Annotated in this window: 59 protein-coding genes, 2 pseudogenes and 1 riboswitch (1 of these 62 cut by a window edge); of the genes and pseudogenes, 22 read left to right on the forward strand and 39 right to left on the reverse strand. The window is 61.0% G+C overall.

Translation table 11 applies throughout. The features are described 5' to 3' along the window. The 17 genes from AC5ZFO_RS39800 to motA all read right to left on the reverse strand — a co-directional run. Positions 1-203 (reverse strand): flagellin N-terminal helical domain-containing protein (locus tag AC5ZFO_RS39800; protein WP_496123541.1); only part of this gene is annotated, 203 nt, incomplete at its 3' end. Between the two features lie 260 nt (positions 204-463). Next, on the reverse strand, positions 464-1,204 hold the full coding sequence (fliP, locus tag AC5ZFO_RS39805) for a flagellar type III secretion system pore protein FliP (RefSeq protein ID WP_282523502.1): 741 nt from the start codon (positions 1,202-1,204) through the stop codon (positions 464-466). Continuing rightward, entirely contained in the window at positions 1,201-1,644 is a 444-nt protein-coding gene (locus AC5ZFO_RS39810; protein ID WP_039153358.1) for a flagellar basal body-associated FliL family protein, read from the reverse strand. Before AC5ZFO_RS39810 ends, fliP begins: the two co-directional genes overlap by 4 nt. 42 nt (positions 1,645-1,686) lie before the next feature. Further along, positions 1,687-2,382 carry a flagellar basal body L-ring protein FlgH gene (gene flgH / locus AC5ZFO_RS39815; RefSeq protein WP_282523503.1) on the reverse strand — a complete coding sequence of 232 codons (696 nt, stop codon included), beginning with the start codon at positions 2,380-2,382 and terminating at the stop codon, positions 1,687-1,689. After that, the gene (locus tag AC5ZFO_RS39820) at positions 2,383-3,153 is read right to left on the reverse strand and encodes a MotE family protein (RefSeq protein ID WP_282523504.1); all 771 of its coding nucleotides are present in this window, start codon (positions 3,151-3,153) and stop codon (positions 2,383-2,385) included. A gap of 67 nt (positions 3,154-3,220) precedes the next feature. Further along, positions 3,221-4,351, reverse strand: a complete 1,131-nt coding sequence (gene flgI / locus AC5ZFO_RS39825; RefSeq protein ID WP_282523505.1) for a flagellar basal body P-ring protein FlgI — start codon at positions 4,349-4,351, stop codon at positions 3,221-3,223. Beyond that, the gene (flgA, locus tag AC5ZFO_RS39830) at positions 4,348-4,803 is read right to left on the reverse strand and encodes a flagellar basal body P-ring formation chaperone FlgA (protein ID WP_496123585.1); all 456 of its coding nucleotides are present in this window, start codon (positions 4,801-4,803) and stop codon (positions 4,348-4,350) included. Before flgA ends, flgI begins: the two co-directional genes overlap by 4 nt. A 35-nt stretch (positions 4,804-4,838) precedes the next feature. Further along, complete coding sequence (gene flgG, locus AC5ZFO_RS39835) at positions 4,839-5,627, reverse strand: flagellar basal-body rod protein FlgG (protein ID WP_282523506.1); 789 nt, start codon at positions 5,625-5,627, stop codon at positions 4,839-4,841. Positions 5,628-5,644: 17 nt separating this feature from the next. After that, the gene (gene fliE, locus AC5ZFO_RS39840) at positions 5,645-5,974 is read right to left on the reverse strand and encodes a flagellar hook-basal body complex protein FliE (RefSeq protein WP_282523507.1); all 330 of its coding nucleotides are present in this window, start codon (positions 5,972-5,974) and stop codon (positions 5,645-5,647) included. A gap of 2 nt (positions 5,975-5,976) precedes the next feature. After that, positions 5,977-6,393, reverse strand: a complete 417-nt coding sequence (flgC, locus tag AC5ZFO_RS39845; RefSeq protein ID WP_014492659.1) for a flagellar basal body rod protein FlgC — start codon at positions 6,391-6,393, stop codon at positions 5,977-5,979. 11 nt (positions 6,394-6,404) lie between these two features. Next, positions 6,405-6,785 carry a flagellar basal body rod protein FlgB gene (gene flgB / locus AC5ZFO_RS39850; protein WP_282523508.1) on the reverse strand — a complete coding sequence of 127 codons (381 nt, stop codon included), beginning with the start codon at positions 6,783-6,785 and terminating at the stop codon, positions 6,405-6,407. Between the two features lie 85 nt (positions 6,786-6,870). Continuing rightward, positions 6,871-7,956 (reverse strand): flagellar biosynthesis protein FlhB, encoded by a 1,086-nt coding sequence (gene flhB / locus AC5ZFO_RS39855; protein ID WP_282523509.1) that lies wholly within the window; start codon positions 7,954-7,956, stop codon positions 6,871-6,873. A gap of 13 nt (positions 7,957-7,969) precedes the next feature. Further along, positions 7,970-9,010 carry a flagellar motor switch protein FliG gene (locus tag AC5ZFO_RS39860; protein ID WP_014492656.1) on the reverse strand — a complete coding sequence of 347 codons (1,041 nt, stop codon included), beginning with the start codon at positions 9,008-9,010 and terminating at the stop codon, positions 7,970-7,972. 2 nt (positions 9,011-9,012) lie between these two features. Further along, complete coding sequence (gene fliN, locus AC5ZFO_RS39865) at positions 9,013-9,387, reverse strand: flagellar motor switch protein FliN (RefSeq protein ID WP_014492655.1); 375 nt, start codon at positions 9,385-9,387, stop codon at positions 9,013-9,015. A gap of 76 nt (positions 9,388-9,463) precedes the next feature. Next, positions 9,464-9,778, reverse strand: a complete 315-nt coding sequence (locus tag AC5ZFO_RS39870) for a hypothetical protein (protein WP_282523510.1) — start codon at positions 9,776-9,778, stop codon at positions 9,464-9,466. Beyond that, on the reverse strand, positions 9,759-10,700 hold the full coding sequence (locus tag AC5ZFO_RS39875; RefSeq protein ID WP_028153460.1) for a flagellar motor switch protein FliM: 942 nt from the start codon (positions 10,698-10,700) through the stop codon (positions 9,759-9,761). Before AC5ZFO_RS39875 ends, AC5ZFO_RS39870 begins: the two co-directional genes overlap by 20 nt. After that, positions 10,697-11,593, reverse strand: coding sequence for a flagellar motor stator protein MotA (gene motA / locus AC5ZFO_RS39880; RefSeq protein WP_282523511.1), 897 nt, complete (start codon positions 11,591-11,593; stop codon positions 10,697-10,699). The genes AC5ZFO_RS39875 and motA overlap by 4 nt, the downstream gene beginning before the upstream one ends. Positions 11,594-11,735: 142 nt before the next feature. On the opposite strand from motA, the gene AC5ZFO_RS39885 reads away from it, so the two are divergent. From AC5ZFO_RS39885 to AC5ZFO_RS39905, 5 genes are all read left to right on the forward strand, one after another. After that, entirely contained in the window at positions 11,736-12,536 is an 801-nt protein-coding gene (locus tag AC5ZFO_RS39885) for a DUF1217 domain-containing protein (RefSeq protein ID WP_496123542.1), read from the forward strand. A gap of 3 nt (positions 12,537-12,539) precedes the next feature. Next, on the forward strand, positions 12,540-13,268 hold the full coding sequence (gene flgF, locus AC5ZFO_RS39890; protein WP_282523513.1) for a flagellar basal-body rod protein FlgF: 729 nt from the start codon (positions 12,540-12,542) through the stop codon (positions 13,266-13,268). A gap of 48 nt (positions 13,269-13,316) precedes the next feature. Continuing rightward, complete coding sequence (gene fliI / locus AC5ZFO_RS39895; RefSeq protein ID WP_282523514.1) at positions 13,317-14,642, forward strand: flagellar protein export ATPase FliI; 1,326 nt, start codon at positions 13,317-13,319, stop codon at positions 14,640-14,642. Positions 14,643-15,498: 856 nt separating this feature from the next. Further along, on the forward strand, positions 15,499-16,134 hold the full coding sequence (locus AC5ZFO_RS39900; protein WP_496123543.1) for a MarR family winged helix-turn-helix transcriptional regulator: 636 nt from the start codon (positions 15,499-15,501) through the stop codon (positions 16,132-16,134). Between the two features lie 896 nt (positions 16,135-17,030). After that, positions 17,031-18,458, forward strand: coding sequence for a tyrosine-type recombinase/integrase (locus AC5ZFO_RS39905; RefSeq protein WP_496123544.1), 1,428 nt, complete (start codon positions 17,031-17,033; stop codon positions 18,456-18,458). 1,000 nt (positions 18,459-19,458) lie between these two features. On the opposite strand, the gene AC5ZFO_RS39910 is transcribed toward AC5ZFO_RS39905, so the two are convergent. Then, complete coding sequence (locus tag AC5ZFO_RS39910; RefSeq protein WP_496123586.1) at positions 19,459-20,490, reverse strand: alpha/beta hydrolase; 1,032 nt, start codon at positions 20,488-20,490, stop codon at positions 19,459-19,461. Positions 20,491-21,388: 898 nt separating this feature from the next. On the opposite strand from AC5ZFO_RS39910, the gene AC5ZFO_RS39915 reads away from it, so the two are divergent. After that, a complete protein-coding gene (locus AC5ZFO_RS39915) occupies positions 21,389-21,769 on the forward strand; it encodes a hypothetical protein (protein ID WP_496123545.1) in 381 nt (126 codons plus the stop codon). A 695-nt stretch (positions 21,770-22,464) separates the two neighbouring features. Here AC5ZFO_RS39915 and AC5ZFO_RS39920 read toward each other — a convergent pair. Continuing rightward, complete coding sequence (locus AC5ZFO_RS39920) at positions 22,465-22,728, reverse strand: hypothetical protein (protein ID WP_496123546.1); 264 nt, start codon at positions 22,726-22,728, stop codon at positions 22,465-22,467. A gap of 276 nt (positions 22,729-23,004) precedes the next feature. Between AC5ZFO_RS39920 and AC5ZFO_RS39925 the strand changes: the two are divergent. The 5 genes and pseudogenes from AC5ZFO_RS39925 to AC5ZFO_RS39945 all read left to right on the forward strand — a co-directional run. After that, a pseudogene (locus AC5ZFO_RS39925) lies at positions 23,005-23,181 on the forward strand (transposase); the annotation flags it as partial. Positions 23,182-23,204: 23 nt separating this feature from the next. After that, a complete protein-coding gene (locus AC5ZFO_RS39930; protein ID WP_496123547.1) occupies positions 23,205-23,579 on the forward strand; it encodes a site-specific integrase in 375 nt (124 codons plus the stop codon). Positions 23,580-23,637: 58 nt separating this feature from the next. Next, positions 23,638-23,790, forward strand: a complete 153-nt coding sequence (locus AC5ZFO_RS39935) for a hypothetical protein (RefSeq protein ID WP_496123548.1) — start codon at positions 23,638-23,640, stop codon at positions 23,788-23,790. 1,703 nt (positions 23,791-25,493) lie between these two features. Further along, complete coding sequence (locus AC5ZFO_RS39940) at positions 25,494-25,679, forward strand: hypothetical protein (protein ID WP_496123549.1); 186 nt, start codon at positions 25,494-25,496, stop codon at positions 25,677-25,679. Positions 25,680-25,826: 147 nt separating this feature from the next. Then, the gene (locus AC5ZFO_RS39945; protein ID WP_496123550.1) at positions 25,827-26,132 is read left to right on the forward strand and encodes a hypothetical protein; all 306 of its coding nucleotides are present in this window, start codon (positions 25,827-25,829) and stop codon (positions 26,130-26,132) included. A gap of 18 nt (positions 26,133-26,150) precedes the next feature. Here the strand turns inward: AC5ZFO_RS39945 and AC5ZFO_RS39950 are convergent, their stop codons facing one another. The 4 genes from AC5ZFO_RS39950 to AC5ZFO_RS39965 all read right to left on the reverse strand — a co-directional run bounded on the left by AC5ZFO_RS39950 (position 26,151) and on the right by AC5ZFO_RS39965 (position 31,371). After that, a complete protein-coding gene (locus AC5ZFO_RS39950) occupies positions 26,151-27,038 on the reverse strand; it encodes an autotransporter outer membrane beta-barrel domain-containing protein (protein WP_496123551.1) in 888 nt (295 codons plus the stop codon). Continuing rightward, positions 26,989-28,737: an autotransporter-associated beta strand repeat-containing protein gene (locus AC5ZFO_RS39955; protein WP_496123552.1), complete on the reverse strand. Its 1,749-nt coding sequence runs from the start codon at positions 28,735-28,737 to the stop codon at positions 26,989-26,991. Before AC5ZFO_RS39955 ends, AC5ZFO_RS39950 begins: the two co-directional genes overlap by 50 nt. A 381-nt stretch (positions 28,738-29,118) precedes the next feature. Continuing rightward, on the reverse strand, positions 29,119-29,793 hold the full coding sequence (locus AC5ZFO_RS39960) for a hypothetical protein (RefSeq protein WP_496123553.1): 675 nt from the start codon (positions 29,791-29,793) through the stop codon (positions 29,119-29,121). Positions 29,794-30,066: 273 nt separating this feature from the next. Then, positions 30,067-31,371, reverse strand: a complete 1,305-nt coding sequence (locus AC5ZFO_RS39965) for a DUF2254 domain-containing protein (protein WP_496123554.1) — start codon at positions 31,369-31,371, stop codon at positions 30,067-30,069. Positions 31,372-31,668: 297 nt separating this feature from the next. Between AC5ZFO_RS39965 and AC5ZFO_RS39970 the strand changes: the two genes are divergently transcribed. The 4 genes from AC5ZFO_RS39970 (at position 31,669) to AC5ZFO_RS39985 (ending at position 34,267) form a co-directional block, all read left to right on the forward strand. Continuing rightward, the gene (locus tag AC5ZFO_RS39970; RefSeq protein ID WP_496123555.1) at positions 31,669-32,070 is read left to right on the forward strand and encodes a DUF1622 domain-containing protein; all 402 of its coding nucleotides are present in this window, start codon (positions 31,669-31,671) and stop codon (positions 32,068-32,070) included. 469 nt (positions 32,071-32,539) lie between these two features. Continuing rightward, positions 32,540-32,734: a hypothetical protein gene (locus AC5ZFO_RS39975; protein WP_166101111.1), complete on the forward strand. Its 195-nt coding sequence runs from the start codon at positions 32,540-32,542 to the stop codon at positions 32,732-32,734. A 417-nt stretch (positions 32,735-33,151) separates the two neighbouring features. Continuing rightward, positions 33,152-33,820, forward strand: a complete 669-nt coding sequence (locus AC5ZFO_RS39980; protein ID WP_496123556.1) for a response regulator transcription factor — start codon at positions 33,152-33,154, stop codon at positions 33,818-33,820. A gap of 255 nt (positions 33,821-34,075) precedes the next feature. Then, the gene (locus tag AC5ZFO_RS39985) at positions 34,076-34,267 is read left to right on the forward strand and encodes a hypothetical protein (RefSeq protein ID WP_496123557.1); all 192 of its coding nucleotides are present in this window, start codon (positions 34,076-34,078) and stop codon (positions 34,265-34,267) included. A 211-nt stretch (positions 34,268-34,478) separates the two neighbouring features. On the opposite strand, the gene AC5ZFO_RS39990 is transcribed toward AC5ZFO_RS39985, so the two are convergent. Continuing rightward, positions 34,479-34,778 (reverse strand): LuxR C-terminal-related transcriptional regulator, encoded by a 300-nt coding sequence (locus AC5ZFO_RS39990; protein ID WP_496123558.1) that lies wholly within the window; start codon positions 34,776-34,778, stop codon positions 34,479-34,481. Positions 34,779-34,896: 118 nt separating this feature from the next. Between AC5ZFO_RS39990 and AC5ZFO_RS39995 the strand changes: the two genes are divergently transcribed. After that, positions 34,897-35,130 (forward strand): hypothetical protein, encoded by a 234-nt coding sequence (locus AC5ZFO_RS39995; protein ID WP_496123559.1) that lies wholly within the window; start codon positions 34,897-34,899, stop codon positions 35,128-35,130. 410 nt (positions 35,131-35,540) lie between these two features. Here the strand turns inward: AC5ZFO_RS39995 and AC5ZFO_RS40000 are convergent, their stop codons facing one another. Next, positions 35,541-35,747, reverse strand: a complete 207-nt coding sequence (locus AC5ZFO_RS40000; RefSeq protein WP_496123560.1) for a hypothetical protein — start codon at positions 35,745-35,747, stop codon at positions 35,541-35,543. Positions 35,748-35,916: 169 nt separating this feature from the next. On the opposite strand from AC5ZFO_RS40000, the gene AC5ZFO_RS40005 reads away from it, so the two are divergent. Beyond that, the gene (locus tag AC5ZFO_RS40005; RefSeq protein ID WP_496123561.1) at positions 35,917-36,102 is read left to right on the forward strand and encodes a hypothetical protein; all 186 of its coding nucleotides are present in this window, start codon (positions 35,917-35,919) and stop codon (positions 36,100-36,102) included. Between the two features lie 761 nt (positions 36,103-36,863). On the opposite strand, the gene AC5ZFO_RS40010 is transcribed toward AC5ZFO_RS40005, so the two are convergent. The 3 genes from AC5ZFO_RS40010 to AC5ZFO_RS40020 all read right to left on the reverse strand — a co-directional run bounded on the left by AC5ZFO_RS40010 (position 36,864) and on the right by AC5ZFO_RS40020 (position 39,929). After that, a complete protein-coding gene (locus AC5ZFO_RS40010) occupies positions 36,864-37,373 on the reverse strand; it encodes a septal ring lytic transglycosylase RlpA family protein (protein WP_496123562.1) in 510 nt (169 codons plus the stop codon). Positions 37,374-37,779: 406 nt separating this feature from the next. Then, on the reverse strand, positions 37,780-39,366 hold the full coding sequence (locus AC5ZFO_RS40015) for a DUF3300 domain-containing protein (protein WP_496123563.1): 1,587 nt from the start codon (positions 39,364-39,366) through the stop codon (positions 37,780-37,782). A gap of 59 nt (positions 39,367-39,425) precedes the next feature. Then, a complete protein-coding gene (locus AC5ZFO_RS40020) occupies positions 39,426-39,929 on the reverse strand; it encodes a Spy/CpxP family protein refolding chaperone (RefSeq protein ID WP_496123564.1) in 504 nt (167 codons plus the stop codon). Between the two features lie 145 nt (positions 39,930-40,074). Here AC5ZFO_RS40020 and AC5ZFO_RS40025 point away from each other — a divergent pair, with 145 nt between their 5' ends. Then, positions 40,075-41,199, forward strand: a complete 1,125-nt coding sequence (locus tag AC5ZFO_RS40025) for an ABC transporter substrate-binding protein (protein ID WP_496123565.1) — start codon at positions 40,075-40,077, stop codon at positions 41,197-41,199. Between the two features lie 408 nt (positions 41,200-41,607). Here AC5ZFO_RS40025 and AC5ZFO_RS40030 read toward each other — a convergent pair whose 3' ends face one another. The 4 genes and pseudogenes from AC5ZFO_RS40030 to AC5ZFO_RS40045 all read right to left on the reverse strand — a co-directional run bounded on the left by AC5ZFO_RS40030 (position 41,608) and on the right by AC5ZFO_RS40045 (position 44,377). Next, positions 41,608-42,297 (reverse strand): hypothetical protein, encoded by a 690-nt coding sequence (locus AC5ZFO_RS40030; RefSeq protein WP_496123566.1) that lies wholly within the window; start codon positions 42,295-42,297, stop codon positions 41,608-41,610. 106 nt (positions 42,298-42,403) lie between these two features. Then, a complete protein-coding gene (locus tag AC5ZFO_RS40035) occupies positions 42,404-42,595 on the reverse strand; it encodes a hypothetical protein (protein ID WP_028154154.1) in 192 nt (63 codons plus the stop codon). A 137-nt stretch (positions 42,596-42,732) separates the two neighbouring features. Beyond that, positions 42,733-42,945, reverse strand: a pseudogene (locus AC5ZFO_RS40040) (protein-S-isoprenylcysteine O-methyltransferase); the annotation flags it as partial. Positions 42,946-43,246: 301 nt separating this feature from the next. Then, entirely contained in the window at positions 43,247-44,377 is a 1,131-nt protein-coding gene (locus tag AC5ZFO_RS40045; protein ID WP_496123567.1) for a lysozyme family protein, read from the reverse strand. A 357-nt stretch (positions 44,378-44,734) separates the two neighbouring features. Between AC5ZFO_RS40045 and AC5ZFO_RS40050 the strand changes: the two genes are divergently transcribed. The 3 genes from AC5ZFO_RS40050 (at position 44,735) to AC5ZFO_RS40060 (ending at position 48,463) form a co-directional block, all read left to right on the forward strand. Further along, a complete protein-coding gene (locus AC5ZFO_RS40050) occupies positions 44,735-45,895 on the forward strand; it encodes a L,D-transpeptidase (protein WP_496123568.1) in 1,161 nt (386 codons plus the stop codon). Between the two features lie 760 nt (positions 45,896-46,655). After that, positions 46,656-46,755, forward strand: a riboswitch (SAM-I-IV-variant riboswitch). 37 nt (positions 46,756-46,792) lie between these two features. Continuing rightward, a complete protein-coding gene (locus tag AC5ZFO_RS40055; protein WP_496123569.1) occupies positions 46,793-47,407 on the forward strand; it encodes a hypothetical protein in 615 nt (204 codons plus the stop codon). Between the two features lie 402 nt (positions 47,408-47,809). Further along, positions 47,810-48,463, forward strand: a complete 654-nt coding sequence (locus AC5ZFO_RS40060) for a recombinase family protein (RefSeq protein WP_496123570.1) — start codon at positions 47,810-47,812, stop codon at positions 48,461-48,463. A 574-nt stretch (positions 48,464-49,037) separates the two neighbouring features. Here the strand turns inward: AC5ZFO_RS40060 and AC5ZFO_RS40065 are convergent. The 3 genes from AC5ZFO_RS40065 to AC5ZFO_RS40075 form a co-directional block, all read right to left on the reverse strand. Continuing rightward, positions 49,038-51,110 carry an AAA family ATPase gene (locus AC5ZFO_RS40065; RefSeq protein ID WP_496123571.1) on the reverse strand — a complete coding sequence of 691 codons (2,073 nt, stop codon included), beginning with the start codon at positions 51,108-51,110 and terminating at the stop codon, positions 49,038-49,040. Between the two features lie 54 nt (positions 51,111-51,164). Next, the gene (locus AC5ZFO_RS40070) at positions 51,165-51,476 is read right to left on the reverse strand and encodes a hypothetical protein (protein ID WP_496123572.1); all 312 of its coding nucleotides are present in this window, start codon (positions 51,474-51,476) and stop codon (positions 51,165-51,167) included. 488 nt (positions 51,477-51,964) lie between these two features. After that, entirely contained in the window at positions 51,965-52,246 is a 282-nt protein-coding gene (locus AC5ZFO_RS40075; RefSeq protein ID WP_496123573.1) for a helix-turn-helix transcriptional regulator, read from the reverse strand. Between the two features lie 390 nt (positions 52,247-52,636). Here AC5ZFO_RS40075 and AC5ZFO_RS40080 point away from each other — a divergent pair, with 390 nt between their 5' ends. Next, entirely contained in the window at positions 52,637-52,876 is a 240-nt protein-coding gene (locus AC5ZFO_RS40080) for a helix-turn-helix transcriptional regulator (protein ID WP_496123574.1), read from the forward strand. Between the two features lie 709 nt (positions 52,877-53,585). On the opposite strand, the gene AC5ZFO_RS40085 is transcribed toward AC5ZFO_RS40080, so the two are convergent. The 4 genes from AC5ZFO_RS40085 to AC5ZFO_RS40100 all read right to left on the reverse strand — a co-directional run. Next, on the reverse strand, positions 53,586-53,717 hold the full coding sequence (locus AC5ZFO_RS40085) for a hypothetical protein (protein ID WP_496123575.1): 132 nt from the start codon (positions 53,715-53,717) through the stop codon (positions 53,586-53,588). Between the two features lie 21 nt (positions 53,718-53,738). Continuing rightward, positions 53,739-54,068 (reverse strand): hypothetical protein, encoded by a 330-nt coding sequence (locus tag AC5ZFO_RS40090; RefSeq protein ID WP_496123576.1) that lies wholly within the window; start codon positions 54,066-54,068, stop codon positions 53,739-53,741. Positions 54,069-54,142: 74 nt separating this feature from the next. Beyond that, positions 54,143-54,604: a HEPN domain-containing protein gene (locus AC5ZFO_RS40095; protein WP_496123577.1), complete on the reverse strand. Its 462-nt coding sequence runs from the start codon at positions 54,602-54,604 to the stop codon at positions 54,143-54,145. Then, a protein-coding gene (locus AC5ZFO_RS40100; protein ID WP_496123578.1) for an SOS response-associated peptidase crosses the window boundary here: on the reverse strand, positions 54,604-55,102 show its 3' portion. 164 nt of this gene lie beyond the right edge of the window; only the last 499 of its 663 coding nucleotides appear in the window; its start codon lies beyond the right edge, outside the window — the gene reads right to left on this strand; its stop codon occupies positions 54,604-54,606. Before AC5ZFO_RS40100 ends, AC5ZFO_RS40095 begins: the two co-directional genes overlap by 1 nt.

Consider the following 55,102-nt stretch of genomic DNA (forward strand, 5'->3'; position numbering starts at 1 on the left):
CCGAGCGAGTCGGAGACGGCGGAGAGCGCGGCGTTGTCGGCGCGCATCGACGTCGCGATCGACCAGTAGGCGGCGTTGTCGGACGCGGTCGAGACGCGCTGGCCGGTCGAGATCCGGGTCTGCGTGGTGGCGAGCTGCGAGCCCACAGACCGGAGGGTCTGGAGCGCGGTCATGGCGGTCGAGTTCGTAAGCAGGCTTGACATTGCGAATGTCCCTTTATGTACGCGTTACATTTTCACGAGGGGACATACCGGGCTTTCACCGGTACGGAGGGGCGGCATCATGCCTTTGGACTGATGTGGGTGGGGTCCAACCCGCCGTGCCGCATTGCTAGCACGTCGAATCTTGCGCCGAGATTAAGATCGGCTTGAATTTCTCTGTAATATCATATAGTTAACGCTACCCTCTGCTAACCATAGACCGGCACTTTTCGCTAACCATAACCGGCCGGCGATCTCGGTAGCTATGAGAACGACCGCACCAGTCCGGAGGCCAGCAGGTTCCAGCCGTCGATCAACACGAAGAACAGCATCTTGAACGGCAGCGCGAGGATCGTCGGCGGCATCATCATCATGCCCATCGACATGGTCAGCGTCGCCACGATCATGTCGATGACGAGGAACGGCAGGATGATGAGAAATCCGATCTCGAATGAACGCCTGAGCTCGGAGATCATGAAGGCCGGAATGATGACGCGCATGTCGATGCGCTTGTCGTCGAACTTCTTGCGGAAGCTCTCCGCGGCGAGCGCCTCGAAGGTCTGGAGATCCTTGTCGCGGACATGGGCCAGCATGAACTCGCGGAACGGATCGGTGATCTTCAGATAGGCCTCTTCCTCCGAGATCTCGTTCTTCATCAGCGGCTGGACGCCGGTTTCCCAGGCGCGGTCGAAGGTCGGCGCCATCACGTAGAAGGTCATGAACAGCGCGAGGCTGATCAGCACCAGATTGGCCGGCGTGGTCTGGAGGCCGAGACCGGAGCGCAGGAACGACAGCGCCACCGCAAATCGCGTGAAGCTCGTCACCATGATCAGCAGCCCCGGCGCCACCGACATCACCGTGATCACCGCCATCAGCTGGATGATGCGGCCGCTGGTCGAGCCGTTGCCCGGCGGCAGCAGCGAGTTGAGGTCCGGAATCTGGGCCAGTGCCACCTCGGGCAGCACGACCAGAACCAACGCGAGCAGCAGGACTCTCACTCTCACTGAATCACCAGGGTCTCAATGATCAATTCGCGGATCTTGCCCGACGAGCGGATATTGGCGCGCTCGGTCAGGTCGTCGCGCAGATGCTGAAGCCCGCGCGATCCCTCGAACTGGCCAACCGATGCCGACCGCAGATAGGTCACGATGTCCTCGCTGATATGGGCGGCCAGGATGCCGGCATCCTCGTCGCTCATGCTCTCGGTCACCATGGAGGCTTCGACACGGGCCCAGTTGTTGGCCGGCGCGGCGAGATTGGTCACGATCGGGGACAGCTTTCTCAGCCGTGCGCTGCCGGCGTAGCTCGTGGCCAGGGGCGGCGGCGTGGCGGTCTTCTTTGCGTCGGCGACGCGCTCCGCGGCCGCGAACAGATGCAGGCCGGCAACCGCGCCCGCACCGATCGCGATCAGGGTCAGCACCACAATGGCCGCAATCAGGCGCATCACGTCCCCTGCCCTCGCGGCGCGGCGCGGCCGGCGCGATTCTCAGAATGGTGCCACGGCGTCATAGATCCGATGTCCCCATCCAGGCTGCTGCACGTCAGACAGATTTCCGCGACCGCCATAGGACACGCGTGCCTCGGCGATCTTCTCGTAGGAGATCGTGTTGGTGCGCGAGATATCGCGCGGACGCACGATGCCGCCGACGTTGAGCACGCGCATCTCGGTATTGACCTTGAACTCCTGCGAGCCGCTGATCATCATATTGCCGTTCGGCAACACGTCGGTGACGATGGCGGCGATCGACAGCTTGATGTCCTCGGTGCGGTCGATCTGGCCGTTGCCCTTGATCTGGGTGTTGGTGCTGAGGTTGGCGTTGGTCTGGCCCTTGTCGTGCCATCCGGCGGCATCCATCAGCCAGTCCAGCCCGAACTTGATCTGCGAATCGCGCGAGCGACCGGTCTTGTTGTCGAGCTTGGCCTTGTCCTGCATGGAGATGATCACCGTCACGACGTCGCCGGTGCGCCGGGCGCGGGGGTCACGGTAGAGATCGGTGCCGTCGTCCCAGGTCGAGCGATAGCTGACGGGCGAGCGCAGCCGGGGCGTCACGGGAATCGGATCGGCCTGCGTCCGCAGGCCGCTCCCGACCGGCGACAAGCGCGGACCGTTCAGGACCTCGGCCGGATCATTGACGCATCCGGCAAGCGATAGCAGCGACAGGATGAGGATCAGATTCTTCATCTATTTGGTCTTTCCGTCATCCACGCGACGCATTCCGCCGAGCAGATCGGCAAGGTGCGCCGCGCGTGCCGTATCCATCTCGTTGAAGATCGCGCTCGAGCTCCTCGGACTGAGTTTTGCAAGCACGGCGGCGGCGGTCTCGTCCGCCATCCCCGCGATCTGGGTCGCCGCGGCGTCCGGCTTCATGCGCGAATAGATCTCGACGACGCTCGCTTCGGCCTTCTTCAGGAAGTCGTCTCGCAGCGCCATCCACTTCTCGTATTCGGCGCGCTTGGCCTCGACCTCGGCGATCCGCTCCCGGAGCTGGGTCTCGGCCTTCTCCAGTTCCCTGAGCTGCCAGGCCAGCCGCGCATCGACGGCGGGGTCGGCGACATTGCTGCAGAACAAGGCGACCTCATTGTCCGCAGGTACCGCAGCCTGTGCCGGTGCGGGCTTCGGCGGCGCCGTGACGCTGCCCGGCTTGGCCGGGCGCACGGGCGCGACCGCGGGCGCCGGCGCCGGCTTCTCGGGAACCGGCACGGCACCCGTGATCGCGGGTCCGGAATCTTCGGCGGCCCACGCCGTCGCCCGGATCGACGCATTGTCGCCCGGTATCGGCGAGGTTGGCGCATTCGGCTTCTGCGGTCCGGGCGCGCGGGCACGCGCGAAGGACAGCAGGTTGAGCGGCTTCGACGGCTTGGCCTCGTCCAGCGCCAGAACGGGCGAAGCGCATCCGAACGCGCAGGCCGCGACCAGGAGGAGGAGTTTGGCTTTGTGATCCAGCTTCAGCATCGGGCCGCGTGCGATTCTCGGTCGAGACCTGAGCATTGAGCGACCAAGCTTGCACGACGCTTGTGCATCATTGCACAATGACGTCGGCCTGGAGTGCGCCGGCCGTTTTGATCGCCTGGAGGATCGCGATGATGCCCGATGGCTTCAGGCCGATCTGGTTCAGCCCGCGCACCAGGCGCTGGAGGTCGACGCCGCTCAGGATCGCCACCTGCGATCCGGCCTCGTTGGCCTCGACCACGGTCTGGGGAACGACCACCGTCTGCCCCCGCGAGAACGGTGCCGGCTGCGACACCACGGGAAGCTCGGTGACACGAACCGTCAGGTTGCCGTGCGTCACGGCGACGGTCGATATGCGCACGTCGCGCCCGATCACCACCGTGCCGGTCCGTTCGTTGATCACCACTCGCGCCGGCGTGTCCGGCTCGACGGTCAGCTCGCCGATTTCGGCGAGGAAGCGGACGGGGCCGATATGGCGCGGCTTAGACAGCACGATGGTGCGGTAATCGCGCTCGAAGGCGATCTGCGCGCGGTAGCGGCCACCGGCGTAACCGTTGATGGCGTCGAGGATGCGCGTCGCAGTGACGAAATCCGGGTTCTTGAGCTCCAGCACCAGGAACTCCATCTCGTGGAGGCTTCCCTGCACCTCGCGCTCCACCAGCGCACCGTTCGGGATGCGACCCGCGGTCGGCGTGCCCTGGCTGACGCTCTGCGCCTGCCCTCCCACACTGTAACCGGCGACCGTGACCGCGCCTTGCGCCACCGCATAGACTGCGCCGTCCGCCGCCCGCAGCGACGTCATCACCAGCGTGCCGCCGAGCAGCGAGGTCGCATCGCCGAGCGACGATACGGTCACGTCCATGCGCTCGCCCGCTCCGATCGAGGGCGCCAAATCCGCGGTCACCATAACGGCTGCGACGTTGCGCGTGCGCAGCGTCGTCGGACGCGGGGGATTGTTGGTGCTCGTGGTCTCGTTCCTGACGTTGATGCCCATGTTCTCGAGCATCGATTGCAGGGACTGCTCCGTGAACGGAGCGTTGCGGAGCGTGTCGCCGGTGCCGTTCAGGCCGATGACGAGGCCGTAACCGACGATCTGGTTTTCGCGCAACCCCTTGATGTCCGCGATGTCCTTGATGCGGACGGCCGCCTGGGCGCTGGCGGCGGAAACGAGCAGGACAAGCGCAAGCAGGAATCTGGTCATGATCCATCCACGACCTTGACGGTGCCGTCCGGCTGGACGACGCCCCTGATGATCACGCCGGTGTCGGTGTTTCGCACCGGGATGAGCGCGCCGGGCGCGCCCGACTGCATCGCCGCGCCGTAAGTGACGATCGACAGGCCGCTGTCTTCCACCACGACCTTGACCATGGCGCCGCGAGCAACCGTCCAGGGATCCTCCACCGAATTGGTCGGAATCGGCTGACCCGGCAATAGCGTGCGCCGCGCCATGCGTCCGACCAGGATCTGGCGTCCTTCGATGAACATGGCAACGCCGAGCACGTTCGGCGCGAAGGCGCGTTCCGTGATCATGTCGTCCCGGATCAGCTCGCCGGCTCGGATCGAGACCGCCGGCACGGGAAGCCGCTTCTCCTCGGCCGCAGCGAGGCGCGCCGAGACGAGAACCAGCAGCACGGCGGCCAACCCGCGCACCATCAAGCCCACCCTGTTCGACATCGAGAACACCGGAACTAGCGCATGCCCTTCGAGACCGTCTGGGCCATTTCATCCGAGGCCTGGATGACCTTGGCGTTCATTTCGTAGGCGCGCTGCGCCGAGATCAACTCGGTGATTTCCTTGACCGGGTCGACGTTCGAGGCCTCGAGATATTGCTGGTTGATCTTGCCGTAGCCGGAATCGCCCGGCAGTCCGACAACCGGTGTGCCGGACGCCGGCGTCTCGCGATAGAGGTTGCTGCCAAGCGGCTCGAGGCCCGCTTCGTTGGCGAAATTGGCGAGGTTGAGCTGGCCGATCTGCCGCGGGTTCACTTCCGTGTCCAGCTTGGCAAACACCTGTCCGGTCTGGTTGACGACGACCTGAACCGTTCCCTGCGGTATCGTGATTGCGGGATCCAGCAGATAGCCGTCGGTGGTGACGAGCTGGCCGTTGGGGTTGGGGCTGAACGAGCCGGCGCGAGTGTATTGCACCTCGTTGTTCGGGCCGAGCACCTGAAACCAGCCGCGGCCGTTGATCGCGAGATCGTAGGGGTTGCCGGTTTGCGTGAGCGCGCCCTGGATGTGCAGCTTGCGGATGGCCGTCGACTTGACGCCGAGGCCGAGATTGGAGCCTTCCGGGATCGGCGAGGAGCCGTTGGCGTTCGCGACGCCCTGCATGCGGTCCATCTGGTAGAACAGATCGGTGAATTCCGCCCGCGCACGCTTGTACGACGTCGAGTTGATGTTGGCGATGTTGTTCGCGATGACTTCGATGTTGGTCTGCTGGGCGTTCATGCCCGTGGCCGCAATGGCGAGCGATTTCACAGCTTCATTCCCTCAGATCAAATCGACATCCGGACGACTTCTTGGTAGGCCTGCACGACCTTGTCGCGAACCGCGACCGCGGTCTGCAAGGCCTGCTCGGCCGACATCAGCGCCTCCACGACCTTCCGGGTCGATTCCTTGCCCTGCATCGCCGAGATCGACGCCGCTTCGCCCGCCTTCAGCGTCCCGATCGCGTCCGTCGTCACCTGCTTCATCACCGATTCGAATCCGACATCGTCGGCGGACTGAATGGCGGTCGGCGCTGCCGGCGCAATGGCCTGCGTCTCGGTCGCGCGGCTCGCCGCTTGCCCGGCGGAAATCGCGGTGGATGAAATTGCCTCAAGCATTGTCAGCTCCTCAGCAGGTCGATGGTCATGCCCAGCATCGACCGCACCTGTTTCACGACCTGGAGATTGGCTTCATAGGACCGATTGACTTCCCGCATGTCGGCCATCTCGATCATCATGTTGACGTTCGGCAGCTTGACGTAACCGGCCTTGTCGGCGGCGGGATGTCCCGGCTCGTACTCCACGCGATACGGCGTGGTGTCGACCCCGATCTCCTTGACCTTCGCAAGCTGCGCGCCCGAGGCACGGTCCATGGCGGCATCGAAGGTGATGGTTTTGCGCTGATACGGATCGGCGCCGGCCGTGCGCCCCGTCGAGGTCGCATTGGCAAGGTTTTCCGAAACGATGCGCATGCGCGTCGACTGCGCTTCGAGCCCGGAGCTCGCGACCGTCAATGACGCCTGCAGTGAGTCCAGCATGTCAATTCACCTCAGCTCTTCGCGCTCGACAGCAGCATGCGGTGGAACGACCGCACGACTGCCGAATTCATCGAGTAGTCGCGACTGACGTCGCTACCCTTGATCATTTCCTGCTCGAGGCTGACGGAGTTGCCGGAGTGAACCACTTCCCAGCTGTCCTTCTTCGCGGTCTTCCGCGTATCGGACTCGGCCGCGGACAATTGCATGTGCGAGGGCGACGTCGTCGCGAGCCTGACCGGCGTGGCGTCGAGCACCTTGTTGAAGGGCTCGACGTCGCGCGCCTTGAAGCCCGGCGTATTGGCGTTGGCGACGTTGGTCGCGATGGTCGACTGGCGGAGCTCGAGGTAGCGCGCCTGCGACGATGCGAGTTCGAAGAGATAAAGCGGTCCCACGACGGCCCCATGCTGATTTCTTAAGATTAAGTTTAGGGCCGCAAGCTTTCGTCAGGCTGATGCAGCCGACGCTATGCTCGGAAATCTACTGAACCTTCTCGGTCCGCGGCGCCTGCTTGGACTGCAGGAAGTAGATGATCTCGGCGACCGGCCGGAAAAACTCCGCCGGGATCACCTGGTCGACCTGAACCGCCTCATAGAGCGCGCGCGCCAGCGCCTTGTTTTCGATCACCGGGATCCGGTTCTGCTCCGCGACTTCGCGGATCTTGAGCGCGATCACGTCCATGCCCTTGGCGACGACCATGGGCGCGGCGTTTTCCTCGCGCTTGTAGCGCAGCGCGATCGCGAAGTGCGTCGGGTTCGCGATCACCAGCGTCGCGCGCGAGGCAGACGCGATCATGCGTTGGCGCGAACGGTCGCGCGCCAGCGAGCGCAGGCGCGCCTTGATCAGGGGATCGCCCTCCGCCTGCTTGTGCTCGTCCTTGATCTCCTGCTTGGTCATGCGCAGTTCGCGCCGCCAGTGGAACCGCGCCCAGGCGAGATCGATCGCGACCAGGACGATGGTGGCGATGCAGATCGCCGAGACGATCCGCATCGCGATGTTGAGAATCATCTCTGGCAGCGCGACCGGATCCGTGTACATCGCCTCGAACGCCCTAGCTTCGGACGAGCGCAGCACGAACACGACGACGACCGTCACCGAGACGAGCTTGAACAGCGACTTGGCGAATTCGACCAGGCCCTGGGTTCCGAACAGCCGGCTCCAGCCGCTGATCGGGGAGATTCGCGACAGCTGCGGCTTGATGCGCTCCAGCACCAGGCGCGGCGCATTCTGCAGCAACGATGCGGCGAGGCCGAACACCGCCAGGGTGACGACCAGCGGCACCAGGAATCGCAGCGCCTCGAGCCCCACCACCGTGAGCAGGTTGCGCGCCTCCGCACCGTTGCTGAGAGGGAAGCCCTCGGGATCGTCGAGCAGGCTCTTCAGCGTCGGCGTCAATTGCTGTACGCCCTGGCCGATCAGGAACGCCTGGATCACCATCAGCGCGGCCATCGAGGCGAAGATAGAAGCCTCCCGAGAGACCGGGATTTTGCCCTGTTCGAGCGAATCGCGGACTTTCTTCTCGGTCGGCTCTTCTGTCTTGCTCTCCTGATCGGATGTTTCTGCCATGCCCGTTCAGCGGTCAGCGGAAGACCAGCTCATCCTCCTGCTCGGGGTTGAGCTCGATTTCGCCCTTTTCCGCCAGGTCGAGTGCAAGGTCGGTGATGACGCGGCGCGCCTCCAGCACGTCGCGCTGGTTCGACGGCTCGCCGATGGCGAGTTCGTGCTCGACGACGCGGCGGACGCGCGAGGCAACCGAGGACAGGATAAGCTCGCGGAAATGCTTGTCCGTGCCCTTCAGCGCGATGACGATGCGATCGGTCGGCACCTGGTCGAAGATCATGGTGCGCGCCTTCGGGGTCAAATTGACCACGTCGTCGAAGGTGAACAGCAGTTCCTTCAGAACTTCGGCCGACTTCGGACGCTTCTCCGACAGGCTCTTCAGCATGTCCTCGATATGGCCGCGCTCCATCTTGTTGATGATGTCCGCGACGCGCGCGTAGGTGTCGGCGCCGAGGTTGCGGGCGAAATTGAGCGTCAGGTCCTCGTGCAAGGTCTTCTCGAGGACTTTCATGGCGTCGTCGACGATCGGCTTGAGGCTGAGGACGCGCCGCATCAGCTCGTTACGCAGGCTCGACGGCAGCTGGCTCATCACCTTGGCGGCGCAAGACGGCTTGACCTTGGACAGGATCAGCGCCGCGGTTTGCGGATGCTCCTTGGAGAGGTACGTCGCCAGCGAGTTTTCCGACACCGACGAGACGCGGTCCCACACCGACCGGCTCGAATTGCCGAGCAGGTCCGACATGATTGCCGAGACCTGGTCGGCCGGCAGCACGTCGCCGAGCACGGCTTCGAGACCGCCGATGGTGCCGAGAATGTTGGCGCCCATCGAGAATTGCTGCGCGAACTCCTCGACGATCGACTCGAGCTCCTGCGCGGTGATCGGCCGCAGCTCGGCCGCAGCCTTGGTGACGATGCGGATATCCTGCGGCTCGAACTGCGAGAGCACGCTCGCGGCCGCCTGCCGGCCCATGGCCAGCAGGAGTGCCGCGACCTTTTCCGTTCCGCCCAGCGTGGCAACGCCTCGCTGCTTGATAGGAGCGACGCCGACCTGTGCCGCCATGATCAGGTATCACCCTGCCCCAGCGGTCCGACGATCTCCGTGAGCGAGACGCCGAAGCGGGAATTATCCTCTTCGACGACAACCACTTCGCCGCGGGCAACGACGCGGCCATTGACCACGACGTCGACGGGCTCGCCGACGCGGTGATCGAGCGGAACCACCGCGCCGCGGCCAAGCTTCATCAGGTTCGCGACCGGAATGGTCGCTGATCCCAGCACCACCTGCATCGTGACGGGAATGCGCAGGATGGCATCGACGTTGGCGAATTTGCCGGTTTCCTCCGCCGTGCGCGCGGCGATCTCCGCCAGCCGCTCCAGCGGAGACGCATCGGTCTCTCCCGATGCCGATGCAGACTCATATTCGAAAGATTGCGCCATTTGGTATCGCCTCTTGGTATTTCCGCTCCCGGAGCGCCGCGACGTTCCGATCGTACGTGTCCTGCAAGTCCCGAATTCAATGCTTGTTCGCTTCGGCGCCGCTCACTGTTGCGGTCGGTTGGAGTCCGCTCCGCGCATCGAGCGCCGCGATCGCCTCGTGGGCCTGATCTATCTTCGTGCTCAGTACATTGGCGAGCCGGCTGAGATTTGCGGTGGAATCATGCGCGGCGGTGATGACGGTGTCGAAGGCACCCGCCGTCTCGTGAACGATGGTCGAGAACTCGCCCTGGTAGCTGCGCAGCCGCGCCAATTCACGGTGCATCCGGGTCACCCTCATGCTGGTGAACGCCAGCGCGATCAGCAGCACGGCATCAACGAGATAGGATATCATCGACGAACTCCCGCTTCTGATCGACGGGATCCGCCACCTGCATGGCGTAATAGCCATCGAGCTGGCCGATCTGACACCAGAACAGCACCTGGTTGTTGCTCTCGAGCCGGGCCAGCGTGCGCGGCGTGGCCTCGAGCTCCAGAACCTGCCCCACCTTGAATTGCACGACGTCCTCGAGGGAAATCATCTTCTCGTCGAGCACCGCGCTCAGCGTCACTTCGGTACGGTGAACCTCGCTCTCCATCTGCTCGCGCCAGCGCGGATCAGCCGCGCGGCCGTCGCTGACGACGACGTGGGCGAGCTTCTGCCTGAGCGGATTGAGTGCGGAGTGCGGAATGATCAGGAACATCTGGCCGCCGCGATAGAGCGCCTGCACCATCATGTTCGCGCAGATCGACATATTGCTGGCGCGCCCAATCGCGAGCGACGCCATCGCCGTCTCGACTCGCTCGACACGGAAGGTGACATTGGAGGTGCCGGCGAAGGCGCCCTGCAGCGCCTTGGCGAACCGCTCAAACAGCGCCTGGACCAGCCGGATCTCGATGTTCGAGAAGGTGCGTTCGACGTCGAGCGGCGGTTCGGCGCCGTCGGAGCCGAACATCGCCTCGACCATCGTGAACACGAAGTCGCGATCCAGCATGATGATGACGCGCGAGTCCCACTGCTCGGCATAGAGCACGGCGGCAACCGCGTTGCCCTCGTAGTCCTTGATGATGTCGCCGAGCGGGTCGTTGGTGATGCCGTTGACGGAGAAGTAGCACGGCGTTCCCGCCATCGGCTGCAGGCTGTCGGTGCACGATGCCGCCATGCGATCGAAGATCACATTGAGCATCGGCATGCGTTCGATCGATATGCCGGCGGCGTCCAGCAGGTAGTTCGGCAGCTGCTTCCGCTGATCGACGTCGAGGTCTTCCGTCATCATGCGCGGGCAGCCTTCGGTTCAGCCTCGGTCGCGACGGCCTTGGGACCTGCGATCGTCTCGTTCTCGACCACGTCGATCGACGGCCGTTCGCCGCTCGCGATCATCTTGCGACCGTGCTCGACGGCGATCTGCGGCATGGCGCCGTTCATGAACGCCAGGAGCGTCTGCTTGACGATGATGTACGGCCGGCAGCGCTTCTCTCGCGTCATCTTGATCTTGAGCGCGAAGGGCGAGAGGACGCCGTAGGACAGGAAGATGCCGGCGAAGGTGCCGACGAGCGCCGCGCCGATGAAGCCGCCGAGGAGCTTCGGCGACTGGTCGAGCGCGCCCATGGCCTTGATGACGCCGAGCACGGCGGCGACGATGCCGAGAGCCGGCAGCGCCTCGGACACGACCACCATCGAATTGTAGGGCGCCAGCTTGGCCTTCACGATGGTGTGGATCTCTTCATCCATCAACGCTTCGATCTCGTGCGTGCGCGCATTGCCCATGATGATGAGGCGGACATAGTCGCAGATGAACTGCAGCAACGGCGGATCCCCGAGCACGCTCGGAAACGCCTTGAAGATCTCCGAGGACGAGGGATCGTCGATATGCGCCTCGACCTCGTTGCGGCCCTTGCCCCGCAGCTCCCGCATCAGGGCATGGAGCGCTCCGAGCAGATCGAGGTAATAGCGCTCACTCGGCACCGCGCCGGTGATGGCCTGCATGCAGGCCACGCCGGTATCAACGACCGTTTTCCACGGATTGGCGACGATGAAGGTGCCGATCGCGGTGCCCATGATGATCACGAATTCCCACGGCTGCATGAGCACGGCCAGATGCCCGCCCATGGCGGCAAATCCGCCGAGCAGTGCCGCTACCGTGATGAAAATCCCCACGAAACTGAGCAACGCGCCACTCCATCGCCGATCCCACCGGGAATATCTAGTCGGCGACGCTTGCGCGAGGCTGGCTTCGTGGTCGCCAGCCCCGCGCAAGCATTTCGCGGCAGCTTGAGACGATGTCGCAACGGCGGCCAGAGGGGCGCGTGCAATGCTATCCACGATCGCGGACTACACCAGACTGACCAAGGACATGGGCAAATCGCTGACGCAGGTCGCGACCCAGCCGGACGTCAGCCGCGACACCGATTATTTTCTCAGCCATATCGGCAATGTGAAGACGATCGACGACTTCCTGAAGGACTATCGCCTCTATTCCTACGCGATGAAGGCCTTTGGTCTCAGCGATATGACCTATGCCAAGGCGTTCATGCGCAAGGTGCTGACCGAAGGTGTCTCCGACTCCAAGAGCTTCGCCAACAAGCTGACCGACACCCGCTACCGGCAATTCGCCGCCGCCTTCAATTTCGCCGCCCTCGGCGACAAGGCGACCCAGACCGCCGCGGCCACCACCGGTACGGCGTCCCAATACGTCACGCAGACGATGGAGGAGAAGGCCGGCGACCAGAACGAGGGTCTGCGGCTGGCGCTCTATTTCACCCCCAAGGCCTCCACCGTCAGCACCTCCTACCAGATCCTCGCCGACAAGGCGCTGACGCAGGTGGTCCAGACCGCGCTCGGCCTGCCGTCGACCATCAGCGCGGCGAACATCGACGCCCAGGCCAAGTTGATCGCGAGCAAGATCGACCTCAGCGATTTCCAGGACCCGGCCAAGGTCACCAAGTTCGTGCAGCGCTTCGCCGCGATGTGGGATGCGACCCAGGCCCAGAACGACATCAACAATGGCAACTCGACCAACTCCGCGCTGGTCCTGATCGGCGGCGCGTCGTCGATGGCCGGCATGGATACCGACATGCTCACGAAGCTTCAGTCCATCCGGCTCGGAAAGTAAGTCATGCAATCGGCTCTCTATGTAGGATTGTCGGCGCAGGTCGCCCTCGAAAAGCGCCTCCAGACGATCGCCAACAACGTCGCCAACGTCAACACGGCGGCATTCCGCACCGACGTCGTGAAGTTCGAGACCGTTCTGTCGAAGGCCGGCGCGAACCCGGTCGCCTTCTCCTCGCCCGGTGACAACATCATCTCGCGCGAGATGGGCAGCATCACCGAGAGCGGCAACCCGCTCGACGTCGCCGTGGTCGGACAGGGCTGGATCGCCTTCGCCGGCCCGAACGGCACGGTCTATACGCGCGACGGCCGACTCCAGATCGCCCCCAACGGCGATCTTCAGACCGTGTCCGGCTTCCCCGTGATCGATGCCGGCGGCGCGCAGATCACGCTCGATCCGAACGGCGGACCGATCGCGATCGCCCGCAGCGGCGCGATCACCCAGGACAACAACGAGATCGGTTCCATCGGCCTGTTCAACATTCCCGCCGATGCCAATCTCGAGCGCTACGGTAATTCCGGCATCACGCCGGACCGGCCCGCGACCGCCATCGCCGATTTCTCCCGCGACGGCTTCAAGCAGGGCTATGTCGAGGGTTCCAGCGCCAATCCGATGATGGAATTGACGAAGCTGATCGCGGCTTCGCGCGCCTTCGACGGCACCAATTCGATGATCGAGGGCACCGAGAGCTCGCTCCAGAACGCAATCCGGACGCTGGGCGAGCCGGGCAAATAGACTTGCAAGTAGACTGCGCTGCATGCGCATTGAGGGTGGACGGTTTCCTTGAACGCTCTTCGGCAACTCGAGTGGGCGCTGCTGGAGCTTCAGCAGAGCACTCCCCTGGCCAGCGTCAGCGGCGCGATCTCCGAGATCGCTCCGACGCATTTTCGCGTCTCCGGCCTGTCGCGCTTCGTCAGGCTTGGTGAACTGATCGGCGTCAACTCCGGCGGCAAGCCCCAGATCGGCGAGGTGGTGCGGATCGACAACGAGGGCATCATCGCCAAGCCGTTCGACCGGCAGTTCGCCGGCGGCCTCGGCTCGGTCGCCTACCGGATGCCGCCACTGTCCTTCGCGCCCGATCCGAGCTGGAAGGGCCGCGTCATCAACGCGCTCGGCGCGCCGCTTGACGGACAAGGTCCCCTCACCCCGGGATCCCGCACCGTCTCGGCGGAGGCCGAGGCGCCGGCGGCCATGAAGCGGGCGCGCGTCCACAAGCCGCTGCGCACCGGCGTGCGCGTCATCGACCTGTTCGCCCCGATCTGCGCCGGCCAGCGCGTCGGCATCTTTGCCGGCTCCGGCGTCGGCAAGTCGACGCTGCTGGCGATGCTGGCCCGCAGCCAGGGCTTTGACACCGTCGTGCTGGCGCTCGTCGGCGAACGCGGCCGCGAGGTGCGCGAATTCATCGAGGACGTGCTCGGCGCCAACCGCAGCCGCGCCATCACCATCGTATCGACGGGAGATGAAAGCCCGATGATGCGGCGGCTGGCGCCGAAGACCGCCATGGCGGTCGCCGAATATTTCCGCGACCGGGGCGAATCGGTCCTGCTGGTGGTCGATTCGATCACCCGTTTCGCCCATGCCGCCCGCGAGGTCGCCCTCGCCGCCGGCGAGCCTGCGGTCGCCCGCGGTTACGCACCGACGGTCTTCACCGACCTGCCCCGCCTGCTGGAGCGCGCCGGCCCCGGCGAGGAGGGATCCGGGACGATTACCGGCATTTTCTCCGTGCTGGTCGACGGCGACGATCACAACGAGCCGATCGCCGACACCATCCGCAGCACCCTCGACGGCCACATCGTGCTGTCCAGGCACATCGCCGACCAGGCGCGCTATCCCGCCGTCGACGTTCTGGCCTCGGTCTCCCGCCTCGCCCACAACGTCTGGGACCCCGAGGAGCGCGAATTGGTGAGCAAGCTGCGCACCATGATCGCCAAATACGAGGACACGCGCGACCTTCGCCTGATGGGCGGATATCAGTCGGGGCGTGATTCGGGCCTCGACCAGGCCGTCGACATGGTTCCGAAAATCTACGGCGCCATGCGGCAGGACGCCTCCGCAGGGCCGAGCGCCGATCCATTCCGCGAGCTGCGAGACATGCTCAAGGGCGACTAGCCGGGCCGGGACGGGCGCGCGGCTCCCGCGATTTCGCATTGCTCGTTACTTCGACAGCCGTTGGCGCATGCCGCCACGCTGCCGGCGCATGCACACCCATGGCTGCCACCGCTTCCTCTCGGGAGCGTTTCAACCGTTCGGAGGCGCGTGGTCGGCCGCGTGGCAGGCAGACGAACCGTCGATTCTCCGAATCGCGCCCACAACAACCGCCGCGTGTAATCCCTGTGGGTTCCCCCGAGAAACTCTCGCGTAGATCGCACAAGTTGTGGATGACTCATCAACGCAGATCGCCTCTGTCATGCACAAGCTTCGATCAATTTGCATCAACGGCAGACATCAACATGCCGTGCAATCAAACCGTCGTATAGTTGCGTGCATGGTGCGTGAGGGACAGTGTATTGTGTTCACCATCATGTGTCCCTGGAGGCGAGATTGTCTTGAACGTTACATTCGCCTGCGGCGACATCCAGTCTCCAAGAGCGTCTCTGCTTGCTTTTGTTGAGAAGCTCATTCATCGTTTCGGTGGAATACAAGAAACGTCTGCGTGTGACTTGAACTTCAGAGGCTAAGGTTGAACAATACCGATCCATCGTCCGGCTGTGACGGCAACTCGGGCTTTCGTTCGACGACGCCACGATTGGCACACCATCATCGACACAGCTTCTCGCGCCGTATCTCGCAGGGTCCATCTGTCGAGGCCGGTGGCAGAACGGTCCGTGCTTTCGCGCGAGAGCCGGGCCGTGCGTATGTGTCGGATATTGTGGTTGGTACGGCTTCTCGCGAAGGACTCGTGCGCAACGACGGAAGGCGGCTCCGGGGCGCCGCAGACGTGATACCCGGGGCAAGGTAGGAATTCATGCCGTTGGCACGCGAGGCCGTCGAGCTGCTGGTTCAGGCGGCCAGAGCCTGGTATTTTGAAGGCAATCAGCACGGGTTACGCGACCGGGAATGGATGGCGCTTCGGTTTCTTCACCGTGCCAACAGGTTCTCGCGCACGCCGTCCGCGCTGGCCGGCTTCATCGGCGCGACCCGCGCCACGGCATCGCAGATCGTGAAGACGCTGGAAGCCAAGTCCTTCCTGGTGCGAAAGCCGTCGCACGAGGACAAGCGGTCCGTCGTGCTCCACCTCACCGCGCAAGGCGAGAAATGCCTGAGCCAGCACGACCCGATCAATCACGTTGTGAACGCGGTCACGTCTCTCGGCACCGACGAATGCATCAGGCTGCGCGACTCGCTGCGCGAGATCCTCAATCACCTCGACGCGGCCCATCAGCGGCTCGATGCCAGTATCTGCCGCGACTGCATGTTCCTCGCCGAACGCAGTCCCGGCACGGGCAAGGGACGCGCGAGCGCCGAATTCATGTGCCGGCTGTACCGCGCCCCGGTTTCCCTCGAGGAGACCGAACTCCTCTGCACCAGTTTCGAGCGCACCCGCGACCGCCCGAAGATCGAGGAGCATCTCGACCGCGCGCGCATGGCGAGCCAGGGATGAGGCGGGAATTTGCGACGTGATGGAACGCGCAAGTTTCGCGCGGATGCGATCGCCGGCGCTTGCGTAAAGTTTCTCAACAGCATCGTTCTTTGAAACACGCTCGTTTTCTCCGCTCTCCCGGACGCGCTGACCAAGCTTCGGCGGACAAGTCGCTGCGCTCGCAATGACGGAGCAAGGAGATGTACTGCAGTTCTCAGACATGCACGCGTAGGATAGGTGGAGCGACCTGTCCGCCGAAGGACGAAGGCGGAAGGGCGAAGGCGGAAGCGAAACCCATCCTCTCTCATCAACGCGGAAACATGATGGGTTTCGCAAGTTCTCTACCCATCCTTGCTACGACGTTGCTACGGCCCCTCAGACACACCTTCGCGTCCTCGCGGCGCATTTCGCCCGAGCTTTGCTTGCTCACTCCACCCTCGAAGCCAAGAGGGCGCAGGGAAGGCCGGGTGCTGACCTCGCACCCGCGGTCCGCTGCGCGAAAGGTAGCGCAAGGAAACCGCACAGCAGCATACAGGTGGTGCCAATCACTCGGCCTTCCCTGCGCGATGGTTGGACGGCTTATGCCGTGCTCTCCCGGGAGCCGAGTTCCTTCTGGCCTCCCTCACGCTTGCGAAAGTCACCAGCACCGCGCCGGTTGACGCGACTGCCGCATCCGCAAGCACTTGACCGTAGCGACGACGGCCAGGACCACACGTCTATATTTTGGCACTCGGTGAAACACGCCGAAACTAAGAAAACCCTTTAAAACAAGTGCTTTTCGACTAGCCTGATGCGGGCTGTTTCAGCGGGCTTCACCAAAATAAGGGCCCGGCCCTAAGCCTTTCAGCGTCCGCACGAACAAACTGAAAGTCTCAAAGCCGAGCCCTTTGGTCCCAAGCCTTAGGAGCCGAAACCACATGGATAGTAGCATTGTCCCCTCCCCCGCCGGCAAGCGGGGCCGCAATAGCAGCGTCATTTTGACCGACCGCCTGTGTGAGAAGCGGATCACTAAACGGACCAAGCTCTACGACCGGAAATGCCCTGGCCTGTACGTCAGCATCACCTCGGCGGGTGTTGCGACCTTCTCCTTCAAGTTCACCGACAGGCAGACTGGCAAGCAGCGCACCGGCTGGCTGGGTGTCTACAATCCGGAGACCTTCACGGTCGAGGACGCCCGAGCCAAGGTCTACGGCCTCAAGGGCATGGGCGGCGAGGCACTCGCCGAGACCTTCCGGGACCAGAAAGCTGCAAAGGCCAAGCGTGGCAAGACCGTCGCCGAGATCATCGACGAGCGAATCAGGTGGATGAAGGCGCCGGTCAAAAAGCCGGACGGCGAGATGCGGCCCCGCCTGGAAAGCTGGGAGAACACCGCGAGCCACCTCGACCGGTTCATCCGCCCCCGCCTCGGCAAGAAGCTGGCCATGGAGGTCACCAAGCACGACATCGCCACGCTCTCGAACGACATCGTTGCGGGCAAGTTCGGGAAGCCCTCGGTCAGCAACGCGCGCCATATGCGCAAGGCGGCCTCGGGCCTGTTCAACTGGGCGGCGGAGGCCGGCCGCGACTACGTGACGGCCAGCCCCTGCGTCAACCTGCCGAAGCTCGATCCGGAGCATCCCCGCACCCGCGTCCTAACGGAGGATGAGATCAGGACGTTCTGGCATGGTCTGGACCGGCAGGATCTGCCGTGGGACCGAAAGACCCGCCTCGCACTCAAGTTCGAGTTGGTCACCATGCTGCGCTCACGTGAACTGCTTGGTGCGCATCGGGACGAGCTGTTTGACCTCGACGGCGACCACCCGCGCTTCGATGTGCCGCTGAAGAGGGTCAAGAAGCGGCGGGCGATCCAGCAGCCGCTGTCTGACCTGGCGGTCGAGATCATCAAAGAGGCGCTGACCTCGGATACTCAGCAGTTCGTATTCGAGAGCCCCATGTACAAAGGCCAGCCAATTCACCGCAAGGCAATGGCCGACGCGCTTCGCGGTACGAAGTACGAAACGAACAAAGACAAGACCAAGACCGCCGGTCTTTGCGAGCTGTTCGGCCTCAAGCCGTTCACGCCACACGATCTGCGCCGGACGGCAGCGACTCTGGCTGGCGATCTCGGCTTCGACGACGCATGGATCGCGAAATGCCTCGATCATGCCGCGAGCAAGAAAGCCGAGCAGATCGTGCCCACCGTAACGGGCAAGGTCTACAATCACAGCAAGCGGATGAAGGAGAAGCGCGCGGTGCTGGATGGGGTCGCCGCCGAGCTGAGGCGGATCATCGGTGCGCCAGCCCCAAAGGCCTCCGAACAGGGGAAGGCCACTGCTCGCGGCCTGACGAGCTGCGTCATCCGATGAGGATCTGGCCGGTGCCCTCCCGGCGACCTTCGCTTTTCCCTGCGCAGGGGAGTCAATAGGCAAAAAAAGTGAAAATGGATCAATGCCGCGCGAGTGAGGTGTTCACATCCGTGTCGCGATTCCCGTTGGCATCTGAACGGCGAAACACATCGACGTCCGTTGAGCGTTATGAAGAGGTCGGAGCAGCCCCCGGCCCAAGCCTTCATCCTCGGCCGGGGGCCCAGACATCATGCGCGTCCAGAACATAAGCCAGCGAGCGGCCTACGCTACTCTGCTTAACGCACCCCGTCGTGCACCCCCCAACGGCTCGGGCATTTTAAGTTGATGGGGGGCGCTTCGCCTTAGCCCCTTCCGCCGGACCTCTCTACGACCTTCCTACGCGATGCGGGGCTCGACGCCTGCCGTCCGTCGCGACGCTGCCGCTCGCCCGCGAGCCTGTGGTATAGGAAAACAACCTTAGCCAGCAACCGAATGGCGCTCCCCTTCTCGCGTGGCTGGGGCATCCAATTGCCGATCGCGAGCAAGAACTGAAGGACGTGCCACACCGGCCGCTCGACCAATCGACGTGGCCCAAGGGCATCAGATCGATTTCGATAGCCGAGACCGGAGCGCTCAGGATTGACGCGAAGGGCGAACTTCATTGGCACGGCAAGCCGGTCGAAATCCGGCGGCCACTCGATCTGACGCGGCGACAGGAAGCGGTAGCGGTGATCGTCGCCATCGCGACGGTGTTCGCCGCCGTTGGCGCGGTGGCTCAGGGTTTGCCGCCTACAACGAGTGGGCCACCCCTCGACTTCCGCTTTACCCCCGTCAGCGACCAAGATCGCACGGCGGCGCAACATGTCGCGAAGGACCAGCAGGCAACATCGCCCTGCGGTTCAAAGGGACGAAACGGGTCCTAACTAGCGCCGCTACTGAAACGGCATGACCGCCTTGTGGTGTCTCTCCAACGCAAGTTGCCAAACCATGCCCAACTTGCACGCTAACTTTGCGTAGGCGTTCACTGAGCAAGCGCCTGTCTTCCGCTGGCTACCGGTTGGAGCGTGGCGCTGTCTCCGTTCAAGACAAACGTACCAGCCGAGGTTCGGTTAGGCATCGTTTGCTGCATTCGCGAATAGAGCACGGCAACGCTGACGAACTGGTCATGTTTCATGCCGTCACGCGATTCGAGTTGAGAAATGTCGACAACCTGCACTTTGGCCTTTAAAGCCGCCTCCTGCACAATCGGGTTGTTGACATCCAAGGCTCCTGTGCGAGGAACCCCGCCGCCGCTTAGAAAACTAGACAGTTGAAGTGCACCATCATCCTTGGAGACCAGCACCAGCAAAGGCGGCTTAAGCGGTCCGATATCTTGTACCTGGGCGCGGAATGTCTGCGCGTTGATGTCGGGAGCCGCCAACACGACACGACCCAACCGCGCGATCACTTGATTCTTTCCTTCGGCACGAAGCTGCTGCAACGCGTCCGCGGTCAACATAGCGCCCATGCTGTGGCCGACGACGAGAATGTCTCCGACTTCGGGACTACGGGTCAGCATCGTTAGCAACGTCATCAAATAATCGCGCGAGTAGCTCGCCGCGTCCTGGTCCGTTGCATAGGCAGCGACTTGGGCTTGTGACGGCCACGAGAATAGGATCGGTATCCCGTCAATTTTGGCATCGGCCTGCAACTGGGCCATCCGGAACAGGGACTCTTGGAAGTTATTATTGAACCCGTGCACGAAAACAAAAACTTTCTGCTTCTTGCGTCGGTCGGCCCTTTGCGGGGCGACGGCCTGATGGAAATCGGCTTCGCTCATCACGGCCTGATCCAAGACTGCAAAGCTGGTTCGCGGATCGGAAGGATCGGTCGGCATCTCGATTTCGCCGGGCTTGTGGTTCGGCGGGACCGATATGACAAATTTTGCAAAGTTGAGTGCGTTCGCACGGTTCGCCGTGAACACGTTTTCTGACGGACTTTGCCGTTCGCGGGTGGTTGCCACGTAGACCTGCAAGGTCTTGGCGCCAGCCGCGATCGCAACCGGGGTCAACACCTCTGGGCCAGGCCGGGTGGCGCAGCTGGGCAGGATCACCGCAAGGGTGGCAATAACAGCCCATTGGATACTGCTGCGACGAAAAGGGCGGGCATGACTTGTTACAAGCACTGAATCCCCCACCAAATCGACCCGACCCGATCATCGCGCGCAAGTGCATTCAGCCGCGAATATCTTAGATCCATGAAAAGTTGGTCATTCCATCGCAAACTGTAGTTCTTGAGGGGGCCTCCGACCTGTACCCGGCACGCAACAACGCGGTTTTCAATAGTGACCGCAAAGCGGCACAAAAGGGGAGATAAAATGCCGTCGGGGCTTTGCTGCCTGACGCCGTTCGGTGACGCTCGGCGTCGACCGCGATATGTTCGGTCAGGCAATTGCCACAGGGGGCTGGCGCTATACCCCACGGCGACCAAGGTCCGCAGCGCGGGCAAATCTAACAGCGGAAGTCTAGGCCGTGTACCCATAAACCCGGCGGCGTGATGCCACTAAAGCAATGTCTGCTTTGCCCCCATAGCGACCGACTTCGGGCGGCAGCGCAACATGTCGCGATGGGCCAACTGCAGACTTAAACGGTCCGCAAACCTTATTCTCGGAGAGTCGGTGACTGAGAGGGCCTTGTGCTACTCTCGCGAGCATGTCCCGCTTCAGCATTCGTTCCACCGTTTTGCTTGTCCTCATCGTCGGGGGCACGTCCTGCATTTACGTGTTCTTTGGCCTCTATCTGTTGATCGGGCTGATTGCGTTGAACCTCGCCTGTCTTCTGTTTGTCCCGCTGGCTAAACGGTACGGATGGGGCGCAGAAGGGCGCCTCACAAGGCATCTCAGTCGTCCGCGGTTCGAAGACGAAACCCGCAAGGCCAGTTAGATGCTGCCCCTTCGAATGAGGGACGTTCGCATGAGAACGCTGCTCAAAATTGCTCTAGTGGCGGTCTCCGCCGCAATCCTGACCACAGTGCTCTTGACCAGCGTCTTAGCTGGCATCTTGGGGATGCAATGGAGCAGGACGTTTCAAATACTGAGTTCTGCGACAGGGCTGTACCTCCTGCCCACGATCATCTTCATTGAGTTCTATTTTCTCATAAACGACCTGTTGGCTTATACTTGCAGGAAATTCGAGCTGGACTTCGGGCTACACTTCTCTGAAATCCCATTTAGGTTCGACCTCGACAATTTCGAAACACCCATTCCGCTTAGGACGAAGCTCGTTCAGCTCTATCCCCTCACCATTCTACTCACACTGCTTGGGTTCGTTGTCGCGCTAATAACGCGCCAATAAGGCGGTCCCTCCGGTCCGCTTCGGGTCAAGAGGCGGCATACTGGAGTTGCTTGCCCAAGGTCCGCGTCACCCCTAAGAGCGGACATGCCGCCGTTATGCGGGCACGCCCCCGGGGACCGTCAAGGGACAGCGGGCCTTCTGCAATCGGGCCTGGGGTCCTCGGGTGAATTGTGCGGGGTACGCGCGATAAGCCCCGCCGTTGCGTACCCTTATGCGCTCTGATGCCGCTGTAGTCGCTGGGCCTGCTGATCGTGGGCTGACGTGCAGCGACTGAATGCCCCGATGCAGCGCTCGTGATCAGGCCGCTTAGCCATCGCTCTTACTCCGGTTCGTCCTCAAGCCAAGAATGGATGCCTGAAGACGGAATGAGCCGTTTGGGCAAGTGTGGATTGATCGTGCCTGCGAAGATCGTCAAGCCTTCTTCGAGCAACAACCGCGTGAACGCCTTGGCCTCTGCTTCGGTTGCAAAAGTCTTCGTCTTGCGGGGGCTCCGCTGCTTGGGCAGAACACCGCGCTTGCGCTCGAACGTAACGTACCAAGTCGGCGTTACCGACCTCGCCACTCCCGTCAGCCTTGTCCAATTTTGTTGAAGGAGACCACGGATGACCGCGTTCCTCAGCTCCGTCTTTGGACGTAGCGAGCCACGAACTTGCGGACCGATGCCGCCGAGGGGCTCGTGACCCGCAGAACAGTCTCTACCGCCGCACGCCAACGCGATTGACGCCCCCGTTCAAATTGCCACCGGCATTGTGCCGGACCGCTGCTCGCGCCACCGGGCGAGGCCGGAGCACTACGCCAGCCCGTGCGACGCAGCCTGTCGGATAGCCAACATACGTGCAGTAGATCACTGCCTGGGCCGGTGCCGCGCTGAGCGTGACACCTGCGAGCCCCAACAGGATGCTGGCTGCAATCCCCGTAACTGTCACTGATTTGGTCGAGAGACCCTTTCGCTGATGCATGGTCATCCTCCTCATCGCACTTGCGAACGTGACTGGAGCCGCCTCAAGCGCGGCTGAACCTAACCTGAGTGCCAGAAGTTGTTTGACCTTGACGCAGATCAACGGCAGCAGGACTTGGCGTCGAAGTCCGGTCTGGGTCATTTTCGACGCATTTGGCAGAGATTGAGGACTGGTTGATGTCCGCTCCTGTCCGTAAGCGCCGTACCAAGAGCGGGCCAGGAGCGTTGCGTTTGGCCGGACTGCCGTGATTCATACTCCCGAACTGGGGCTCGAATCATGCGCTGCGAACTCGCCGACCATGAATGGAGCGCCATCAAGCCGATGCTGCCGAACAAGCCGCGTGGCGTTCCTCGGGTGAACGACAGACGGGTCCTGAATGGCATCTTCTGGGTCCTCCGATCAGGAGCACCCAGGCGTGATCTGCCGACGGCGTTTGGCCCATACACCACTTGCTAAAACCGCTTGAGCTGGTCACCATGCTGCGGTCACGTGAGCTGCTTGGTGCGCGCCGCGACGAACTTTTCGAACTAGACGGCGAACATCCGCGCTTCGACGTACCGCTCAAGCGGGTCAAGAAGCGGCGGGTCATCCAGCAACCGCTGTCTGATCTGGCGGTCGAGATCATCAAGGAAGCGCTCGCGTCGGATAACCAGCAGTTTGTGTTCGCGAGCCCCATGTATAAGGGCCAGCCGATCCACCGCAAGGCGATGGCCGACGCGCTGCGCGGCACCAAGCACGAGAAGAACAAGGATAAGACCAAGACCGCCGGACTTTGCGAGCTGCTCGGCCTGATTCACACCCCACGACCTCCGGCGGACGGCGGCGACCTTAGCTGGCGATCTGGGCTTTGACGACGCTTGGATCGCGAAGTGCCTCGATCACGCCGCGAGCAGGAAGGTCGAACAGATCGTGCCGACCGTCACCGGCAAGGTCTACGATCACAGTAAGCGGATGAAAGAAAAGCGCGCGGTACTGGACGGCGTCGCAGCCGATCTGCGGCGCATCATCGGCAGGCTGACCGTGAAGGTCGCTAAACGTTCTGACCTGCGGTTCGCAGCCTGATCAGACCGGATCAAATGAGCATCTGATGTCGTTGCCTGCCAGCACCGGCCGCATTCGGCACGTGCGCTTGAGTCGGACACGGATCGACTTCCTGCTCGCCGAGAGGTCAGGAAAGTATTCGTTGCCGAAAACCGTGCCGCCGCTCGCCGGCACGGACCTGCCGCAGGTGCATGCCGCGCCTGCGCGCGCCCAGGTGCTCTTGGCAGCCGAGGGGATGCGACGCAGATCGCGCGCTGCCCGAACGGTAGCTGGACGATGCGGTAGCCTGATGAGGCGTTCGCGAATTTGTGTGCGTGTCAGTCGCGGAGATCGCCATCAACATCTGGACTCTCCGGTTCCACGCGCCATAATGAGGCGATGGGCGGGATATCCAAAACCTTAAATTGTGCGCGTTGCGGCAAGCCGCTGGTCCTGATAGCGCGACCGGATGGCACGGGCCCACTCCGGCCGACATGCTTGCATTGCGAGGAAGCCGATCCGATCACGTCGCCCGAGGTCGCGAGGTGGTTTGCTGGGGAATTGCAGCCGCCGAAGGGATAAGCCGTGGGGATCGCTGCCATGGCCGTGACTGCCGCATAGTGCCGAGCTTGAGATGCTCGGGGACGACCGTCGTTGGCCTCAATTGTGTCGACAAATTACAGTACTGATTCGCCAGTGAGCCAGCGTCTCGCAATCGGTTGGTCCTTTGGCCTCTGAACTCACAAGTCACCGACGCGAGTGGCGTGCAATGGGGCCCGGCCCAGCCGGGCCTTTTGTCCTTTGTGAATTGTGTGCACTCACTGCACCCTGGGCCCACCGCGCCGCATCGCGACCAACGACCTTCGTTGGCGCGAACTCACAAATATTTGGCCTGAACTGCCAAGATACAAACTGCCCTTTTTACTATGGCGACCCAGTTGGCCCGACGCACGGGGTGCACTTCGACCGGGGATCGATGACCATGCGCGTCTTTTTTAGTTGCTTGTTTTGTGGTGCCCTCCACAGTGCAATCCAGATAAAGCGGTCGGCCGCAGGAACCGGCCGTTTCGATTGCACGGAGTGCAAGCACACGCTTCATCGCTGGTGGAGCGTGTACGACTTTATCGACTGGAAAGGACCGCGCGATCCGTAGCGAGCCTTTGGCGCGGTCGTCGCAAAGCAATCCGAGTGCCACCGGGTTGCTGCGCCTCGGCAGTGCCCCCGGCGCCAACTCGGTTGAGTTTAGCTAAGTAATATTCCGGAGGTGCAATTTGCTCTCCGTCCGCTAATCAATTCTTCTATCGGTCACGCCTTCTGTTGGGCAGAGGCATTGGGAGTGACCGATAGGGCCCGAGCAACTGCCGGCGGTCCATCCCCAGCGGCTTGGCGCGGAAAGGCCGGACTCGTTTGCTTCTGGCTCAGTCATCCTGTTTTGGCACAAACTGCACAGGCATTCGGCCATAACCTGACGTAGCGTTGGGTATGGGCAGCAAGCTTATAGAGCGTGTAGTTGCGATTGCGGCGGGCGTGTTCACCGTGGCCGCCTTTCCTGCGCTCGTATTCAGCCATTGATCTATCTCAAACTCCGCACGGCCGCCGCGCGCATCTTAAGATGGGCGCAAGACCCGTCCGTGGACCTGCAGCATGCGGCCATGGATGCTTTATGCGAGGGTTTGCGAGGTTCCGGAATTGCCATTATTTTTTCCATGATTTGAGGCGACGTCTGACCGAGGGAGAGCCGGCAGATGAGAGTTCGCGAACTGGTGCAAGCTCTGCAATCGCTTCCCGATCAGGACGCTACGGTGGTTATTGGTGAAGGCACCGAACCCGAGGTGTGGCTTATCGTATCGGGCTTAACGCCGCGCCGGATTATGCGTTTGGACGATGACCAGGCAAAGCCTGGGAACGAGACGGCAGTTGAAATTGTATAGCCAGCCCCCGCATTGCCTCAATTCGCAAATGATTGGCTCGGAAAGACAAGACATATCGAGACTAGTCGCTTAGGCGGCTTCTCCGCGCGTTCCAAGGAACTTCCGATTTTGCGGCGGTTTCCTCGGCTTCATCGAGAGGGGGACGTTTTGAAGGACATGATCGATCACTGGTACAAGTTTCGGTCGGACTCCGTTGAGTGTGCGACGATCAGTGATGGGGCAACCGATAAGGTAAAGCGCGAACTATTCGCGAAGCTCGCTGACCAACTCAACATCCTGGCGAACGAAGTCGAGCGCGCAATGAGTGCGAAGGCGAGCGGCATCGGAAAGGATCGCGCTGAGAAGCCGATCTCTTCAATGATGCTGGGCCGCTCTAGCAACCCGGCGGTCGCAAGACCATCCAGGGCCGGAGCGAGGTCAGCTAAGGGGCCAGAAGCTGAAGTCGCTGCCTGAGAAACGGTGAGGCCGTTGTTACCAGCTGTAGCGAAGCATTCCGGTGCCAGCGTAGGTGGATGAGTGCGAGGCGAAATCGCCGTCGAACTTGGCGAGCAGGCTGATGCCGTTCGCGAACCGAAGCTCCGCACCCACCGACGCGAGCGCACTGTCTTTCGCCGGGACCGCCCCGTTGACGATGAAGCTCGCCCCCGGCAGCGCCTGGAACACCGGCATGAGGGTGGGATCACTCACCCAGTCATGCGCCCACGCAAGCCGCCCGCGCAACGTCAGCACGGCGTTGGAATAAAGCGCGAGCGCCCGGTCGAAGCGCGCACCAAGCTCGCTTCTGGCGTCGGTCGCATCGCGCGAACCAAACGCGAGGGCAAACCCGTTGGGAATGGTGCCGGTCTCGCTGTAGCTCGGCGTGTGGAAGCTCTGCGCCTGGATCGCCGCGTACGGCGCAACTCCGACATACGGCGTCTCGAAGTGATAGCCGCCTTCCAGTCGTCCCCCGTAGCTCTGCGCGTTGAAGTCAGCCGTCAGATGGTCGCCGCCAAAAGCGAAGCGGTCGGTTGACATCCAGTGATTGGTGAAGGCGAAGTCAGCGGCGAGATAGGCCGCGCCCCAGCGGGTCGCACCGTAGACGCCAGCCTGGACGGCATCGCTTCTGCCACCGCCAAGCCCCTGCGACAGGCTCCAATTGGTGCCGCCACCGGCGATCGCAAAGCCCACTACGGAATTGGGCGCAAGGCGGTAGTCGAAGCCGCCCGCGAACCCTGCGGTGCGGGCCGACAGATCATGGCTGCCGATCACGGGATCGCCGCTGGTCTTGTTGCCCCCGCCATAGCCGCCGCCCCAAACCGTCCAGCGCGGCTCATAGATCGGCGCCGGCGCCGGGGGGGGCCTTGGTGTACATCGAGGCATACGCGCCGGCCGGCCCCGACCGCCGCGGCTCGCATTCGGGCCTGAAGTCGGGCCCCGGCTGGTCAGTGCGGCCAACGCCGCAACGGCCATCGACGAAGGGATCGAGCATCAGGTTGAGAAACTGGCTGCCGAGCTGGAAAGCCACTGTCTGGGCGCCGGTCGCAGCCTCGCCGGAAATCTGATCGAGGGCAGTGGTGAGATTGCTGCCGGCGAGGCCAAAGAGCGGCACGAAAGCCGGCGGCAGCGCGCCGCCGTTGTTGAAGAAGTTGTCGATCGCGCGGCCCACGTTGAGCTGGTTGCCGGTGAAGGTCGGCGGGGGCGGGGGCAGTGTCGGTCCACCCGGTATGGGTGGGATGATAGGTTGTGGCGGGTTGGTATCGGGAACGAGCTGGGCCTTCAGGTTAAGTATTACGTCGTTGCCGACGTAGGCCAGTCGCGCCCCGAAGCCGGCCGGCAAGCCGGGGGTGGCGAGCGCGTCGAAGGTTGTGCCGTTGAGGCCGCCGGCGGCCGTCAAAATGGTGTATTGGCGCGAGACATAACTCCCAGGTGCAAAAACGGCCCCCACTGTCCCCGCGAGCGAAGCGGTGCCGGTTACATTGGTGGTCGACGCGGTCGAGGGGTTTACCTGCACGATGTAGAACGCGCCGGATTGAAACGCGAGGCTGCCGGCGACGTTTATGCTGCCCGGCGTTCCCACGGGCCCGGGAACGAGAAAGCCGCCGGCGTTAACCATCGTCGGGCCTACAGTGCCGCTACCGTTCAGCACAGCGCCCGAGTTCAGGGTGGTGAGGCTCGATGATGCGATCGAACCATCCACCAACAGCACACCGGCGTTTACCGTCGTTGTGCCGGTGTAGGTATTGGTGCCTGACAGCGTCAACGTGCCGGTGCCCGTCTTGACCAGCGAGCCGCCGGCGCCGAGGATCACACCGCTGACGTTGGTCGATAGATCGTTGCTGCCAACTGTCAGTGTTTTGCCGGGAATTATGTACTGTCCGGCGCCCGCGATCGATCCGGCTGTGATCTGATTGTCGCCGTTTGGCCCCGCCGTGAACTCAAAAGTGACGTTCGCCCCAGCGTTGGTGATCAATTGCGCGTTGCCGCCGGTGCTGTTGCCCGAAAACGTCGTGATACCGTTCGTAGTGATAGTGGCGTCGCCAGCCGTGCTGCTGTTCGTGAAAAGTAACTGAAAGTTGTTCGCGATCGTAGCGTTGCCCGCCGAGCTGCTGCCAGCAAAAGTCAAGCTGCCGCTGTTGGTAATTTGCACGCCGATCCCGGCAAAGTTTTGGATGCCCGCGCCGGTAAATGTCAGGCTGCTCAAGGGAGCAAGACTGAACGAATAGGCCCCCGCTAAGGCATTATTGAAGAGAAATCCGCCGAGGCCGTTTGCGGCAAGGGGGTTGAACGTCAGGTCCTTGGTGTTGGACTGCCCGAAGAACGCGGTCCCGGTCGGCACCGTGCCCGAGTCCCAGTTGCTGGCGCTGTTGAAATTTCCCGAGCCGGGAGTGCGCAGCCAATTCGCATCTTGCGCGTGTGCGGATGTTGCCGCGAGCAGCGCCGCGACTGCCGTCGTGGCCGCCAGATGCGCGCGGACCTCGCCCACGCGCAAACGGCCTGAATATCTTGCCGCGTTTGTCGCGCGAACCTCCTGCGCATTTGTATCGACGTTGGCTCGCCTGATGCTGTCTCCAGAACTCATCGTTCCTCCTTCGAGGAGACGCGACTCCAGTAATGACCAGAAGAAAAGGGTGAAAGCGCAAATCACCGCAATTGTGGCGAACAACAAACGCAATTACAGTTTGTGGCTTGCTGTTGTGAATTTGTCACGAAGCAGACAGCGAAGCTGACCAATTCTGAATTTAGATAGTTCGTTTGCTCTAAGGCACGTGGATACGACCGCTTAGGGGGTCAAAAGCTGACCTCGGCATCTTGCAGGAGCTTTGTCCGTTCACCGCCTAGCAACAGACATCGGGGTGCTCGCGGGGTGGTCAGCTACGGGCTAACAGCCGACATTCTCTGATCTTCGCCGTGGGCCAGTCGCAGCGCGGGCAATCCTAAACGATGATGACCGCAGGGCTGGTCACGAGCTTGACGCTCTCGGCACATTTTTGTCCGTCAGAATGCTGATGCTTACCAACAGCACCCAAATCGGGAACACCAGTAGGCTCCAGTCGAAATAATAGCTGCCAATCAAAAGAGCGGCCGCAACCGCATAACCACCCAGGGCCAACCAGCGCGGTGTGAAGCCAGTATAGACGCCGATCGTCGAGGTCGTGATCATGAAAACGGATGCCGTCTTCACCACGTAGATGTTGATCATTCCGTAGGCCAGACCACGCCCGAAATGGAATGTTGCGGAATTGACCAAGACTTCTGGAGCAGCGTGAAACGCAAGTATGATCGCTCCCACCACGGCAGCAGCCGCAAACAGCATCGCCAGAAGCAAGAGCGCGCTGCCGAGAAATACGGTCGCAAAAAACTGATCCTCGCGCCGCCCAAGCTTGTCCCGAAGTGCGCCGACAAACCAGAGAAAGGCAACTCCTGCAAAGGGTACGAGGTTTAGGGCGACCACGACGTTGGTAGCGCCGGTGTGCAGCCACGCCCCAGTCTCCAGTGGATCGCGCGGCACTGAATGCCGCATCAGCATAAATACCGCAAAAAGCAAGATTGAGAACGCAACCCCGGCTATTGCGGCAGCTCTTGGAGTTCGCAATTGGGCGTGCGTTAGGCCTGGCCGATCGGAAGAAATTTGCATAACAGACCTCCCTTTCTTGAAAAGTAAGTGTGACGATTGCAATGGACAGCCGCAGGTGAGCTACGGCTCGTCAGGTGAACGCTCTTTCGCAGTATCCTGCAATCGCCGCCGCCTCGTTCGACTTGGCGTGCGCCGGCGCCCGGCCACACATTCCGTAGTTAGTCGGACAGACCATCAAGTGCCCAGAGTGCGGCGGTGCCCCTTGTGCCGATATGCGGCGCAAGTACCGACCATCCTAGTTCCTTGATGTCGAGAAAGAGCGGGTCATCGTTGTCACGATGTCGTCCGCCCGATCTGGTCCGCGAGCCGGTCCGGACTCGCCTTGCTCTCCTCCTGGCGATGCGAAAGGCCGAGTCCCTGCCGATCCTCAATGTGGGCGGCGACGCGATCCTGTGGATCGAAGCCGGACCGCTCGATGCTGGAATCGAGATGATCGAGATAGGCACGGACGGGGCTCGCGCGCCCCCTACCAACGCAACCAGCAAGCTCCACCAAGGCTGCGCGCAGACGCCGAATTACCTGAATGGAGGTAGATCCGAACTGCCGGATCTCATCAAACGCTAGCGCAAGGTAATCTTCCCAGGTCGGCATCTGATAGATCACTCTCAGAATACCATCCTCGTCGAACGCACGGCAGGCCTCCAGGTCGCACGTCGCCAAGCGTCTCAGCAGATCTTCGATCTGGTCGATCGCCTGCACCGCGGTCGTCGGATCGTTTATCGCGGGAGAAAGCGCCTTGATGGCGATGTCAACCAATAGCCTCAAGGCATATTTCGGGTCCTGCTCGAATGTCCGTTGCTCACCAAGATGAACGCTTGCCCTCAACTGTTTCTCAACGTCAGCCGGGGCCTTGCCATGAACACGAAGGATCGTGGTCCCCAGGAGCAGGGTGTCGCCCACCGCGCATTCCAAAAGGATGACGCCGTCTATCATGCGCGCGCAAGCGACGAGCCGCTGGATGTCGATCGAAGTGACCGCCTGCGGCGTTTCGCTGTGCCTGACGACGAGATCGAAAGCATCTGACGGATTCTGGCAATGACCTTCGTCCCCCTGACCGCCCCCGGACCGTTGCGGGGACCCATACGTGCTGCGGATAACATCCCTGCCGGTATCTCCGAGGACCTGCAGAACGCGCGTGATTTGAAGGTTGTTGAGGCGTTGAACAAGCTGCGAGAGCATCAGTACGCTCGCCACCAGCATGACCGCGACAATGGTCGCCGAGATCAACGGCACTCCTTCGATACCGGAACGATCGATCCACGCCAGCGTCGCGAGGCTGTACGTGAAGGTCGCGACGAACATGCCCAACGAATGAAACAGCCACCGATCGCGCGCGAACCAAACTACGAGGCGCGGTGAATAAACGATGGCATTGAACTGAACGAGGACAAAGGCAATCGAAAAGACGATGCCGGTCAGCGCCATCATGCCCGATGCAACCGCGGATAGATAGGCCTGCGCTGAGGAGGTCGAAAGGTTGAGGCTGTTGGCGATAAATTTCGCCTCGAGGCGAGGCAGGAGGAAGCCGGCTGTGATGCTCGCAGCTGCATAGATTGTCGGTATCAGCCATGGCTGCATCGGCTTCCTCCCCGGACCTGGCAAGAGCGCGGCCGCTGGCTGCATTCACAGACGGCAAGCGGACTGTCGCAACGCCGCAGTCAACCACCGGGAGGACGCGAATTCGCGCCTTCCTGGCCAGCTTCTATGCGGCGATCCGAGGCTCTTTGATTTCGATCAATGATCGGGGCCGCAACCCGTGGGTCGTTTACGCACTCACAAAGTAGAATCGGTACGAAGAATTTCATGCTGGGGAAGCCATTCCAGGGAAGACGGCGTCTTTGGCGGCCGTACTGACCGCTGCATAGGGGTCGGATCATGAATCACGGCGTCGATTCCTTGCCCTCGTTCGATGCGACGGCCAGCCAATGGATACATCTCGTCGGCGTCGGCATTGAAATCTTTGGCGTTCTCATCATTGTCGCGGGGATCATTTGGTCCAGCCGGTTCGTCTATCGGCGTGAGATCAGGTCTCGCTATGATAGCTACAAAATTAGCATTGGGCGCTCGCTTCTGCTTGGCCTGGAAGTGCTAGTCGCAGCAGACATCGTCAAGACAATTGCAATCGAGCTTACCTTCGCGAGCCTGGGCCTCCTCGCCGGTCTTGTGCTTGTCCGGACGTTCCTGAGCTGGACCCTGGTACTCGAGATCGAGGGCCGTTGGCCCTGGCAGCGAGAACTCGCGCCGGCTGCTGACGCCAGTCCGGCACAAGAGCGTTGAAGCATCGATTTCCCAAACCTGTTGGCAGCTCCCCGAGGGGTGCGCCCAAGTCTGCAATGGGTCAATCGCGTCAGTTTGGGCGATGACTGCGGGCGTCTGCTCCGCCCTCATAAGCCGACATTCGTCTACTGCCCGCTGGTACGTCTCGCACTTGCCAACAGCTCCATCAGTGACGGGCCAAAAATAATCGCTCTCCGGTCCCGGTTATTGCAGTCGCTCGTCATGCCGGGACGGAGCAGACCTCGTGGCCGCCTCGCTGTTGTTAGCGGCTTTGCCGAAAATAAGCATGCTTTCCAAGAACGCATTGGCACAAAGTGCACTAGCCAAACACTGAGGTTCTGCTTGTCTGGGGGCTCGCCTCGCCGATCTTTCTCAGCCCCCAAGCTTCCAAGATTGGCGAGAACGTAGAGGGCCCGAGCGCGGCCATCAACTTCGCCCGAGCCGATGAACGGGGGAATAGTCCAAGACGATGGATGCAGCGGCAGATCGGCAACGCGGTTTGGAGTTGGGTCGCCGATGGGCAGAGCATGCTTCCGCACATGAACTCGCCATCATGGTGAGCGGTTCGTTCGATGATCTCAGCGAAATTCTGCCACCGGACGTATCCGATCAGTTCGTCGGCGGCTTTCGCGAGGGCGTGTTGCACGTCTGGCGCGGCGCTTAGGACCTCAGCGTGACCCCGGGTATGCGGACCAAGCGCCCTTGCAACCCCCCTCGTTGGCGGTCACGAAGATTAGTCTGGGGGCGTGGCATAGTTCTCGCTGCTTTCATTTTCACGGTTTGCCCACCGAAGCAGCGACTGAAGAGTAGTCCTATCGAAGTTTTTTCATCTCACGTCGTGCGGGGGCAAAACATGTATGCACGCCATCCGACATAGCCCCGTACAATCACGGTGCCAAAATCGCAGATGCCCTGTCGGAAATGGTCAGGCCTACCTGCCAGTCGCGTGGGATACGTTGATCGTCATCACCTCGCCGGTTCATCGCGGCGGAGCTTGGACGACATCGATGCTGTACTGGCTCTTTTAGCTGGTCACGGCTGACGTAGGTCTACCAACGACCTTGGGGTTTAGGGGCGTCTCGTGCTGAGGTTTGTATATGTTGTCGATGACGATAGTGCCTTCCGAACAGCGCTCGAACGTCGCCTGAAACTCGCCGGGTACGAAGTGGCGACCTACGCGTCGGCCGAGCAGTTGCTGGATCGCTTCCCGGACGAAAGCAAGCCCGGCTGCATTCTTGTCGATGCACGACTACCGGGAATGAGCGGTCGTGAACTCCAAGCTCGATTGGACGAACTCGGTTCGACGTTGCCGATTATATTTCTTACCGGCCGTCCCGACATCCAGACCACGGTGCAGGCCATCAAGGCGGGCGCGGAAGACTTTCTGATCAAGCCGACATTGTCCGACGACCTCTTTCGCGCAATTGATGGTGCGTTCGCACGTTACGAAGTCACGCGTGCCAAAAAGGGTAAGCTGGATGCGGATCGCGCCCGTCTGGCTGCATTGACGCCGCGAGAGCGGCAAGTATTCGAACTTGTAGCTCGGGGCAAGGTCAACAAGCAGATAGCGTACGTGCTGGGCTGTACAGAGCGTACTATCAAGGCGCATCGCTCACGGGTGATGGAGAAAACGCAGGTCCAGTCATTGGCCGAACTCGTGGCACTTGCCGAGCGATTGGGCATCCACCGGACTGACGGCGTTGTCACCCGCCTTACGGCGACTGGATCCCTCGTCATTTCCGAAGACTAAGGTAGCCGGTCGCATAAGCCGCGATGGCACAAGCCACGAGAGCGAGCGCGAACCACACCCAGAGCGGGGTGGCTTTTCGCGGCTGACGTTGCTTCATTGCACCCCCACCCCAGCCCCGAAGAGCCTCATTGAGAGGCGGGGTAGAAGCAAGGGGGCGGGAAGCCGTAGGCTGCCGCGAGGTTGTACCAACGGCCAATTGCTAGCTCGCAAAAGTCGAAAAAGACTAGCAACAGTTCCGCGTGCTGGATGACGGCCATGAAGGTGCGAGAGCTTGTGGAGACGTTGCAAAAGCTTCCTGATCAGGACGCCACAGTCGTCATCGGGGAAGGCCTGTCACCCAATGTCTGGCTCATCGTCGAAGGTGCCATAGTGCGTGGCATTCGAACCAGGAAGGATAATTTAGATTGGGTAGGCCCCGGTAGCGAGCCGGGCGTCGAAATCGTCTAGGGTGCTTGCGCTCTACATAGTCTTTTCTGCCAGCGGCCTTGACGACTCATTCTTACTTGGTCGGCGCTGCCGGGGCTCGCGGTTACGAGGGCCACTCAATAGCTGAATGCGTTGAACGGCCGCAGGAGAGCAGCGAGTTGATCGTGCGAGTGGTAGCTATTGCGGCGGGCGTTTTCACCGTCGCCGCCTGCTCCGTCCTGATCCTCAGCAATTAGGTAATGCCTCGATAGGTCCGCCACTCCGCCAGACGATGGGCCGCCGCCGTAATCTCAGCCTCGGACGCTATCCGAAGTTTGCCGAGGAGACGAACTCGTTGCTCCGCGATCTGCTTGGCAGTTCCACCGAGCTTTGCAGCAATTTCTCTATCCGTCTTCCCGGCCGCGAGACGCCTCAATAATCGTTTCTCGCGGGGTGTCAGAAGGATCTCAGACATCGCCAGGTCATCGCGTGTTGGCCTCACTAGAGTCATTCTGCCGCGATCGTTCATGGAGGCAATACGCCGTGGGAGCATGCACGGCCTGTTAACGGCTCCGCGCCATCATCACCTCGACCAGCGCATCAACACCTAAAACTCACACATTGGGAGCCGTTGCTGACCTCAGCCCGGTGACGGCCTTTCTGGGCTATGCATGGATTATCGCGCGTTCACAAACGACAGCCTCACCATGATGTACGAGAGCGTTCGCGGGGCCTTGGCGTCTGACGATGCGCAGAAGGCCGCCGGGGCGCCCCCTCGCTTCCGGGTTCGGGAAACGGCGGACTGGAAGCAGCACGCAGGCAATCTTGAAGCCGAAATGCTCAATCGGGGAATGTTCTTCGACATCATCGACTGGTCCGAGGATCAGGGACGATTGCCGCTCTGACCTCTCAAGCTGCGCCGCAGAACTCATCGGATAAGCGGCTCCGAAGCCCCGGCGGAAAGTCCCTGCAGCCGCCATCCTGCGATGTCACTGGTCTTTCCGCACCGTTCACAGGTCAAGTGAGGACATCCTAGAGATCGTCCACGCTTCGCATTTTCTTGGGAGGCTTCGCGTGCGCAGCGCGGACAGGCCAGTGCCGCGCGCCAGCATGCCAAGATGGCGAGCAGAAAACCGAAGACGCGATTACCAATCCACTTGATCAATTCCAGTATCCAAAACGACGGTCCCGGACTTGGGGGCTGAGATTGGGGGCCGGGACCGTCATCGAGGCGCGGGGGCGCGGCCCATCCGCGCACTGCTAGTAACGCAGATGACGCTCGCAATAGGCAATTGTCTTCTGGTACAGCCCCGGCTCAGTCGTAGCCGTAAGCCACCCTGACCGGCAGGCCAGTCTCGCGCGAGAGCCGCGCGGTCAGCGCATGCGCCTTGGTGGCGCCGTCCTTGCCCTCGAAGCTTTCGAGCAGGTCGAGCATTTCGCCGCCTGCATCGAGCGCGCAGACGTGGCACGCCTCGTCAACGAGGCGCATCGATGGTGCGGGCTTCTGGTCTATTCGCGTCATTGGCACCTGGATACCTGCGAAGGAATTTCTTTCGCGGACCATGCGAAGGTTCGGTGACGCTCGCAGAGCGGGGACGCGGGCCGTCCGGCCCGGTCAAGGCCAACCCACCGCGCCGCAATAGTTTCACAGTTTTGAGCAACCAATACCTAGACCTGCTGGGGGTCAGAACATGGGGGACATCACCATGACTGACAGTGAGCGCAAAGAACGCGTGGATCGACTTGAGCGCTATCGGGTCCTGGAAGGTGAGACTACTGATCCGCTCGCGGCGTGTTTGCTCCATGACATTGTCGAGGAGCTGGAAGCCGAACTGGAAGCAATAGCTGCAACGGCGGCGTTGATGTTTGGCCGGTAATTCGAACGCTTAGCGCCTCAGCTTCCTAAGTTGAAATTGGCAGTGTCCTAATCTGTTCTCGGACAGCCCCGGTAGGATGTCCATGCTCCAGACTAGGCGGAAAGGGGTGGGCGCTGGCGGTAGCGGCTGGTTTTGCCTATCACAATAAGAGCGCCTCGTTGCACCTTGTACCGATAGACGCCTACGCCAGCCTGTCTCATAAGTGTCATATGAAGAAAGGCGACGTGACCTGCCCCGACTGTTTTGCCGGATATCGGCGGATCGAACTCGAAACCCAGAAGGGGCAGCCCGGGCACTACAAGTGCTTGATCTGCGAACCCGTCCTAGAGGTGTTCGACGGCTCACGGTGAACCCATCACATTTACACCCAGAGCGCACTTAGTAGGGCCGCCTCAGTTGGCGGCCTCTTTCATTTCACAAGTAAAGGTCAGGCGAGCCGTCGCTCAACTTCTCTACGCGACGCGAACCGCTCATCCCGTCCGGCTCGCTGATGCGCCATCACGCAAGCTCGGATGGCCCCCTCAACTTTGGTCCGCCATTCTACTTGATCGTCGCGTGCTTACCGACGTGCCGGAAGCCTTCGGCCCCTTACCCGTTGCCTTGGTGCAGTCTTTCCTCAAACTAGACGCCACGACGATCGTTGACCCGCGCAGGCGCCCCGTCGAGGCGATCGATCAGCACGTGAATATGGCCAACATTGCCCTGCTCCGCCCTTGTCGGGCAATTGGTCAGCAATCGCAATGCCAATGGGCGGCTAGGTACTAGTGGCGACGGTGATGGCGGGGTGCAGGAGCCATCGCCATTGAGGATCCAAACGTTCCCAACGGCCGCATGACGTCCTCCGTCGGCTGGAAGAGCCCTGGCATGACTGTCGCAGCGACGGGGCGTTGACGGCCTCGGCCCACGACCAATGTCCCACCGGATCCCATTTGCACAACCGTGGCGGTCACGTTGCGATGGGTGCAGCGGCAGCCGAGCGCGCTCGCAGCCGCAGGCGTTAAATCAAGGAACGCGCCGGTGAACGGACCGCGATCGGTCACCGTGACTTGGACCGACCGGCCGCCGCTTTGGACCATCAGCACAGTGCCGAAGGGCAGCGTCCGGTGGGCGGCCGTCATTGCAGCGCAGTTGAGTACGCCCCCGGAGGCTGTTCGGCGACCGCAAAGGCGGTCACTCCCGCCATAATAACTCGCGCTCCCGGAGAGACGATGCGCTTCGGCCACGGAAGAGAGCGAGAGAAGGACGATGCCGGTCACGACCATGCGTTTCATGCTGGATCCCTCGGGTATGAAAGCGGTGCTGCGACAGCGTCGCGTCACCGCCAAGTCAAATCGGAGGTCCTACGGAGGGCCCGGCGCAGGACGTCAACAGTCGACCAAGCCCATAGGCACTTGTAACTCTGTTGATCGTCAAAGGTGCCGGAAATGGGGCGAAATAGAATGCGATTTGAGGGCGGGCACGCGGAGGAAGAACCCGAGGCCAACCATCAGCTGTCGGCACCGGCGCCGCACGATCTGTTCAAATTCGAGCAATCAATTTCGGAAGAGGCATCCCGTTTCAAAACTGAAGCAAGGCTGCAGTGGTCTCGGCCTGGAGGCGCAGTAGGCTGCGATCAAGGCGTTCTGCGCAGAGCACGGCTACAGCATCGCTGCCGAGTACCGCGAGGTGGCGCATGGGTCATCTCGGGGCTGTGCTGGTCTTCGGTAACAAACCTCCTGAGGCGGCCCAATCGTCATACGGTCGGAGCTTGAGGCCGAGCCGCTCGTAGTAGACGCGCAGATAGCCGTCGCTGCCGCGAGTGACCGCGTCGGGCCTTACCGTCTGTACCTCCTGCGCGATCAACCCGACGTAGGCCCTATCGCCGCCGTTGTATGCGAAGCGGTAATAACCGAGACCGTTGTCAAGCCGACCGAGGAGCACTACGTCGTGCTTGAGGTTGATATCCGACCTGCGCCCACCACCACGGCCTCCGCCGCCTCGAAACCCTCCTCCGCCGCCACCGCGAAATCCTCCGCCCCCGCGGCCACCGCCGCCTCGGAATGCTGCCGCTCGATGTCCGCCGCCCGTGAACCGCGCTCCACCGCCGCGGCCCGCCGCAGGCCTGACATGGGCGGCTCTGGAAGCCCCGCGGTGCGCCGCGCGACCGCCGGACCTTACGTTCCTGGCCGCCGTCGAGCGGTTACGCGCTTGGCGATTGCCGACCGTTCTGCCGGCGCCGGCCTGCCGATTTCCCCGACCTCGGTCGGCGCGTTGAGCGCGGTCGGCCACATTGGCTCGGTTGGCGCCGGTCCCCAACCGCCGCGCTGCAGCCGCGCCCGCTGCGCCCGCCGCGATCCCCGCGCCGGCGCGTCGGTTGGCGCTGCCAAACCTCTGTTGCAGGTTCGGATTGTTGTAGCGTGCGCCTTGTCGGTGCCTTACGTCGTGCTGCCAGTGCTCGACGCGAGCGCCGCGGTTGATGTCGATAGCTCCGCCGCCCCAGTTGACCCGGCTGCCGCCCCACCATCCGCCGCCGCCCCAGTAGCCGCCGGTAGCCCACCGCCCCAGTGCGTAGGCTGCGCCGAATGCCACCCCGGCCGCGATGATGCCGGTGCCGATGTAGCCGGGATAATCCCAATAGTATGGATAAGCAGGATAGTCAGGGTAAGGCCAATCGCCGAAAACCACCTGAGGTTCGTAGTAGGGAACGTAAATACTGTCAGTCACAGCTGGTTCAATGTAGATGAATCGCCGGTTCTGATCTTCCTTTACTGTTACATTCTGCTCTCTTGTTGTGACCAGCTTCTGCCTGTCGTAGGCTTTGGACCGCAACCGTTGCACAGCATCCATCACGTCCTGTTGCTGCGCGAGAAACGCCTCGCCAAGTTTCTGGGTCCACTCGAGTTGCTCGTTCATCATCTGCAGAACTGACGGCGTCGCGACCAGCGCCTTGACGCTCCCGTCCCAGTCCTGTTTCTCCGCGGCGACCTTGAGGGCGTCTCCATTAAGCCCCTTGTTCTGGTTCATCCAGCGCTCTGCATGCACCACCTCCAGCGGGTAAGTTGATGCCATCAGCACGTTCGACAACAACGTGTCCGGATATAGCGCAATCGGCGCGACCAGCGCATCAAGTTCGGCCGGTTTGAGCGCCGGCTGTACTGTAACCGGCGAGGATGCCGTGCTTGGCGCTTGAGGCGCCTGATCGCTTGTCTGGGCCTGGGAGGGAACGCTGGTAAGCAACAGTCCGATAAAAGCACATATCCAGCATGTCGTTCTAACGCCCAGCATGTTCCGCGTCTCCAGGGTCGCACGTTATCAAAGCACGATGGGCCTCCACACGCGCATCTCTAATCGTCGTCGTTTTCGGGGTCGATCCTGTGCTCGATCACATCTCGCATCCCGCGCATGACGACATATGACGCGAAAGACATCCGTTTTTTCTGATCCTCGCTCAAGGTCTTGTAGAGCGGCTCCCAAGCATCGGCGAGCTTCTTGAGATCAGTCCCGCGCTGAATGAGCCGATCCGCTCTGCGTTGCATAATCTCGACCGGATTGCCTTGTTGGAGGGGATCCATCGCTCCGTCGTGCAATTCGGCTATCCGCTCCAACCGGGCCTGCCGGTTCTTCGCCCTAGCGCGGATGGCGTCCTCGACGGCGGGCCATAATTTTTCCTGGTCGGGCGTCAATTGCAAGGCTGCCTTGATTATGCCGACACGCATATCCGTCAAGCTTTTCATGTCGGTGGCGCTGAGTTGCCCTACTCCGCCGGTCGATGAAGTCTCTGCCGCGTAGGACAGAGATGAAGTTGTCATCAAAAGCGCAATTGCTGCGACGGTTGCTTTCTTTGTCACTGCAAACTCCTGAGGCTCGTATCGCATGCCCCCGAGCAGAACGACGTATGCGGTCAACGGCGGGTTGATCTAAGTCAAAGCGCCGACTGAGAGATATGGACGTGCTTCTGACTGTTCTCAAAATCTTGGACTGTACCAAGGGACAATGTGGCGCGCCGAGCGCAGGGCAACGAAATTCGTCTGGACGGTTGTTCCCCGGCTGCTCGGTTTCCGCGATGTGGACATATTGCCTTGCGAGATTACGAACAACGGACGCAATCTGAGGACGGACATGACGCTCACACGGCGCCATTTTCTGCCGCTCTTTGGCAGCGCCATGGTCTTTCCCCCGGCTTTGGCAGCGGAGCAAGGTGAGAGGTTGCCAGTCGTCGCAGTTTTGACGGGCAATGTAGCATCGGACACCGATGCGGAAAGGCGCATTCGCGCATTCCGGGAAGCTCTTCCTAGATTGGGATGGATTGAAAACCAGAATTATCGGCTGGAGGTGCGTTGGCCCGGGCCAGTGCTTGCAAACCAGGAAGTGTGCGCGCGCGAGCTCGTAGCACTAGAGCCTAAAGTTATCCTGGTTACGAATACGGCGGCTGCTCGAACGTTGCAGCGATTGACGCAGGCCATACCGATCGTTTTCGTCGGGCTGTCCGATCCGGTAGCTACCGGCCTTGTTTCGAGTGTGGCTCGGCCTTCCGGTAACATCACCGGATTCGCGCTCTACGAACATTCGTTCAGCGGCAAATGGCTAAGTCTGCTGAAACGACTTGCCCCGCACCTCAAAGAGGTGAGCGTGTTGTTCAACCCAGAGACTTCGCCCTACGCTGCCTTCTATATTCAGGCCGCGCTCGAAGTGGGAAGTAAGCTCTTCGTTTCGGTAAAAGCTGTTCCTGTGCGCGACCCTGATCAGATCGATCCCGCAATTTTGGGCACTGGTGCAAGCGGGAACGCGGGCCTCATCATTCTACCTGACGGGGGATTTGTCTCTTCAAACAGCGCAAAGATAATTAGTGCTGCCGCGAAACACAGGGTACCCACCATATTCGCCGTCAAGAATTATGTGATGCGCGGTGGGCTCATGTCTTATGGACCAGACTTGACCGCACAATTCCGGGATGGCGCGGGTTACGTGGATCGAATACTGCGAGGCACAAGGCCAAGCGAGCTCCCGGTTCAATTTGCGACGAAGTTCAACCTCGCCATCAATGCGAAGGCGGCCGACGAGCTCGGATTGCCTGTTCCGGAGACGCTCTCACTGGACGCTGAGCTCATCGATGATTGATCCAGTTGGGGCTGCAATCTTCAGCTAATGCCTATGTCGCCTTCGGGTCACACCCGGAAGAACTCGGGCTGAGCATATCAAGTCTGCTTCACCCCCAAGGAGCGGACATCTAGCGGACATGCTGGGTCGACCGCTTGGGGCCAACAGGCGACATCGCCGATCCGCCTTTTGCATTCAATGACCTCGTCGTTTCCATCAACACCTGACGGGCAGGTGAGCCTAACCATCCAGACTCGGTCAAGTGCATTGCACCCTTCGGTGCAAACTGTCTTCTGGCGAGAGATGGGCGTCAACGGTAACATTGCGCACACTGTTGGAGCCGGAAGAGACGAATGATCTCTGCTTGTTGGCTTGCCGTTTGGATCGCGTGCTTCGGCTAGTCATAGCGCCTGAATGAAGATCCCGGGTCTACCGGTCGCCAGCCAATTGCACCGTTTGACGTCCACCGTTTAGCGCTCTGAGTTTGTTTATGTATTCTTCAGGCTTCAACAAATGGAATGGAGCCTTCAAGCCCATAAAACTCGCTATGCGACCGATGAAATTGGTGCAGTTGGTAGTTCCCGCGTTCCACACCGGCGAGGTCGCCTGAAGACGCTTGATGTAAGCAAATACCTTTTTGGCGTCGGCCTCATTCAAGTAGACTCGATAGCTGGCTGTCAAATATTGCTCATCAAGGTCGCCGTAGCTCGCGCCCGTTTCAGAAGGCACAAACATGAGATGTCCCAATACGTACGGCAGCGTGTCACCTGCTGGATGCAAGCCGGCAACTTCGACCGCCCTTTGGCTCGTCTTGCCGTACCAGACAAATGCGTGTCCGTAGGATGCAGCAGTGCGGGCACGAAAATCAACGTAGTAGGGTCCTTTAACTGAAGATACCCGGGCCGGCTTTGCATCCGACGTGGCTGGCGGGCTGCTTGGCGCAGCTGCGGCCGTTTTCGTAGCGGAGTTAATTGAAGCCTTGGGGGCAGTGTCCGGTCGCTGCTGAAGATCAGCGCGCGCCGTGAGTTGCTGTGCACCAGCGCCTCCCACGGAAGCCACAAAGATTGCCATTCCGACAATCAATCGCAGATCGCGGTATTCCCAGATCACTCTTGCCACGCACGCCCCCTCTTGGGCCCAACACAGCCCAAGCAACAACTAGTCCGCTTATCGGAGGTGAACGCCTCCGGCCCCCGACGGGCCGAAGGCGCTTGAATCCGCAGGCTTAACCCTTGGTGACTAACGGAGCCGGCGCCGGAGCCTTGCCGATCGGGTATTTGCCGACTGGAGTTTTGCCGACGGGATATTTACCAATCGGCGCGGTCTGGACGACGGGTTGCGGACGAGGCAGATCCGCGGCAGCTGCCGCTCCCACCAAAGCCAAAGACGCAGCACCCGCAATTACGAATTTCAGCATCAAGTCTCCCCTGAAGTTGCCCACTACCCTTACCGATTCTGAGCCTAGCCGGACGTTCTCCCCACGCAACAAATAGAGGCCCATGAGGGCAGTCGCGCGATCTCTTTTCTGGCAAATGTTGCAGAAGGGGCACGCTTCTAACGGATTGATGGGGAAATCCTGCCGATCCGCGCCATATACTCGCGATAGCTGTCGCCGAACGTCTGCAGCATCATTCGCTCTTCTCTTGCGACGCGGCCAAAGAACAAGATCCCGAAGCCGGCCGCGCCCGCGAAACCGGCAATCCAATTAGGCGGCAATGCCTGGGCGATAGCCCACAGCCAAAATGCCGAATACATCGGGTGCCGAACTCTCACTGCGCGCGCATGGCAAGTCCGTCGATCGGGGCGCGTTGAACTGGCAAGCGAATTGTGTGGCCATGCAGCGGTTTCAGGCCATTTGAGCATTGGGGAGGATGCTATGACCAAAGATGATTTCAGCCAGAGGTGTTTGGAGTCGCTGCCGCAGAGGCTTGCGGTCACCTCGCTAGCGCGCAGCAGGAACGACCCAAGCGCGTCGTTGACGACGTAAAGTGCATCCGCGCGACCAGCGGCAGTGAGGCCCCGCTCGCTCCGCGGGTGCGGCAACTCCTGCCAACTACTCAACGGAAATTTACTGGTGCGCGCGCTCGGTATCGGCGGTGGCGGTGGTCATGTATTTCGAATAGAAATGAGCAACCCGCTCGCGCCACATTCCGACGAACGCCTCCGACGTCAGCTTCTCCACCGATTTCCACGCCTTTTTGACGGCCGGAAGCGTATTGCGCCAGATCGCGCGCCTGCACCATTTTTCGCCCTTCTCCCTGCCTTCGCTGGTGGCGCACATTGATTTCCAGGCGATGCGATTGGGTTGGCTGAGGTGCTCCGCGGCGCCCTCCCAGCCCTGCTGATGGATCAGGTAGAGATCGTTCAAGTCCGGCTCCCTGTGCGTCACCCACTGAAACAGAATGCCTTCGATGATGACCTTGTAGGCCGCCGCAACGGCATTATCGCGAGGACTGAGAATGTCTCCGGAGCCGAATTTGCCGAACTCGTATTTGCTCAACTGGAACAGTCCGATATACGACCCGGTGCGTTGCTTGGGGTCAAAACCGGACTCGACCTTGGCCACCGCCTTCATGAAAGTGAAATCCAGACCGAAAGCGTCGGACGCGCGCTTGATCTCTTCCACCGGCGTTCCGACCGGGATGTCCTTGAACGAACGCAAGACGATCGCAGCCGGCTTCTCGGCAGGCGGCAGTTCGGACCAGACATAACAAATGAGATACCGGAAATCCTGCGGCCCCGAGTTGGAGGAACCGCCGGATGCACCGCACGTTGTCGGCGCCGGTTGGGCGACATCACGGTGGCCCAAGTCCACCGATTCCTGCACAGGCGATAAATCGGCCGACAGCATCTGCGACGGATCGGCCAACGCGACGATCGATTCCGGCTTATCCGATGCCGCCGTCGTGTCGGTGGCCGTCCCTGCCGCGGGTTCGGCCGTCGCCACTTCGGCGCTAGCGACCGTGGCGTTCGCGACAACGGTGTTAGCGACAACGGCGCTGGCCATCGCGATTGCCTGCGGTTTGTCAGCGAGCCTAGCGGTGGCGGCGAGAGATGCTGCGCGGTCCTCGATTGGCACTGCGCGGGCGTTCTCGGTGCCGGCCGAACCGAAGCCGGCCAGCCAGCCAACGATCCACCCCGCGAGAACGACCGTTCCGCAAAACGTTGGCGCCACTATCGCAAATCGCTGCGGGGTCATGATGCCATCGCCTCCATAGGCTCCATCGGAGCCGTGTAGAAAAGCCAAGCATGCGAAGAGGCTCATTCTTGGGATCAATGTGGGTCGCGCAAGGGCGCAAACGGCCGCTCGTCAATTTCTCCAAAACGTGTTGCCCGATTGCAACGCGTCGATCACAAGCAATTGCGCCCGTCTCAACGGCAACTCCCATCGCAAATTGTGAGTACGGTCCAATTTTCGACCCACTGCGACCAGATTTGAAGGAGAGGCTTGCCGCGTTGGTCGGGATGACGCTTCAGGCGTCGGCTTTGCGCATCGTTTCGAAACGATGGAATTGCGCCTATTCGACGGACGATGTTCGCTAAGGGATTACCAGCAATGCAGCGCGCGATAACAACGGCTGTATTCGCCATTTTTATGCTCCCTGCAGGGATCGCACACGCTCAATTTCTGTTTGGAGCCCAACACACGTTCTGGCCTGGCCAATACGCTCCGTACAAACACAAGCACCACCACCGGCAGACAAAATCTGAAACCGCGCCCGAGCCCCTTCCGAAGGGCCCGCTCCAGATCATCATCTCAATTGCAGACCAACGAGTCTCGCTTTTTGACAACGGTGCCCTGATTGCACGCTCTTCGGTGTCCACGGGAATGGAGGGGCATCCTACGCCCCTCGGCGTGTTCAGCGTTATCAGCAAACAACGATGGCACCGTTCAAATATTTATAGCGCCGCCCCCATGCCCTACATGCAACGCATCACCTGGTCGGGGATAGCGTTGCATGCCGGTGTCGTGCCCGGGCATCCGGCGTCACACGGCTGCATCCGCTTGAAAAATGATTTTGCCGTTCGACTCTGGCATCTCACGAAGCGCGGCACGCGCGTGATGATTGCGCACGGTGATGTCCAGCCGGTCGAGATAACCAATCCGCATCTTTTTCAACCGGAAGCCGCGGCCGTTTCGTCGGAATTCCAGACTGCCACCGTCGCAACCAAGAGCATCGGTACAGCCGCAGCAACGCAGGGATCACAGGCGTCAAACGCCGAGACTCCGGAAGCCGCCGGTCTCCAGGTGCCGGGCTCGGTTCCCGCTGCAAGCGCGCCCAAAAAGATCGTCCCAATCTCCATCTTCGTCAGTCGTAAGTTGAGCAAGCTGTTCGTGCGTCAGGGATTCACGCCGTTGTTCGATGTCCCGGTCAAGATCGAAAATCCGGAGGAGCCGCTGGGAACGCACGTGTTTACCGCAATGGAATTCCAGAACGAGGGAACGGCTATTCGATGGACCGTCGTGTCGATGCCGGATGAATTTCGTCGCATCGAGGGTGCGACGAGAGGGCGCGAGGCGCCCGTGAAGCAAACCGCCCTATCGGTACCGTCGCCCGATCAGGCCAACGCTGTCCTCAATCGCATCGAAATACCTCAGGATACGGTTGAGAGGATCTCTAAACTTCTGACGCCGGCCTCTTCATTGATTATTTCCGACAACGGATTTAGCCATGAGACCGGAAAAGACACGGATTTCATCGTGACAACGCATTGATGCGGCGACGCAACCACCAACAAGCGACGCCGCTCCGCAACCCGTTGGAATTGTTCGAGCGCAATTCTCGTGCAAAATTCTTGATGTCCGCACCTAAGCCAAAGCGGCGCAGGTCCGTTCTGGGTCATGAGCTGCTCTCCATAGCGTATGCGACCTGGTCAGCTCCCCCCTGAGAAGCGAACGTGGAGTCTCTATTCGAATGTGGGCTGCTTGAGCGGATTTTGCCCTACTCGGCTGGCTAAAAACCAATGCCACCTTAGCTGGGTCCAAAATCAGGGCTGAACGGCAAAGCAACCGCATCACTTGCCAAAGAGCTGCTTGTACTCGCAGGGTGGCAGTGGACGATTGAGCGTGATGACGATCTTGTCGATCGTATTCCAGTCCGGTCCTCTCTCTACGATTTCGTCGAGCTCCTCCAGCTCCTCGAAAACGATCGTTTGCTACGGCTTGCCATCCAAATAGGTGATCTCCGCCATCCAATGATCATGGACCGACCGTCTTCATTATCGCCTTTGCTCGGTGGGACATCGTATCCATGCTCCGTCGCTTGCATCGCTAGGAGTCTCGCTAAAGATCGAGGCGACATCGCGACTGCACCGATTAGCTCTGAGTAATTGGCACTTCTGAACGATGAGCAGCAGCGGCACTGCGGATGACGACCTGTAGATCATGAGGTCAACGAAGACGCGCGCGTCTCGACGGAGCGTGCTGCCGCCGCGCGTGCACCGATTGACATCCCGCCGCTATGGCGCATAGATTGTTGTTGCATCCTGAGAGGGCCCGACGGCCCCGCCAACCAGCCTTAGACCGGCAACGGTGGCACGACGATGTGGCCCGCATGGGCAACAGTAGGTCGCCAGCCCTCCAGATGCGTGTTGTCGTCTTGGAGGATTTTCTATGCTGCAATCTCGACGTGGATTTCTGATCGGGCTGGGAAGCGTGCTGACCACTGCGTTCGCCGCCGAAGCGCAGGCGTTTGTGCTTAAGACGGCAAAGCCGTTGTTGGTGGAACAATCCGAAGTGCAGCACACGCTATATTGGTATTTGCCCAAAGCCTCTAACACGCCGATGCTGTGTCTCGATGGTTCGCCATTCAGCGTGCTACCGCCGCCAACGTGGCGTGAGTTTATTCGTGCCTTTTGTACGAAAATGTATGCAAGGCCGGCTCGGCCCGAACATATCGATATGTGGCGACGCTATTACGAGGTCGAACCGGATCAGCTCGACATACCGGTGGATCCCGCGGTCTGGCAACGTGAACAGGATATCTACTTGAGCCCGCAGGCTCGAGCCTATGCGTTGCTCCAAAGCATTCATTTCGGCCCTGATCTTGATCGCTCATACCATGGGACCGGTAGCCATCCGCGTCCCCACGTACAGTTCAGGGCAGAACAGGTCGGCAACAATCACCTCACCAGATGGGTCACCGCAAGCGACCTTGTCGCACTGTCGCTGCTGCAAGCCCGCCTGATCGACCTCAACATTCCGATCAAGATCGCCGAGGGCGATTAGCGTGGCGCCAGGAGACACCGCCGACTAAGGCCCTTCCCACGGCGGCGATTAACGCTGCTGGCACTCAGGCTCCATGGCCGGCGGTGTCTATTCGAGGCATAGCGATCAAAGGAAACCGGGGCAAGACTGTCGAAACAGCGGCCGGAAGCTTCTGGTGAGTCAAATTGACTCACCCTGGGTGGCGACAGCAGTTCACAAATGGAAAATTTTGTCGCGGTGCATTGCGATCGTGCTGGCGTCATCGTTCGGGGGCTACCAGGGGGCGACCGGCACCTGTCGGGACAGCTCCTGTCGGCCCTCCCTTCCGCTGACCCAATCGATGCCCCGACCGCGTGTGCGACTCTTGCGACCTCCGCACGTTTGTAACATACTGACGCTCGTCTGCATGTTACGAGATGGATGATGTCGCAGCCCGTTGTCGCCTATTATCGAGTGTCGCGCGAGAAGCAGGGTCGGTCGGGGCTCGGTCTCGACGGCCAGCGGCGCCTCGTCTCGGCCTTCGCCTCCAATGAAGCGATGGAGATCGCTGGCGAGTTCACAGAGGTCGAGACCGGTAAGGGAGCGGATGCGCTGAATAGGCGTCCCCAGCTTGCCGCTGCCTTGCGGGCGGCAAAGAAGCTCAAATGTCCGGTCGTCGTAGCCAAATTGGACCGCCTATCTCGCGACGTGGCGTTCATCGCCGGCCTGATGGCCAAGCGAGTGCCGTTCATCGTCACTGAGCTGGGCAAGGATGTCGACCCATTCATGCTGCACATCTATGCCGCCGTGGCCCAAAAGGAGCGCAACGTCATCGCGGAACGCACCCGCATCGCCCTTGCGGAGGCCAAGCATCGCGGCAAGCGGCTCGGCAATCAAAGACAGGCCGACGTCAACAAAGCCGCTGCAGCGACTCGGGACGCCCAGCTAGAGCCCATCCTGAAGACCATGTGGGATCTCCCCTACCGAGAAATCGCGCAGGAGCTGACCGATCGCGGCATCCCCTCGCCCCGAGGCGGCATCTGGAATGCGATGACGGTGATGAGGGCGATGAAGCGACTTGGCATCGGAGGTGAATGATGGCCGTCCTGATGGGAGCTCCGACGCAGCGCGAGCGCTACATCTGACGCTTTCTTCACAGCCTTTCGGGGGGATTCCCCTGGGACGCCTTGCACCTTTGCTTTAAGCCCCTGCGATACAGCAGATACTTCGCGGCCCGATTCTTCCGGATCGTTTGCAATCCGCGCCCGCCATGCTTCAGGCAGGTCGAGACGCCCTTCAGTGCAATATTCCGGCAGCGCTGTCCTGTGCACCTGGCGATGGCCTGGCACAGCCGCCGGTTCGCGCGGCCGGGCTCGAAGGCCGAGCGCACCCTCGATGCTCTCCAAGCTGGGTTGCCGCTTCCAGCCGTCTTGCCCATCCACCTGACTCCAGACCGAGGCTTGATGTGGAAGTACTGTACGCCTGATTACAAGCTCTGCATTAAGAAATCGCAGACCGCCTCTTGGGAGGCGGACCGGGCACGGCTACGCGCGCCGTTGCGCGTTTGGTGCTCCTTTGAGGAAAAGCCAAAGCGCGCAACTTTGCGCTTTTGCTTTTCCCTTAGGGCACCGATCAATAAACGCGCAGACCTGATTGCGCGTTTATTGCGCCTTTAGATTCGATCAAACGAGCAAGTTGTTCCGGGCCGCTTGGTGTCATCAACGTGTAACCCCGTCGCCGACTTTCGGGTCGCTGGGTTCATGTATTCGCGTTCAACCAGCACCCCGTTGCTAATCCATGACCGGATGATTTCTCGCGCCTCCTTCTCGGACTTGCTGGGTGCCCATTTTCGAACCACCTTCCAAGCGGCACGGCTCCTTGCATTCGGCGCACCGCTATAAAAGGTTCCATCCCCCAAACCTTCGTCGATTGTGGTCAAGATTTTGTTGAGCACCGCGTTGTCCAAGCCATCCCAAGTTTTGGGTGGTGCCCATAGCTCCACTGTTTGAACCTCGTCGCCGTTTGGGTAAAGTTCAGTTCCGTTGTTGAGACGCACGCCGATCAACTTGAACCAGGTTGCTCCTCCGACCGAGGGCGCCGTATTGATCTTGGCGCGATTAAGACGAACGTATCGCCGCCGCTCCTCCTCGGTAATGTCAAACATCTGCGCCTCCAGCTCGCTCATCGGGGTCAACGTATGGGTAAGCCGAGCGGCGTCGATCAGGGAGCTCGCGCCACGACCGCGGCGAGCATCGCCGGGCCTTTCCCCGCCTTTGGAAGTATGGTGCGGCACATGAATGGCGATACTGTATCTGGCAGCGATGTCAGTAAGCGCCTCTACCACCTCATCCATGGCACTGTTTGAGTTCTCCTCGACCCTGTGCGCCTTAATCAAGGGATCGATTATGACGCAATCGATGCCGTTCGCCTTGATCACGGTCTCCAGATTGCGCCCAAGCTGACCGTCCACGATACTACCTCTGGCACCCACGATTTTCAGCTTGCCAGCCTGTCGTCCTGGTGCAGCCAGAAACAGCCAGCCGTCAATGTCAGACAGTTGAATGTCGTAGTGTAACCGTGCTGCCATGACCCGGCGCACCAGTTCGTCACGCTCGTCCTCGAGGCTGACAATCAGCACGCGTGACCGCTGAAACACATGCTCGCCCGTAAGAGGACGCCCGGTACAGAGTGCGAGGCCCTGCGCGACGCAAAGTGCGGTCTTGCCAGTCCCGCCGTCGGCGAGCACCGAGCTCACGTACTTTCGACAAAAGCTATTGCCGAGCAGCCATTCGCGCGGCGGAGGCGGATCAACATCCTGCCCTGCATTCCACTCGCCAAGTCCGACCGCAAGATCATCGCTTATCCGATCAGGCTGCTCACGGTACTTTTCCGCACTTCCAACCAGCCGGGAAATCTCCTCGTACCGGTTGCGCCACCTTTCATCGCGCGGCGCCGCCGAGCATTCCATCAACGCGCGGAGATGGTTGCATGTCGCGTTGGCGCCGGCACCCGCCCGAACCATCTTGGCAGCCAGACTGAGCAGCGAATCATGCAGGCTCACGCCTGTAAGAACGTTGCTGACCAGCGTCGTCCAATCACCAGTGCCTTTGGCACCAGCCTGCCCCTCGTTGGCCGTCGGGCGCCCTCCCACACGTTCATAGCCGAACTCACTGACCAACAGGTCCACGATATCGTCCACGAGCCGCTGAGCTTCACCGCCATCGAGATATGGCAGCTCCTCCCATCTGGTCTCACCCAGCTCACCACCGAACCACGTGTAAGGTTGGTCCGTTTCGGGGTGTGCGCCAAAACACACCAATTGCTGGCCGTCCCCCAAAAGCTCAATCTTCTCACCAGCCACCCCGTTCGGCGCCGTCAAGCTTACAGCGATTTTCTTGAAGGGTTGATCGGTACGAAATGGAATAGCTCGCTTTGGCGCTTTTCCGATGCGCGTGAGCACCGAGCCATATTCTTCATACCGATCCCGCACGAGCTCCTCGACCGCAGCCGCCGCCTCGTGATTCAGGATATCAATGTCGAGGGCGGGAGCACGTGACGTCAAGATGCCGGTGTTGATTGCGCTGGGGTAGAGCTGGTCCCACAGATCGATTTCTCCCGCGCTTACATCGTACTTCGTCTCCCACTTCGGGAGCGGCGGGCGCTTTCCGATAATCGGCAACGGTGAGAAGCCGGCCGCACGCAACTTCAGTCGGACCTCCGAGGGCAACGCGGTCGCTTCCGCCATTTCGTGCTCGCAACGTAAGTGACCCCGGCAGCATGAATGCTGCCGGGGTATCGCTTAGAACGGGATGTCGTCGCCACCAGTGCGATCGTGCGGCTTGGACGGGGAGATCGGCTTGATCAGCACGCTCTGCTGGCGCTGCTTTTCGAAAGTCGTTTCGCCAGCGTAGAGCTCAACGGTCTTGCCGATCCAATCATCGGAATCCCACCCGTACGCATGAGCCAACGTTCGTGCGTTGGTCTTGTTGAGCGACAGCATGTTTCCGCTCTCGAACTTCACGTCCTTGCTGCCGAAGTTGCCTTCTTGGATTGCGACGATTTTCTCCCGGAGGGGAGCATCGACAACGTCCTTGTATTTGATGTAGGCCACGCCAACATATTCTCGCATATCCATGTCACTCTCCTTGCATCACTGCGATTTCATCCACCGTCCTGAGGATCAACACAGGCGGCAGGAAGACTCCCTGAGCGAACGTGCCGGGAAGATGAGCGGCCGGCGCATTCTCGGCATGCGAACCAGACGCCGGCGGAAATGCATTGCTTTCAACTTGATCGGCCAACAACTGCCGAGCGGCATAGCTGCCGCCTCAGAATGCTTCCGATGTCCGGTGTTTCCTCGAAAGTTACGACGGGAGCCCAAAGCTCCGACAATGTCGCTGGTTGCCCAACGCCATTTGATGCCCAAGTTGCGGGTCACCTGGATCAACGTATCAGGCACAATCATAGCCGGTCCTCTTCTCGGCCCTTGGCCGATTGGTAGACCGGGTGTAAAAGGCGGGCTCACTGTAGTTCGACGGCCGCTCTCACCCGGTCGCAAAAACGAAAGCGCCGCCCTCTCGCCGGGGCGGCGTTCGCTATTTATGCGCTCGGAATGCCTTCACGTGTCGGCGCTGACTCCCCCGATGGACAGGCCCTCTCCCTGACTGCATCGGTCTCGCGCGCGGCGATCCATTCCGAAGCGGCAAGCTGGCTGATGCGCACGGCCCAGCCAATACGCATCTCGCGCGGCGCGAGTCCCTGGCGCTTCAACTTCTCATAGGTCGAACGGCTGATACCAACCGAGCTGCAAAACTCATCGACCGACCAGCCCAGTCGCGGCACCGGGTGCCTCTCGATGTTCGCTGCAATTGAGCGCGCCATCGTCGTCCTCCTCCTATTCACGGCGCACCGCGCCACCTCACAGCAGAGCATGTCGCTGTTCATTGACGGACGAAAGAGGCGTGTTTGGTACTCTAGTTTCGGCGTGTTTCGGCCAGTTCTCGCTCACGAGCTTTTGAGTCAACGGGTCTCCGCTCGAAGTGCGCGCAGGCGATCGGTCGCGCATTTCGTTGGCTCGATCAGCTGCAAGACATCACACTATCGCTCGAAGCTTTGGTTCTTGCCCTTGTGCAGTAACGTTGAAGCTTTGGTGCAATCCTCGAGAGCAAGCTGAAGCTAAACTTCCTAGAAGGCGCTAACGATATCGCTATACTCGTCGGAGCATCGTGCGCGAGCGTGCTGTTTCATGTGATCCAGAAGCGAGAGTGCGAGATGGCAACGAATTATGAGATTCGCCGAGTTCTTACTGAGAAACAGCTTCTAGCGATCATACCGTTCAGTCGAACGACGCTTTACCGCCTGGTAGTCGCAGGTAGATTTCCGAAGCCAATCTACATCAGTCCAAATCGGAAGGTTTGGTACGAGGACGAAGTCCTGGCCTGGCTGAACGCGGTCAATGAATTTGATCCGCGCCGTGGTCGCGGCAAAGGACGCCGCCGGCGTGTCGCTTGATTTCGCAAGCTACCGATAGGAACGGGATGCAAGAGAGGAGACTCACATGGTCAACGGATTTTCTCAAGAATGGTTCGTCGCGGACTATCTTCCCGATGTTGTACCGGTTTACGTTGTGAGATCTCGCGACAAGCGGCTCTGCACGGAGGTCCCACCTTCGGTCACCCAGGTGGCCGTCCCGAGCAAGAAATTCATCGAGCACTTGAAGCGAGTTGAGGCTCACCGCATCGCATGTTCGCGGCGCGGGTGGTACTTTTTGAAGGGAGGATACTGGCGTTCCGATCGACCACACATGGTTTTTGCAATGAGGCATCCCGGTGGGTGGACTATAAGCCGCTACAGTCAAAGTGCCGCGCCCAATAAACGAGATGAGTGTTCCTCCCTGGAGTCCTTGTTCGCCAGCGCAGGGATCCCGGTCTTGTTGCCCGAATTTTGGCTTACGGCCCTCGCAATCGAGAATCCTGCCCGACTCGAGCTTTGTTGGCGCGACGACGTTCTCCTAAATCTTAGCGATTAGAGTTCGAGACTGATCTGACGATCTCAAAGAACCAGATTGACTCCGCTCGGATCTACCGAGCAACCTCTTGAGCCGGCGCTTGCGCCGAGTAGGGGCAGGTCGCGCAACTCCTCGCCGTCATGCTCGATCAGGTCGAAGGCGTGCAACGCCGTCTCAAAGCCCTAGCGCGACGACGGCACCCCGGACTTCCGCTCACAGCCAGCTGAACATCAGCCGGTAGTCATCGTGCTTGATTTCGCGGACCCAGTCCGGGGCCGAATGGTGCCGCGCGGGCTTCGACGGCGGGCATGGTTCGATGAAGCCGGATGAGCGGCGCGCGATCATGCCAATCGGCAGGGAAAGGCATCAAACTGTGTCATCGCCTTCCCACGCGGGCGTCGAATAATCGAGAGCGACCCTTCTGCCCTCGAACCAGCCCCAATCGGATGCCTTTGGTTCGAATGGGCAACCATCCTCGCCCGGCGTGTACTCCCAAGCGATGAAGGCTTCGATGTACTCCGCTTCGCTCATCATTTCGGAGAGCGGCTGCGCAGCCCGCATGATCAGCACGGCTCCCTTCGGTGACACCCAAAGTGCAGGACACAGCAGAGTGCGGCGCCTCTCTTTCGAATTTCGGTACAGCTTCGCCTCATAGAGATTGCTGGCGCGTCCACGCTTGTTGCGGGCGACCTTCAAGGCAAACCAGCCAATCACAATGACCGGCGATCGCGTGCTTCCTGCTCTCGAAATCCGTATCACGCTGCTGCCGCCTATAGCGCCTCTGCCTCTTTGGAGATGTCGAAACCTTTCATTTTCAGAAGCAACTGAACATCGCGCAAGATCCCCTTGGTGAGACGGCACGCTACCTCGATTTTCGGCGGATTAATCTCCTCCAGTTTTTCGGGATAACGAAAGACAAAGTCCATCTGCAATGGCGATAGGAACTCGATGAACTCGATCGTCTCCGGGCTAAAGACGAGACCTGCTTTCGCACAAGCCCTCATTGCCCGCGCGAGGTCATGGCTTTTGTAGTCGCCGGGTCGCGGGTGCTCGTGCACGATCAGGTAAGCTGCGAGCGCGTTCTCAATGGCGAAGCCAATGAGCAGATATGCCGACAATCCCGCAATGCTCATCGGGTCTTTGCTGTCTCGTATCCTTTCCGCCCCGCGTAACAAGCCGACGGCGTAGGAGAAACGAAAAAGCGTCTGCTCGCCTATTGTCCTCTCCGTCATCAAGCCGCCGCCCTATCTTCCTTGTCCACCCCGCGCCTGACGATCTTGAGCGCATCATCGGGCAATGGCCGCTGCAATGCCTTCGCCTCGTCCCACGGCGCGCGCATCCACACGTCGCGCTCCTCGTCGGTTGTCAGGATCACAGGCATGGCCTTGGGGTGGATTGGCTCGACCACCGGATTGGGCGATGTCGTGAGGAAGCCGTAGACCTGATGCGGCCCCGGCACCGGCTTGGACTTCGTGCCGCGATCACCGTTGAACGTCGTCCAGATGCCCGCGAAGGCGGTCAGCGGCCGATCATCATTCAGGGCGAACCAGACCACGTCCTTCTTCTTGGTCTCTGGGTTCGGCTCCGGCGCGTATTCGGCGAAGCTGTTGAACGGCACCAAGCAGCGGTTCTCCGGCTTGAGCCAGCCGCGCCAGTGCGGCGACGACGTGTTGCGGATGTTGGTGACCGGCGGCCCGCCAGTTCGCGGCGGTGGCGGCATGCCCCATCGC

It is taken from the genome of Bradyrhizobium sp. Unk1 (genome assembly GCF_059512345.1).

Coding starts and splice junctions, on each gene's coding strand:
- AC5ZFO_RS39810 (WP_039153358.1), bottom strand. CDS start 1,644: ATGCGCCTGATTGCGGCCATTGTGGTGCTGACCCTGATCGCGATCGGT.
- flgH (WP_282523503.1), bottom strand. CDS start 2,382: ATGAAGAATCTGATCCTCATCCTGTCGCTGCTATCGCTTGCCGGATGC.
- AC5ZFO_RS39900 (WP_496123543.1), top strand. CDS start 15,499: ATGCCGTTGGCACGCGAGGCCGTCGAGCTGCTGGTTCAGGCGGCCAGA.
- AC5ZFO_RS39915 (WP_496123545.1), top strand. CDS start 21,389: ATGAGAACGCTGCTCAAAATTGCTCTAGTGGCGGTCTCCGCCGCAATC.
- AC5ZFO_RS39970 (WP_496123555.1), top strand. CDS start 31,669: ATGAATCACGGCGTCGATTCCTTGCCCTCGTTCGATGCGACGGCCAGC.
- flgA (WP_496123585.1), bottom strand. CDS start 4,803: ATGGTGCGCGGGTTGGCCGCCGTGCTGCTGGTTCTCGTCTCGGCGCGC.
- AC5ZFO_RS39885 (WP_496123542.1), top strand. CDS start 11,736: ATGCTATCCACGATCGCGGACTACACCAGACTGACCAAGGACATGGGC.
- AC5ZFO_RS39975 (WP_166101111.1), top strand. CDS start 32,540: ATGGATGCAGCGGCAGATCGGCAACGCGGTTTGGAGTTGGGTCGCCGA.
- AC5ZFO_RS40095 (WP_496123577.1), bottom strand. CDS start 54,604: ATGACGGAGAGGACAATAGGCGAGCAGACGCTTTTTCGTTTCTCCTAC.
- AC5ZFO_RS39960 (WP_496123553.1), bottom strand. CDS start 29,793: ATGCAAATTTCTTCCGATCGGCCAGGCCTAACGCACGCCCAATTGCGA.
- flhB (WP_282523509.1), bottom strand. CDS start 7,956: ATGGCAGAAACATCCGATCAGGAGAGCAAGACAGAAGAGCCGACCGAG.
- AC5ZFO_RS40025 (WP_496123565.1), top strand. CDS start 40,075: ATGTGGCGCGCCGAGCGCAGGGCAACGAAATTCGTCTGGACGGTTGTT.
- AC5ZFO_RS40010 (WP_496123562.1), bottom strand. CDS start 37,373: ATGAAACGCATGGTCGTGACCGGCATCGTCCTTCTCTCGCTCTCTTCC.
- AC5ZFO_RS40035 (WP_028154154.1), bottom strand. CDS start 42,595: ATGCTGAAATTCGTAATTGCGGGTGCTGCGTCTTTGGCTTTGGTGGGA.
- fliN (WP_014492655.1), bottom strand. CDS start 9,387: ATGGCGCAATCTTTCGAATATGAGTCTGCATCGGCATCGGGAGAGACC.
- AC5ZFO_RS39995 (WP_496123559.1), top strand. CDS start 34,897: ATGGATTATCGCGCGTTCACAAACGACAGCCTCACCATGATGTACGAG.
- flgC (WP_014492659.1), bottom strand. CDS start 6,393: ATGCTGGACTCACTGCAGGCGTCATTGACGGTCGCGAGCTCCGGGCTC.
- AC5ZFO_RS39875 (WP_028153460.1), bottom strand. CDS start 10,700: ATGATGACGGAAGACCTCGACGTCGATCAGCGGAAGCAGCTGCCGAAC.
- AC5ZFO_RS39930 (WP_496123547.1), top strand. CDS start 23,205: ATGCTGCGGTCACGTGAGCTGCTTGGTGCGCGCCGCGACGAACTTTTC.
- AC5ZFO_RS40080 (WP_496123574.1), top strand. CDS start 52,637: ATGGCAACGAATTATGAGATTCGCCGAGTTCTTACTGAGAAACAGCTT.
- AC5ZFO_RS39985 (WP_496123557.1), top strand. CDS start 34,076: ATGAAGGTGCGAGAGCTTGTGGAGACGTTGCAAAAGCTTCCTGATCAG.
- AC5ZFO_RS39820 (WP_282523504.1), bottom strand. CDS start 3,153: ATGCTGAAGCTGGATCACAAAGCCAAACTCCTCCTCCTGGTCGCGGCC.
- AC5ZFO_RS40060 (WP_496123570.1), top strand. CDS start 47,810: ATGTCGCAGCCCGTTGTCGCCTATTATCGAGTGTCGCGCGAGAAGCAG.
- AC5ZFO_RS39870 (WP_282523510.1), bottom strand. CDS start 9,778: ATGATATCCTATCTCGTTGATGCCGTGCTGCTGATCGCGCTGGCGTTC.
- AC5ZFO_RS39955 (WP_496123552.1), bottom strand. CDS start 28,737: ATGAGTTCTGGAGACAGCATCAGGCGAGCCAACGTCGATACAAATGCG.
- AC5ZFO_RS40015 (WP_496123563.1), bottom strand. CDS start 39,366: ATGCTGGGCGTTAGAACGACATGCTGGATATGTGCTTTTATCGGACTG.
- AC5ZFO_RS39905 (WP_496123544.1), top strand. CDS start 17,031: ATGGATAGTAGCATTGTCCCCTCCCCCGCCGGCAAGCGGGGCCGCAAT.
- AC5ZFO_RS40005 (WP_496123561.1), top strand. CDS start 35,917: ATGGGGGACATCACCATGACTGACAGTGAGCGCAAAGAACGCGTGGAT.
- AC5ZFO_RS39950 (WP_496123551.1), bottom strand. CDS start 27,038: ATGCCTCGATGTACACCAAGGCCCCCCCCGGCGCCGGCGCCGATCTAT.
- AC5ZFO_RS39965 (WP_496123554.1), bottom strand. CDS start 31,371: ATGCAGCCATGGCTGATACCGACAATCTATGCAGCTGCGAGCATCACA.
- AC5ZFO_RS39990 (WP_496123558.1), bottom strand. CDS start 34,778: ATGCTCCCACGGCGTATTGCCTCCATGAACGATCGCGGCAGAATGACT.
- AC5ZFO_RS40045 (WP_496123567.1), bottom strand. CDS start 44,377: ATGACCCCGCAGCGATTTGCGATAGTGGCGCCAACGTTTTGCGGAACG.
- flgI (WP_282523505.1), bottom strand. CDS start 4,351: ATGACCAGATTCCTGCTTGCGCTTGTCCTGCTCGTTTCCGCCGCCAGC.
- AC5ZFO_RS39940 (WP_496123549.1), top strand. CDS start 25,494: ATGAGAGTTCGCGAACTGGTGCAAGCTCTGCAATCGCTTCCCGATCAG.
- AC5ZFO_RS39920 (WP_496123546.1), bottom strand. CDS start 22,728: ATGCATCAGCGAAAGGGTCTCTCGACCAAATCAGTGACAGTTACGGGG.
- flgF (WP_282523513.1), top strand. CDS start 12,540: ATGCAATCGGCTCTCTATGTAGGATTGTCGGCGCAGGTCGCCCTCGAA.
- AC5ZFO_RS39860 (WP_014492656.1), bottom strand. CDS start 9,010: ATGGCGGCACAGGTCGGCGTCGCTCCTATCAAGCAGCGAGGCGTTGCC.
- AC5ZFO_RS40065 (WP_496123571.1), bottom strand. CDS start 51,110: ATGGCGGAAGCGACCGCGTTGCCCTCGGAGGTCCGACTGAAGTTGCGT.
- AC5ZFO_RS40085 (WP_496123575.1), bottom strand. CDS start 53,717: ATGATCGCGCGCCGCTCATCCGGCTTCATCGAACCATGCCCGCCGTCG.
- AC5ZFO_RS40075 (WP_496123573.1), bottom strand. CDS start 52,246: ATGGCGCGCTCAATTGCAGCGAACATCGAGAGGCACCCGGTGCCGCGA.
- AC5ZFO_RS40050 (WP_496123568.1), top strand. CDS start 44,735: ATGCAGCGCGCGATAACAACGGCTGTATTCGCCATTTTTATGCTCCCT.
- fliE (WP_282523507.1), bottom strand. CDS start 5,974: ATGCTTGAGGCAATTTCATCCACCGCGATTTCCGCCGGGCAAGCGGCG.
- AC5ZFO_RS40000 (WP_496123560.1), bottom strand. CDS start 35,747: ATGACGCGAATAGACCAGAAGCCCGCACCATCGATGCGCCTCGTTGAC.
- AC5ZFO_RS40055 (WP_496123569.1), top strand. CDS start 46,793: ATGCTGCAATCTCGACGTGGATTTCTGATCGGGCTGGGAAGCGTGCTG.